General features: G+C 68.4%; 44 protein-coding genes, 2 tRNA genes and 2 pseudogenes (2 of these 48 cut by a window edge). 19 read left to right on the top strand and 29 right to left on the bottom strand.

Going from position 1 to position 57,671, the window contains the following annotated elements; all coding sequences use genetic code 11:
* On the top strand, positions 1-1,209 hold the 3' portion of the coding sequence (locus AB0L60_RS05885; RefSeq protein WP_364607864.1) for a GGDEF domain-containing protein. The gene continues 312 nt to the left of window position 1, outside the view; the window shows 1,209 of its 1,521 coding nt (coding positions 313-1,521); its start codon lies off the left edge, out of view; its stop codon occupies positions 1,207-1,209.
* A 77-nt stretch (positions 1,210-1,286) separates the two neighbouring features.
* On the opposite strand, the gene AB0L60_RS05880 is transcribed toward AB0L60_RS05885, so the two are convergent.
* Both AB0L60_RS05880 and AB0L60_RS05875 read right to left on the bottom strand, forming a co-directional pair.
* Positions 1,287-2,039 (bottom strand): DUF6319 family protein, encoded by a 753-nt coding sequence (locus AB0L60_RS05880; RefSeq protein WP_354840504.1) that lies wholly within the window; start codon positions 2,037-2,039, stop codon positions 1,287-1,289.
* 240 nt (positions 2,040-2,279) lie between these two features.
* Complete coding sequence (locus AB0L60_RS05875) at positions 2,280-2,690, bottom strand: hypothetical protein (RefSeq protein WP_364607860.1); 411 nt, start codon at positions 2,688-2,690, stop codon at positions 2,280-2,282.
* A gap of 182 nt (positions 2,691-2,872) precedes the next feature.
* Here AB0L60_RS05875 and AB0L60_RS05870 point away from each other — a divergent pair, with 182 nt between their 5' ends.
* On the top strand, positions 2,873-4,837 hold the full coding sequence (locus AB0L60_RS05870; protein WP_364607857.1) for a molybdopterin oxidoreductase family protein: 1,965 nt from the start codon (positions 2,873-2,875) through the stop codon (positions 4,835-4,837).
* A 9-nt stretch (positions 4,838-4,846) separates the two neighbouring features.
* On the opposite strand, the gene AB0L60_RS05865 is transcribed toward AB0L60_RS05870, so the two are convergent.
* The 5 genes from AB0L60_RS05865 to AB0L60_RS05845 form a co-directional block, all read right to left on the bottom strand.
* Entirely contained in the window at positions 4,847-5,746 is a 900-nt protein-coding gene (locus AB0L60_RS05865; protein WP_364607854.1) for an SGNH/GDSL hydrolase family protein, read from the bottom strand.
* A gap of 124 nt (positions 5,747-5,870) precedes the next feature.
* Positions 5,871-8,264, bottom strand: coding sequence for an MFS transporter (locus AB0L60_RS05860; protein ID WP_364608561.1), 2,394 nt, complete (start codon positions 8,262-8,264; stop codon positions 5,871-5,873).
* Between the two features lie 256 nt (positions 8,265-8,520).
* Complete coding sequence (locus tag AB0L60_RS05855; RefSeq protein WP_364607851.1) at positions 8,521-9,180, bottom strand: PhoU domain-containing protein; 660 nt, start codon at positions 9,178-9,180, stop codon at positions 8,521-8,523.
* 129 nt (positions 9,181-9,309) lie between these two features.
* Positions 9,310-10,581: a diguanylate cyclase gene (locus tag AB0L60_RS05850; protein WP_364607848.1), complete on the bottom strand. Its 1,272-nt coding sequence runs from the start codon at positions 10,579-10,581 to the stop codon at positions 9,310-9,312.
* A gap of 115 nt (positions 10,582-10,696) precedes the next feature.
* Positions 10,697-11,575, bottom strand: coding sequence for a DMT family transporter (locus AB0L60_RS05845; protein ID WP_364607845.1), 879 nt, complete (start codon positions 11,573-11,575; stop codon positions 10,697-10,699).
* A gap of 208 nt (positions 11,576-11,783) precedes the next feature.
* Between AB0L60_RS05845 and AB0L60_RS05840 the strand changes: the two genes are divergently transcribed.
* The 3 genes from AB0L60_RS05840 to AB0L60_RS05830 all read left to right on the top strand — a co-directional run bounded on the left by AB0L60_RS05840 (position 11,784) and on the right by AB0L60_RS05830 (position 15,576).
* Positions 11,784-12,404 carry a TetR family transcriptional regulator gene (locus tag AB0L60_RS05840; protein ID WP_364607842.1) on the top strand — a complete coding sequence of 207 codons (621 nt, stop codon included), beginning with the start codon at positions 11,784-11,786 and terminating at the stop codon, positions 12,402-12,404.
* Between the two features lie 57 nt (positions 12,405-12,461).
* Positions 12,462-14,024 carry an FAD-dependent monooxygenase gene (locus tag AB0L60_RS05835; protein ID WP_364607839.1) on the top strand — a complete coding sequence of 521 codons (1,563 nt, stop codon included), beginning with the start codon at positions 12,462-12,464 and terminating at the stop codon, positions 14,022-14,024.
* A 166-nt stretch (positions 14,025-14,190) separates the two neighbouring features.
* Positions 14,191-15,576: a DUF2252 domain-containing protein gene (locus tag AB0L60_RS05830; protein WP_364607836.1), complete on the top strand. Its 1,386-nt coding sequence runs from the start codon at positions 14,191-14,193 to the stop codon at positions 15,574-15,576.
* A gap of 12 nt (positions 15,577-15,588) precedes the next feature.
* Here AB0L60_RS05830 and AB0L60_RS05825 read toward each other — a convergent pair whose 3' ends face one another.
* The gene (locus AB0L60_RS05825; RefSeq protein ID WP_364607833.1) at positions 15,589-16,569 is read right to left on the bottom strand and encodes a zinc-binding dehydrogenase; all 981 of its coding nucleotides are present in this window, start codon (positions 16,567-16,569) and stop codon (positions 15,589-15,591) included.
* Positions 16,570-16,722: 153 nt separating this feature from the next.
* Positions 16,723-19,170 carry an ATP-dependent helicase HrpB gene (gene hrpB, locus AB0L60_RS05820; protein WP_364607830.1) on the bottom strand — a complete coding sequence of 816 codons (2,448 nt, stop codon included), beginning with the start codon at positions 19,168-19,170 and terminating at the stop codon, positions 16,723-16,725.
* 161 nt (positions 19,171-19,331) lie between these two features.
* Here hrpB and AB0L60_RS05815 point away from each other — a divergent pair, with 161 nt between their 5' ends.
* Both AB0L60_RS05815 and AB0L60_RS05810 read left to right on the top strand, forming a co-directional pair.
* Positions 19,332-20,870, top strand: a complete 1,539-nt coding sequence (locus tag AB0L60_RS05815) for a DUF4185 domain-containing protein (RefSeq protein ID WP_364607827.1) — start codon at positions 19,332-19,334, stop codon at positions 20,868-20,870.
* A 155-nt stretch (positions 20,871-21,025) separates the two neighbouring features.
* Positions 21,026-22,231: an Ig-like domain-containing protein gene (locus tag AB0L60_RS05810; protein ID WP_364607824.1), complete on the top strand. Its 1,206-nt coding sequence runs from the start codon at positions 21,026-21,028 to the stop codon at positions 22,229-22,231.
* Between the two features lie 134 nt (positions 22,232-22,365).
* Here the strand turns inward: AB0L60_RS05810 and AB0L60_RS05805 are convergent, their stop codons facing one another.
* The 5 genes from AB0L60_RS05805 to AB0L60_RS05785 form a co-directional block, all read right to left on the bottom strand.
* Positions 22,366-22,923 carry an alpha/beta fold hydrolase gene (locus AB0L60_RS05805; RefSeq protein WP_364607821.1) on the bottom strand — a complete coding sequence of 186 codons (558 nt, stop codon included), beginning with the start codon at positions 22,921-22,923 and terminating at the stop codon, positions 22,366-22,368.
* A 209-nt stretch (positions 22,924-23,132) separates the two neighbouring features.
* Positions 23,133-23,783, bottom strand: coding sequence for a TetR/AcrR family transcriptional regulator (locus AB0L60_RS05800; RefSeq protein ID WP_364607818.1), 651 nt, complete (start codon positions 23,781-23,783; stop codon positions 23,133-23,135).
* 114 nt (positions 23,784-23,897) lie between these two features.
* A complete protein-coding gene (locus AB0L60_RS05795; protein ID WP_364607815.1) occupies positions 23,898-25,268 on the bottom strand; it encodes a cutinase family protein in 1,371 nt (456 codons plus the stop codon).
* Positions 25,269-25,766: 498 nt separating this feature from the next.
* Entirely contained in the window at positions 25,767-26,735 is a 969-nt protein-coding gene (locus AB0L60_RS05790) for an alpha/beta hydrolase (RefSeq protein ID WP_364607812.1), read from the bottom strand.
* Positions 26,736-26,766: 31 nt separating this feature from the next.
* Positions 26,767-27,084: an antibiotic biosynthesis monooxygenase gene (locus tag AB0L60_RS05785; RefSeq protein WP_364607809.1), complete on the bottom strand. Its 318-nt coding sequence runs from the start codon at positions 27,082-27,084 to the stop codon at positions 26,767-26,769.
* Positions 27,085-27,260: 176 nt separating this feature from the next.
* On the opposite strand from AB0L60_RS05785, the gene AB0L60_RS05780 reads away from it, so the two are divergent.
* A complete protein-coding gene (locus tag AB0L60_RS05780; RefSeq protein WP_364607806.1) occupies positions 27,261-28,151 on the top strand; it encodes an AraC family transcriptional regulator in 891 nt (296 codons plus the stop codon).
* Here the strand turns inward: AB0L60_RS05780 and AB0L60_RS05775 are convergent.
* The 3 genes from AB0L60_RS05775 to AB0L60_RS05765 form a co-directional block, all read right to left on the bottom strand.
* Positions 28,127-28,792, bottom strand: a complete 666-nt coding sequence (locus tag AB0L60_RS05775) for a methyltransferase domain-containing protein (protein ID WP_364607803.1) — start codon at positions 28,790-28,792, stop codon at positions 28,127-28,129. The two genes, AB0L60_RS05780 and AB0L60_RS05775, sit on opposite strands and share 25 nt — an antisense overlap.
* A gap of 111 nt (positions 28,793-28,903) precedes the next feature.
* Entirely contained in the window at positions 28,904-31,690 is a 2,787-nt protein-coding gene (locus AB0L60_RS05770; RefSeq protein ID WP_364607800.1) for an AAA family ATPase, read from the bottom strand.
* Complete coding sequence (locus AB0L60_RS05765) at positions 31,687-32,916, bottom strand: low temperature requirement protein A (protein ID WP_364607797.1); 1,230 nt, start codon at positions 32,914-32,916, stop codon at positions 31,687-31,689. The genes AB0L60_RS05770 and AB0L60_RS05765 overlap by 4 nt, the downstream gene beginning before the upstream one ends.
* A 404-nt stretch (positions 32,917-33,320) precedes the next feature.
* On the opposite strand from AB0L60_RS05765, the gene AB0L60_RS05760 reads away from it, so the two are divergent.
* The 4 genes and pseudogenes from AB0L60_RS05760 to AB0L60_RS05745 all read left to right on the top strand — a co-directional run.
* Entirely contained in the window at positions 33,321-34,316 is a 996-nt protein-coding gene (locus tag AB0L60_RS05760) for an AraC family transcriptional regulator (RefSeq protein ID WP_364607794.1), read from the top strand.
* 278 nt (positions 34,317-34,594) lie between these two features.
* Complete coding sequence (locus tag AB0L60_RS05755) at positions 34,595-35,356, top strand: SDR family NAD(P)-dependent oxidoreductase (RefSeq protein ID WP_364607791.1); 762 nt, start codon at positions 34,595-34,597, stop codon at positions 35,354-35,356.
* 13 nt (positions 35,357-35,369) lie between these two features.
* Positions 35,370-35,774, top strand: coding sequence for an ester cyclase (locus AB0L60_RS05750; RefSeq protein ID WP_364607788.1), 405 nt, complete (start codon positions 35,370-35,372; stop codon positions 35,772-35,774).
* A gap of 308 nt (positions 35,775-36,082) precedes the next feature.
* Positions 36,083-36,456, top strand: a pseudogene (locus AB0L60_RS05745) (IS30 family transposase); the annotation flags it as partial.
* Between the two features lie 322 nt (positions 36,457-36,778).
* Here the strand turns inward: AB0L60_RS05745 and AB0L60_RS05740 are convergent.
* The 3 genes from AB0L60_RS05740 to AB0L60_RS05730 form a co-directional block, all read right to left on the bottom strand.
* Positions 36,779-36,852, bottom strand: a tRNA-Met gene (locus AB0L60_RS05740).
* A 64-nt stretch (positions 36,853-36,916) separates the two neighbouring features.
* A complete protein-coding gene (locus tag AB0L60_RS05735; RefSeq protein ID WP_364607785.1) occupies positions 36,917-38,914 on the bottom strand; it encodes a YhgE/Pip domain-containing protein in 1,998 nt (665 codons plus the stop codon).
* A 93-nt stretch (positions 38,915-39,007) separates the two neighbouring features.
* Positions 39,008-39,766, bottom strand: a complete 759-nt coding sequence (locus AB0L60_RS05730) for a protein phosphatase 2C domain-containing protein (RefSeq protein ID WP_364607782.1) — start codon at positions 39,764-39,766, stop codon at positions 39,008-39,010.
* 356 nt (positions 39,767-40,122) lie between these two features.
* On the opposite strand from AB0L60_RS05730, the gene AB0L60_RS05725 reads away from it, so the two are divergent.
* Positions 40,123-41,781, top strand: a complete 1,659-nt coding sequence (locus tag AB0L60_RS05725; RefSeq protein WP_364607779.1) for an MFS transporter — start codon at positions 40,123-40,125, stop codon at positions 41,779-41,781.
* Entirely contained in the window at positions 41,778-42,233 is a 456-nt protein-coding gene (locus AB0L60_RS05720; protein WP_364607776.1) for a DUF2871 domain-containing protein, read from the top strand. The genes AB0L60_RS05725 and AB0L60_RS05720 overlap by 4 nt, the downstream gene beginning before the upstream one ends.
* Positions 42,234-42,566: 333 nt before the next feature.
* On the opposite strand, the gene AB0L60_RS05715 is transcribed toward AB0L60_RS05720, so the two are convergent.
* Positions 42,567-42,640, bottom strand: a tRNA-Met gene (locus tag AB0L60_RS05715).
* Between the two features lie 533 nt (positions 42,641-43,173).
* Here AB0L60_RS05715 and AB0L60_RS05710 point away from each other — a divergent pair.
* Positions 43,174-43,713 (top strand): transglycosylase family protein, encoded by a 540-nt coding sequence (locus AB0L60_RS05710; protein ID WP_364607773.1) that lies wholly within the window; start codon positions 43,174-43,176, stop codon positions 43,711-43,713.
* Positions 43,714-43,802: 89 nt separating this feature from the next.
* Here the strand turns inward: AB0L60_RS05710 and AB0L60_RS05705 are convergent, their stop codons facing one another.
* Positions 43,803-44,663, bottom strand: a complete 861-nt coding sequence (locus AB0L60_RS05705) for an NAD(P)H-binding protein (protein WP_364607770.1) — start codon at positions 44,661-44,663, stop codon at positions 43,803-43,805.
* 248 nt (positions 44,664-44,911) lie between these two features.
* Positions 44,912-47,896: a UPF0182 family protein gene (locus AB0L60_RS05700; protein WP_364607767.1), complete on the bottom strand. Its 2,985-nt coding sequence runs from the start codon at positions 47,894-47,896 to the stop codon at positions 44,912-44,914.
* 179 nt (positions 47,897-48,075) lie between these two features.
* On the opposite strand from AB0L60_RS05700, the gene AB0L60_RS05695 reads away from it, so the two are divergent.
* The gene (locus AB0L60_RS05695) at positions 48,076-48,684 is read left to right on the top strand and encodes a PPA1309 family protein (RefSeq protein ID WP_364607764.1); all 609 of its coding nucleotides are present in this window, start codon (positions 48,076-48,078) and stop codon (positions 48,682-48,684) included.
* 6 nt (positions 48,685-48,690) lie between these two features.
* Here the strand turns inward: AB0L60_RS05695 and AB0L60_RS05690 are convergent, their stop codons facing one another.
* Positions 48,691-49,716 (bottom strand): PDZ domain-containing protein, encoded by a 1,026-nt coding sequence (locus AB0L60_RS05690; RefSeq protein ID WP_364607761.1) that lies wholly within the window; start codon positions 49,714-49,716, stop codon positions 48,691-48,693.
* 85 nt (positions 49,717-49,801) lie between these two features.
* Here AB0L60_RS05690 and AB0L60_RS05685 point away from each other — a divergent pair, with 85 nt between their 5' ends.
* The 3 genes from AB0L60_RS05685 (at position 49,802) to AB0L60_RS05675 (ending at position 53,619) form a co-directional block, all read left to right on the top strand.
* The gene (locus AB0L60_RS05685; RefSeq protein ID WP_364607758.1) at positions 49,802-51,214 is read left to right on the top strand and encodes a zinc-dependent metalloprotease; all 1,413 of its coding nucleotides are present in this window, start codon (positions 49,802-49,804) and stop codon (positions 51,212-51,214) included.
* A 111-nt stretch (positions 51,215-51,325) separates the two neighbouring features.
* Positions 51,326-52,186 carry a TOMM precursor leader peptide-binding protein gene (locus AB0L60_RS05680; protein ID WP_364607755.1) on the top strand — a complete coding sequence of 287 codons (861 nt, stop codon included), beginning with the start codon at positions 51,326-51,328 and terminating at the stop codon, positions 52,184-52,186.
* Between the two features lie 44 nt (positions 52,187-52,230).
* On the top strand, positions 52,231-53,619 hold the full coding sequence (locus AB0L60_RS05675; protein WP_364608558.1) for an AarF/UbiB family protein: 1,389 nt from the start codon (positions 52,231-52,233) through the stop codon (positions 53,617-53,619).
* 81 nt (positions 53,620-53,700) lie between these two features.
* On the opposite strand, the gene AB0L60_RS05670 is transcribed toward AB0L60_RS05675, so the two are convergent.
* The 5 genes and pseudogenes from AB0L60_RS05670 to AB0L60_RS05650 all read right to left on the bottom strand — a co-directional run.
* Positions 53,701-53,973, bottom strand: coding sequence for a WhiB family transcriptional regulator (locus AB0L60_RS05670; protein ID WP_354840815.1), 273 nt, complete (start codon positions 53,971-53,973; stop codon positions 53,701-53,703).
* A 181-nt stretch (positions 53,974-54,154) separates the two neighbouring features.
* Positions 54,155-54,517, bottom strand: a complete 363-nt coding sequence (locus AB0L60_RS05665) for a hypothetical protein (RefSeq protein ID WP_364607752.1) — start codon at positions 54,515-54,517, stop codon at positions 54,155-54,157.
* Between the two features lie 153 nt (positions 54,518-54,670).
* Entirely contained in the window at positions 54,671-56,830 is a 2,160-nt protein-coding gene (locus AB0L60_RS05660; protein ID WP_364607749.1) for an ATP-dependent DNA helicase UvrD2, read from the bottom strand.
* A gap of 159 nt (positions 56,831-56,989) precedes the next feature.
* Positions 56,990-57,451, bottom strand: a complete 462-nt coding sequence (locus AB0L60_RS05655) for a MarR family transcriptional regulator (RefSeq protein WP_364607746.1) — start codon at positions 57,449-57,451, stop codon at positions 56,990-56,992.
* Positions 57,451-57,671, bottom strand: a pseudogene (locus AB0L60_RS05650) (EVE domain-containing protein); it runs 262 nt beyond the window's last position. The gene AB0L60_RS05655 and the pseudogene AB0L60_RS05650 overlap by 1 nt, the downstream one beginning before the upstream one ends.

The following is a 57,671-nucleotide window of genomic DNA, read 5'->3' as shown; positions in this document are numbered from 1 at the left end:
ACCCTCAGCGGGTACTGCTGCGTAGGCGTGGCCGCGGTGCTGTGGCTGCGTCCCCGGCAGAACAGCACCGACCACGATCTGCTGCTGGACTCCGGGCTGATCGGCCTGGGCGCGCTGCTGCTGTCGTGGACCTTCCTCATCTCACCGGTGCTGCACATGACGCACCACACCTACTTCACCACCATCACCTCGGTCGCGGATCCCATCGTGGATGCCCTGCTGCTCACCGTGATCGTGCACTCGGTGATCACCTCGGCGCGCTCGGAAACCTCGCTGCGGCTGGTGCACCTGGCCATGCTGGTGATCCTGGCCGGCGACCTGGCCTACAACCTGGAGACCGCGGGCTCGGCGGTATTCGGCCGCCAGATCCAGCTGCTGCCACTGCAACTGGGCTTCACGCTGATCGGCGCGGCCGCCCTGCACCCGAGCATGGTGGTCCTCGGCGAACCGCGCGACATCCATCCGCACCGGTCCCGGCAGCGGGCCAGCATCATCGCCATCGTCATGATCGTGGCCTCGCTGGTGCCGGTGGTGGGCTCCAGCCTCGACACCCTCGACCGCGTGGTGGTGTCCTCGCTCTTCGCCCTCCTACTAGCGGGCGTACTACTACGCAGTGAACGCGCCATCGAACGCAGCGCCCGCAGCGAACGGCGTGCGCAGTATCAGGCAGACCATGACATGCTCACCGGGCTCCTGAACCGCGCCGCCCTGCTGCGGGCGCTGCATCGTAATCGGGAGCGTTGGGCCGGACAGTCTTTGGCCCTGCTGTTCATCGACCTCGACGGCTTCAAGCGGGTCAACGACAACTACGGCCATGCGGTGGGTGACGAGCTCATCGCCAATGCCGCCGCCCGCATCCGCCGTGTGATCCGCCGTGATGACGCGGCCGCCCGCTATGGCGGTGATGAATTCGTGGTGCTCGCCCCGCTGGCGCAGCAGCAGGCCCGCCAGCTGGCGGAGCGGCTACTCGCCACCCTGGGTGAACCGTTCGAGTTGAGCGCCGCCGAGGTGCGAATAGCGGCCAGTATCGGAATCGCCTGCACCAAGCCACGAGAGACCGAGACCACCGTCTACGAGCTACTGCGCGAGGCGGATTCGGCCATGTACCACGCCAAGGAATACTCCCTCGGCTACATCTTCCACGACGACCTGCGTCGCGGCCGTCCCGAATCCGGTCCTCGCACCTGGCAGCGCGAATCCGCGGTATGACCCGGAAGCGGCCCAGCCCCACACGAAAAGGGTTGGGCCACCGGTCTTCGCGCCGGAGTTACCCGCGTGGAATCTCGTCAGGCCAGGTCTTCGAGTAGCCGACGGGCCGATTCGAGTTCGGCCTGCAGCTGCGCGACCTTGGCCTGCTGGGCGGCGCGGACCGACTCGTGGATGGAGTCGACGACCTCGGCGAATTCGGGGTGGAGAATCTTGGCGGCCTGGGCCACAGCGGAACTCGTGACCGGCAGGCCCTTGATAGTGCGCTTCTTGCCGTTCACGACATCCAGGGTCCACTCACCCTCGGCGGTGCCGCTGAGGGTGACCGTCACCTCGGGAGCCTTCGGCTTCTTCGCGGCGGCGCTGTTGGCGGCATTGCGGGCCGGACGCGACGCGGCGGGCTTGGCCTTGGCCTCGGGCGCGGATTCCGCAGCCGGCTGCGGGGTCTCGACCTTGGCTTCCGGAGCGGGCGAAGCGCTCGGCGCGCTGGCCGGCATCGTCACGGGAGACGACATCGTCACGGTGGGTTCCTTCCTGGTTGCCGTTTTCGGTTGAGCTCCGGCCGGTTTGGCCGGGTTCTGCCGGGCCGGTTTGGTCAGGGTCACCTCGGTGGGACCGAAGGACAGCACATCCTTCGAGCCCGTCGGCTTCACCTGCAGGAAATCCCCCTCGGACGGATCCCCGAGGGACATCACCTTTCCGGAACGGCCTTCCGGGACGCCGACCGCCACCGCGGTGAACCACACCATCGGTGGCCGGCCCGCGTCGATTTCCGCGGCGATCTGCCGAATTTCGGTATCCGACAAGGGCTGTGGCTTGGTACGGGTCGACATGGGGCACTCCGGGCGGACGGGGCGGACATCTGCGTGCCAAGAGCATGCACCATGGCACCGACAAATCCACATCCGGAGAACGCACATGGTCACCGCCCGAGAGCCAGTGAACCGTCAGCTATTCCTACTGGTGCGGCCCACAGAGCATGGCCGGCGTTGGTGATCCTAAGCGTCCGCCCCTGTCCCCGCGCAACTTTCGAGGCAGCGCGACCGCCCGGCCGCCCGATTCGCGAGCATCGGTCAGAGTTGCTCGACGCCGCGCAGCACACACCGGACGGTCTGCGGCCGCGACACCGGATTCAGCCGCGTCTCCGTGGTGAAGTCCTGCGTCGAGCCCGGCGCCACCAGCACCTCGGTGCGTGTCCGTTCCAGATCGGTGGATTCCGGCGACATGAAACTGATCACCACCAGATACCGGTGCTCCACCACATCCCGATTGCTCACCACCGCCGTCGCCTGCCAGCCCGCCGAGGTCCCCGCGCAGGCGGTGACGAAGGCGCTGCGCTGCATCTCGCCCGAGTCGCTGGCGGCCATCTCGCTGTTCGCCTGGTGTACATGCGCGGCATCGGTGTGGCCGGCGTGCGCGCATCCGGTCAGCAGCGCCGCACATCCCGAGACGACACCGACGAGACCTCGGCCGGGGGTGATCATGAATCTCCCATTCCACCGCGCACTTCCGCCCCCGCACTCCTGTTGCGGCTGATTAGCCGCGCGCCGAGAGTACCCCAGCTCGACCGCGTGTCGTCACATGACGGCACAGGCGTGTCGCGCCCGGAAACCTGCCGTACGCTCGCTTTTCGCGCGCCCGCGCAGACCTGCCTACGATCGACCGGGTGAAGGTTCTCGGAGCATGCCCACTCGACTGCCCGGACGCCTGCTCCTGGGTGGTGGACGTGCAGGACGGCCGGGCGACCGGCCTGCGCGGCAACCGCGAGCACCCGGTCACCCGGGGCGCGCTGTGCGTGAAGGTGAACCGCTACCTGGACCAGGTCCACTCCCCCGAGCGCCTCACCCGGCCACTGCGCCGGGTCGGCCGCAAGGGCGAGGGCCGCTTCGAACCGATCACCTGGGACGAGGCGCTCGACGAGATCGCCACCCGGCTCACCGGCATCATCGCCGAGTACGGCGGCGAGGCGGTCTGGCCCTTCCACGGCACCGGCTCCCTCGGCTACATCCAAGGACTGGAAGGCTTCTCCGGCCGGCGGTTGTTCAATGCGCTCGGTGCCTCCCTGCACGACCCGACCATCTGCTCCGTCGCGGGCAGCACGGGGCTGAAATACACCCTGGGCACCGCGGGCGGCATGGACCCGGAGCAGCTGGCGCAGTCGCGGCTGATTCTGCTGTGGGGCACCAATCCGCTCAGCTCCGGCCATCATGTCTGGAAGTTCATCCAGGACAGCGGCGCGTACACGGTGGCCATCGATCCGGTGCGCACCCGCACCGCCGAACGCTGTGACGAACACCTCGCCCCGCTGCCCGGCACCGACGCGGCGCTGGCGCTGGGGCTCATGCACGTCATCGTCGGGCTGGGAGCCGAGGACACCGAGTTCCTGGAAACCCGCACCGAGGGCTGGCCCGAATTCCGCGAGCGCATCGCGGAGTACCCGCCGGAGCGGGTCGCCGAGATCACCGGGCTGCCGGTGGAACGCATCGTGGCTCTGGGCGAACGCATCGCCCGCACCCGGCCCACGGCCATTCGCGCCTCGCAGGGAATGCAGCGGCACGCGGGCGGCGGGATGGCGCTGCGCACCCTGGCCTGCCTGCCCGGTGTCACCGGCGACTGGGCGATTCCCGGTGGCGGACTGCACTATTCGACCAGCGGGCATTTCCGGCTCGACACCCCCGCACTGATGCGATTCGATCTGCTGCCGCGTCCGGTGCGGACGCTGTCCATGACCCGCATGGGCGAGGTGCTGCTGGACACCGACGGACCGCCGGTCAAGGCGCTGTTCGTGATCGCGGCGAATCCGGTGGGCTCCAATCCCGATCAGCGCCGGGTGATCGAGGGCCTGTCCCGCGAGGATCTGTTCACCGTTGTCCTGGAACACTTTCCGACCGACACGGTCGACTACGCCGATATCGTCCTCCCGGCCACCATGCAGCCCGAGCACCTCGATGTGCTGGCCGCGTACGGCAATCTCTATCTGGTCTGGAACGAACCGGCAGTGACCCCGCCCGGTGAATGCCTGCCCACCACCGAGACCTTCCGCCGGTTGGCCCGGCGCCTGGGGCTTGCCGAACCGGCGCTGTACGAGTCGGATGAGGACCTGGCGAACCAGCTGTTGAAACAGTACGACGTCGACCGGCTGCGCGCCGACGGCTTCCTGAAGATCGATCCGCGCCCGGTGCCGGTGGACAAACTCCGGTTCGTGTCGGACCGCGCGGCGCGGGCGGGACACGATCCGCTGGCCGGGTACACCCCGCCCGCCGATCCGGGCGACGGACTGGTGCTGATTTCCGCGGCGTCGCACTACTTCCTGAACACCAGCTTCGGCGTCGATCCCGAATTACGCAGGCGCGCAGGCGAACCGACCGTCACGATCCATCCCGGGGACGCGGCGGCGCGCGGCATCGCGGACGGCGATCCGGTCACCGTCCACAACGATCGCGGCTCCTTCGAGGCCGTCGCCGAGGTGTCCAACCGGGTCCGGCCCGGTGTCGCCGCGACCACGAAGGGCCGCTGGGCCAAGCACTCCGGCGGTGCGACGGTGAATGCGACGGTCGCGGAACGTGATTCGGACTTCGGCGGCGGCGCGGTGTTCCACGACAACCGGGTATCGATCACCCCGCGCCGCTGACTGCGCCGGTCAGGAGGTGGCGTCGAGAGTCTCCAGGACCCGCCGCGCCTGGTAGTCCGCGCCGAGCTGGTTGGGGTGGAACGGCACCGCGAGCCCGACCGGGCTGCCCGAGAACGGCAGCAGCCCCTCCACCCAGCGGGTGCCCACGGGCTGACAGGCGTCGTGCCCGGAGCTGCCGTCGTAGGTGTCGACGAACTCGACCCCGGTCTCGGCGGCCACCCGCCCGAGCATGTCGTGCAGTTCGATCAGCTTCTGCCCCAGCCAGATCGCATCGGCGTCGGAGATGGGGATCTCCGGCCAGCAGCCGCCGTCGAGGCCGATGCCCTCGAAGTAGTCGAGCAGCAGGATGCGAGCGTGCGGGGCGCGCTCGCGAATACCGGCGATGGTGGCGGCCACCCGAGGTTCGGTGCGGGCGATGTTCTGCGACATCCGATCGACGCCTCCCACCACCATCTCGTTCAGGCAGGGGCTGACGGCCGGGTCGAGGGTGATGCAATCGGTGACGGTGGCCGCGAGACCCGCGTCATTGCCGCCGATTTCGAGGGTGACCAGGTCGGTGTTCTCGGCCAGCCGGTCGAACTGCGGCGCGTTGTCGCCGAGCGCGGTGTGCTGCGGCCGGGTCATGTCGGCGGTGACCGCGCCGCCGCAGGTGGCGTCACGGAACACCGGCACGGCCAGGGCCGCGGCGACCTGCTTGGCGTAATTGTGGACGCTCTGCACGCACGGCGCCGGGGTGAAGGCGGTGGTGAGCTGGCTCAGGGTGGCGTCGGCGGCCCAGGAATCGCCCAGGGCCACATACTCGTTGACGGCTGCGCCGGTGCCGGGGGTGGCGGGTTCGGCCTGGGCGGCGGCGGTGGGTACGAGGGCGGCGAGGGCGGCCACGGTCAGCAGTGCACGCGAGGTCTTCATGTCGGTTCTCCCCTGGACCAGCCCAATACCGAACATTGAACTGTATTCAGCTCGGAAACCTAACAGCTGCAGGACCGCGGCGCGCGGCGAATTGAAACAATCCTCGGCCGCAACCGCTCCCGGCTCAGACCCGATCCACCGACTCCCAGCGCTCGCGTCCCGGTGATTCCACCCGTTCGTAGCCCAGCAGGACATCGTGGGCGACCTCGCCGTCGGCGACCGTGACCCTGCTGAACACCGCCGGGTATCCCCGGGCCATCACGGTGTAACGCCCCTCCGCCAGATCCGGCACGGCGTAGCGGCCGGTGTCGTCGGTGCGGGTCACGGCGATCAGATCACCGGCCTCGTCCAGCACCGTGATCTGGGCATCGGGCACGCCGTGCCCGCGGTCGTTGCAGGCCGATCCGGCCAGCACCGCGCGCGGCGCCAATTCGATGTCGTGGCGCAGCATTCCGCTGTCCGGCACGGTCAGGGTGACCGCGGAGGGACGCATGTGATCGGCCACCGCGACCAGCGTGTAGGTGCCGGCCAGCACGCCACGGCAGATGAAATCGCCCTCCGGGGTGGTGACCGTCGAGCCGACCACGTCACCGAACGCGTCGGTGAGGGTGATGGTCGCATCGCCGAGCGGCGCACCGCGTCCCACTGACCGCACCACGCCCGACACCTCACCGGATCCGAGCAGCGCCACATCCAGGCGGTGCGAGCGGCTACCGACCGAAACGGTCACCGCGGCGGGCTGATAACCGAACGCCGACACGATCAGCACGTAGCCGCCCGAACGCGGGACACCGATGACATAGCCGCCGTCGGATTCGCCGACGGCTCGCGAAACCTGGCGTCCGCGTTGGTCGATGAGGGTGAGCACGGCGTCGGGCACCGACTGTCCGTCCTCGCGGTGCACGCACCCCGACACCGACAACCCCGATGGCTCGAGGACATGGAACTCCGGCTCGGGTTCCGGATCGAGTTCGGGTTCCGGCTCGAGTTCGGGTTCCGGCTCGGCGATCTCCTCCACGACCGGCGTCGGAACATCCTGCAGCGGAATCTCTTTCATGAACATGAGCACGAACGCCGCCAACACCGCCACCGCGGCCGCCACGACGAACACCCCGCCCATGGCGTGGGTGAATCCGGTCAGGATGGGTACGCGGAGCTGGTCCGGCAATGCCGCGATGCCGCTGGTGTTGCTCTGGATCCGGCCCAGCTGCCCGGCGTCGAATCCCGGTGGCAGCTGTCCTCCGAAGGCCGCCAGGATCTTGCGCGGCAGCAGGTTGAACAGGATGGTCAGGAAGACCGCGACGCCGAGCGTGCCGCCCATCTGCCGGAAGAAGGTGGCCGACGCGGTGGACACACCCATATCCGAGCGCGGCCCGGCGTTCTGCGCGGCGATGATGAGCGTCTGCATGCACCCGCCGAGGCCGAAACCGATGATGCCGCAGTACAGCAGCGGCTGCCACAGCGGGCTGTCGTAGTGCACCAGCGCGAACAGCACCGACCCGGCGCCGATCACCAGCGAGCCGAGGATCGGCAGCACCTTGTAGCGCCCGGTGAATTTGGTGATGAGCCCGGACAATTGCGCGCCCAGCATGATGCCCACCACCAGCGGCAGCATGAAGAGCCCGGAGCGCGTGGGCGAATATCCGCGCACCACCTGGAAGTACAGCGGCACCAGCACGATCGCGCCGAACATGGCGACACCGACGATGAACCCGCCGAGGATGGCGATGCTGAAGGTGCGATTCGCGAACAGCCGCAGCGGAATCAGCGCGCTGTCCTTCATGAGGAATTCGACGATCAGGAACAGCACCAGTCCGGCGCCCGCGATGCCGTAGCAGAGCAGCGCGCGAGGGGAGCCCCAGCCCCAGTCGCGGCCCTGCTGGGCGACGATGAGCAGTGGAACCGTGCCCGCCGCAAGGGTTATCGCCCCCGGCCAGTCGGTGCGGTGGCGGTGCCGCGCGAAGGGCACGTCCAGCACCTTGCCGACCACCAGTAGCGCCAGCACCCCGATCGGCACGTTCACCAGGAACACCCAGCGCCAGCCCGCGAGCCCGAGAATGCGGTCGGCATTGGAGAAGAAGCCGCCCAGTACCGGTCCCAGCACCGTGGCGATGCCGAAGACCATCATGAAATAGCCCTGATACCTGACCCTTTCGCGGGGCGGCACGATATCGCCGATGATGGTGAAGGCGAGCGACATGAGCCCGCCCGCACCGACGCCCTGCAGCGCACGGAATCCCGCGAGCTGGTACATGGAGGTGGCGAAGGTGCAACACACCGAGCCGATCACGAAGATGCCGATGGCGATGAGGTAGCAGGGTTTTCGGCCGTAGATGTCGGCGAGCTTGCCGTAGAGCGGCGTCGAGATGGTGGCGGTGATGAGGTAGGCCGTGGTGGCCCAGGCCTGTTTGTCGAAGCCGTGCAGGCTGTTGGCGATGCGGACGATCGCCACGCTCACGATGTTCTGGTCCAGCGCCGCCAGGAAAACGCCCAGCAGCAGGCCGGACAGGATGGTCATGATCTGACGGTGCGACAGCGTTCTCTCGATCGGCGCTACCCGGTCGCTCGGTGCCGGGGCGGCCGGCGCGACCCGGACCGGCGCCGCCACCCGTGCCGGGGTGGACACCGATGTCTGGGTGGAGATGTTGGTCATGTTTGGGGCCCTTGTCGGATTTCGGCTGTCCGTGCGTGCGGTGCTACTCGAAAAGACCTCGCCATGAAGCAATTCGGGCAGCTTACTCCCGCCGATCGGGGCCCCTCACACGAGGTGGTGGTTACGCCTCCGTTTGCGCGTAAAGCGGAATACCGGTGTGGAAGAAGCGAATGAGCCGCCCGATGCGCACGCAGTGGTCGGCCCCGCGCTCGAAGTGGTGGGCCAGCAGCGCGATATCGATGGCCATGGCCGATCCGTGCGGCCAGCCGTCATCGGCCGCCAGCTCCATCAGCCGGCCACGCAGCCGCTCCAGGTTCTCGTCGCGCGGCACCAGGGCGCGATCGCGCGGCGGGTTCTGTGCCGCAATCACTTTGCCCGCCAGATCGGTGAGATCCGTGACCGCGGCGGATATTTCCGCGAGCAGGTCGAGGACGTGCTGCGGGGCCACCGCATTCGGGTAGCGGCGCACCACCACATCGGCCACCCGGCTCAGGGCGCGGCTGACCGCCAGCAGGTCGTCGGCGATCTGCATGGCCGTCACCACCTGGCGCAGGTCGCGTGCCACCGGCGCCTCCAGGGCGAGCAGGATGACCGACCGGTCCTCACATTTCGCGTGCTCGATCTCCACCTGCTCTTCGAGCGCGAACACCTCGTAGGCGGCGGTCAGGTCGCTGCCGAGGAGCGCCGCCGCGGCCCGTTCGGAAGCCTCATGCGTCAGCCGCGCCATATCCGCGAGCTCATCGGTCAGCGCTATCAGCTCGCTGGAGAATTTCGTGCGCACTCGCATATCTTGGCCGCCCACCCGCATGCCTGCACACTATCGCGGCAAAACCTTTATCCCCGAATGGCTCTCGGTTCTCTTCCCGAGGCTGAAACCGACCGCCCGGTCGGGCGTGCGGCGGCTCCACGGCTACTGCCTGGCCGCAGGGCCGTTCTCGGTGCGGTGCAGCACCCAGGTGCCACGGCCGGCGGCCTTGGCGCGGTACAGGCCGACATCGGCGTCGTCCAACAGCTTTTCGGCATTCGCGCCGGCAACCGGCGTGACAACGGCGCCGATGCTGGCCGACAGCGACAGCAGATCGCCAGGACCGACCGGAACCGGGTCTCGCAGCGTCGCGAGCATGGTCTCGGCGGCCGCGTGGGCCGTGTCGTCGTCGCAGGGCGGTGCGAGCAGCGCGACGAACTCGTCTCCGCCGATGCGGGCCGGCGTGACCGTCGGCGAGGTCAGGGTCGCGTCGAGCCTGCGGCCGACCTCGGCCAGCACGCTGTCTCCCGCGTGGTGGCCGTAGCGATCGTTGATCATCTTGAACTCGTCGAGGTCGAGGAAGCACAAACCGATGTGATCGCCGGGACTGGCCGCCGCCACAATGGCCTCCATCTGCTCGAGCAGACAATGACGATTCGGCAGACCCGTCAACGGGTCATGACGGGCCTCCCACCACAGTTTCTGCTGCATGGCCCGCCGTTCGGTGATGTCCTCCCCGACGGCGAGCACGCGCACCTCACGTCCGTCCGCGTCGCGCACCAGCGTCATCGTCCATGCACCCCAGCTGACGCTGCCGTCGGGGCGACAGAAGCGGCCCTCCAGGTACGCGGTGCCGCTTCTGCGCTTGAGCAAACCGACGACCGCGTGCCGGAGCTTGTCGCGGTCGTCGGGGTGCATCAGGTCCAGCGCGGACACCCCCGGCAGATCCTCCTGGTTCATCCCGACCATCCGTGCCGTCGTGGAATTGGCCTCGAGCGTGATGCCGTAGTCGTCGTAGAGCGCGATGGCCACCGCGGCGTTGTCGAACACCACGCGGAAGCGTTGCTCGGCAGCCTGCTGGGTGCGGGCGTGGACATCCAGCAGCTCGGTGGTGTAGCCGCGAGCAAGCTCTCCCAGGAGCGCGCCGAACCGCTGTGCTCGATCCGGGCGCCGTGACCGCTCCAGCAATCCGGCCAGCACCGCCGCGGTCGAGGTCATCATGGCGGGGACCGTCAGGTTCGACCGGACCATCTCGACCCCGACTCGGCATGCGGGCGACGGATCGAACGACTCGGCCGACAGGGCGGCTTCCAGCGTGACGATCCATCCCGTCGTCAACTGGCGGATGTCGGGCGGCACAGATGTCGGAACGCCATCGCAATCGACCAGGGCCGCCGACCATTCCCGCGCCATCTCGGCAACCTCACGACCGTCCATCCATGAGGACCTTCCTGCATCGCCGGACCATCGAGGTCCAGCACTTCCCTCCCCACTCGCTAACAATGAGCATACGAAAGAACCGCTGTGCCCGTGCCGGCACCGGCCGACCGAGCTAGGCCGGCGCGGGCTCAGCCGCGGGCCGCACCCGGGCCCGGGCGGTGCCGAGGATCGAGCCCAGGATCACCAGCGGGAAGCCGATCGCCATGCCCGCGGTGAGGGGCTCGTCCAGCATCGAGACGCCGATCAGCAGTGCCACCGCGGGATTGATGTAGGTGATGACGGTGGCGCGCGACGGGCCGACCTCGCCGATCAGGGCGAAGAAGACCACGAAGGCCAGCGCGGTGCAGATCAGGCCCAGGCCCACCACCGACCAGCTCGCTCCGGCCGGGAAGCGAGAAGGCATCCGCCACAACGCGAACGGCAGATAGATGGCGGCGGCGAAGATCAGCGACCCGGTCACCACGCCGATCGGTGGCAGCTCGGTCAGTTTGCGGTCGATGATGATCGGGCCCAGCGCATAGCCGATGACACTCACGCCGATGGCCGCCAGCGCACCCAGATTCGAGACGTCGATATCCAGACCGACCAGGGCGGTCACGCCCGCGAAGCCGATCACCAGGCCGAGAATGCGCCGCGGATCGAGGCGTTCGTGCCCGAGGCGGGTGGTGAGCACGATGGCGATCAGGGGCACCGCCGCGATCAGCAGACCCACCGTCGAGCTGGTCAGCCTGGTCTCGGCGCGCCCGATGAGCAGCCACGGACCGGTGATCTCGACGATCGTGTACATCAGCACCCAGCGCCAGTGCCGCAGCGCCGGCCGCAGCACCCGGGTGGACAGCGCGATGGGCAACAGCACCAGCGCACCCAGGAGGGTCCGCCCGAAGGCCACGAACACCGGATCGAAATCCCGCACCGCGACCCGGATCATGGCGTACGGCACACCCCAGATCACACCCATGCCCAGGAACAGCAGCCAGCCGCGCTTGCTCACCGCCCCACCCCACAACCTCGTCGCACGACACGCTCCTTCCGAATCCCCGGGAGCGTAAGCCACGCCGCCGACACGCTGAATCGGTCGTCCGAACGCCCTGGGCGTCCGAACTATTTCGGTCAGGCATGCGACACCCGCGAACAGAGCGGTGAAAACTTTCCCAGCGAGAAATATTGCCCACTGGGCACGTTTTGCGCATACTGGAGTCATGCCGGACGAACAGACCCTCGGTCTCCGCGAACGCAAGAAGCTCGACACCCGGAAAGCCTTGAGCGACGCGGCACTTCAGCTCATGTTCGAGCGAGGCCTGGAGAACGTGGTGCGCGAGGACATCGCCGCCCGCGCGGGCGTGTCCGTGCGCACCTTCAACAACTACTTCTCCGGCAAGTACGACGCGCTCGCCTACCGGCATCTGGCCCGAATCAGCAGCGCCGTCGAGATTCTGCGCTCCCGTCCGGCGAACGAGCCGCTGTGGGAGTCGCTCACGGCGGCACTGCTCGAGCCACTCGAGTCGGAACTCGCCGAGTCGCCCGGGTATCTGCCCTCGCCCACGGAGCTCGCCGAGGTCCGGAAACTGGTGGCCGCCCCCGAGACTCGGGCCCTGCTGACCAAGGGCGTCGAAGACAACCTGATCATCGCCATCGCCGAACGCACCGGCACCGACCCGGAACTCGATCTGTACCCGCGGCTGGTGGCCGGGGCGGCCGGCGCCGCGCTGCAGGCCGCCTTCGAGGTCTATGTGCGCACGGCGCCGACCGTCCCCGTCACCCATCTGCTCCGCCAGGCCCTGTCCGCGCTCGCGGCGGGCCTGCCGCAACCACCGGCATAGCAGCGCCGCTCTCGCCGGTTTCTCCAAATACCCTCAACGACAAGAGGTTTATTTGCCATGCCCGAAAACACCGTCGACATCGTCATCGCCGGAGCCGGACCCAACGGCCTGATGCTCGCCTGCGAACTCGCACTCGCCGGCCTCCGCCCGATCGTGCTGGATCGGTTACCCGCACCCAGCCCCGAACCGAAGGCCAACGGCCTGGCCGGGCAGGTGGTCCGGGTCCTCGATATGCGGGGACTGTACGGCGCGTTCAGCGGCAGTCCGGCCGCACCGGCCCCGACCCCGCGCTACATCTTCGGCGGCTTGCCGCTGGATCTCACCGCCGTACAGCCGAATCCGGTGCACCTCGTCTTCAAGCCGCAACCGGAGATGGTGGAGATCCTCACCAAGCGCGCCATCGACCTCGGCGTGGACCTGCGCTGGGGACACGAGCTGACCGGCATCGACTCCGCCGGCGACCAGGTCACGGTCACAGTGTCCGGACCCGACGGGCCCTACCCGCTGACCGCTCGCTTCCTGGTCGGGGCCGATGGCGGAAAGAGCCTGGTGCGCAAGCGGATCGGGATCGAATTCCCGGGCATCACCTCCGACGGGCATGTCAGCCGGGTCGGGCATGCCACCCTGCCCGACGAGTTCCGTTCCGGCGAGGGCGGCATCGAGATTCCCGGGGTGGGCCGGTTCGGACTCGGCCATCACCGGCTCGAACGCGGCATCTTCATCTACGCCGAACTCGATCCGGGCCGGCCGATCATCGGAACCATGGAATTCCAAGGCGGCGAGCAGTTTTCCGACGACGAACCCCTGACGTTCGAGGAACTGCGCGAGAGCGTCGAACGCGTCCTCGGCGCCCCGCTGCCCATCACGCCGCCGCCCGGCCCGGGTCCGCACACGCTGCGCCGCACGATCGGCCAGAACACCCGGGTGGCGCAGCACTACCGGCAGGGCGCCGTCTTCCTGCTCGGCGATGCCGCGCACGTGCATTCGGCGATGGGCGGGCCCGGGCTGAACCTCGGCCTGCAGGACACCGTCAACCTCGGCTGGAAGCTCGCGGCCGAAATCCGGGGCTGGGCGCCCGAGGGCCTGCTCGACACCTACGAGTCCGAGCGTCACCCGGTGGCCGAACGCGTGGTGATGTACTCGCTCTCCCAGGCGGCTCTGGTCTCCCCCGGTCCGGAAATCACCGCTCTCCGAGAGCTTTTCGGTGAGCTGCTGCGGCTCCCGGCGGCGGCCGCCCATATCGCCGGGCTGCTGGCGGGCTCGGACATCCGCTACGACGTCGGCGACGATCATCGGCTGTCCGGCTACTTCTTCCCCGACTGCGCCCTCGAAACAGCCGGCGGCCCAACCCGGATCGCCGAACTCCTGCGTGACGCCCGGCCCCTCCTGCTGACCTTCGACGCCGCCCTCGATCCGGTCGCCGCCGCGGCGGGCTGGACCGACCGCGTCACGCCCCTCGCCGCCACCGCCACCGACGCACCCGCCGCGGCGCTGCTGATCCGTCCGGACGGCTATGTGGCCTGGGCGATCGACGACGTCACCCCGGCCGCTCGGGAGAGCCTCCGGAACGCGCTGCACCGATGGTTCGGCGCACCCGCTCCCGACGCCGCGGCCGGATAGGAGGATCGCGGGCTCGGTCAGGAGTCGCCGGGCAGCCGACCTGATCGAGCCCGTCGGCAGTTGTCGCCGCCGGTGTCCGGATCCGTGGCCCTGCGACCAGCGTGATCGCGCCGGCCCAGGGCCACGGGTCCTGGGAATCCGTGAGCGGTCGAACTAGAGTCCTCCCATGGCGACATCGGCGGCGGAGTCGACGGCGGGCGGTAACGGGGCGGCGGAGGCCGGGCGGGCCGCACGGAAGCAGGTGCCACGTCGATCGCTCGGTGAGTGGAAGCCGACGGCGGATCGGGAGGATCCGATAGCGGTGCTGGAGCGTCAGGCCGCGACCCGGGTGCCCGATCTGGTGGAGATCCGGTACGCGCGCATGGCGGCCGGGCAGTTCCCGTTCTATCGGGGTGCGCCGGCGATCATGGCGGCCGATCTGGCGAGCGGGCCGAACACCGGGCTCACCGTGCAGTTGTGCGGGGACGCGCACCTGTCGAACTTCGGCTTGTTCGCCTCGCCGGAGCGGTCACTCGTGTTCGACGTCAACGACTTCGACGAGACCCTGCCCGGGCCGTTCGAATGGGATGTGAAGCGGCTGGCGGCCAGCGTGGCGGTGGCGGCGCGGGCCAATGGGTGCGACGACGCCGAGGCGAGCGGGGCGGCGGCCGCGGCGGCGCAGGCCTATCGCGAGGCCATGGTGCGGCTGGCGGATCTGGGTGAGACCGACGTCTGGTACGAGATGGTGGACGCCGAACGGGTCGCCGAGCTGCTGCGCCCGCACGACCGCAAGCAGACCGAGAAGGTGATCAGCCGGGCGCGGGCGCGCACCAGCCTGCAGGCGCTGGACAAGCTCACCGAACCCGGACCCGATGGCGTGCCGCGCATCAAGGCCGAGCCGCCGCTGCTCAGACCGATACCGAAAGAGCTGCACTCCGAGCTGCTCTCGGTGCTCTCGAACTACCGGGACACGCTGCCGGAGGAGCGCCGGGTGCTGCTGGATCGGTACGAATTGCGGGATATCGCCTTGAAGGTCGTGGGCGTGGGCAGTGTGGGCACGCGCTGCTTCATCGTGCTGTTGACCGGCCGCAATACCGGCGATCCGCTGTTCCTCCAGGTGAAGCAGGCCGAGAATTCGGTACTGGCCGCGCACCTGCGGAGCAGCAAGTTCCAGCATCAGGGGCACCGGGTGGTGCACGGGCAGCGGCTCACCCAGTCGGCCGGTGACATCTTCCTGGGCTGGGCGACCGGCTCCGATGGGCTGTTCTACTACTGGCGGCAGCTGCGAGACATGAAGGGCTCCTTGGTCATCGACGAGATGTCGGCGGCGCAGCTGCGGCAGTACGCCGGCCTGTGCGGGCACACGCTGGCGCGTGGCCACGCGCGATCGGGAGATCGGGTGGCCATCGCAGCGTATCTCGGCGGCAACGACGTCTTCGACCAGGCCATGGGGGCCTTCGCGCTGGCCTACGCCGATCAGACGGCGGCCGATCGCGAATCCCTGCTCGCCGCCATCGAATCCGGTCGCGTCACGGCCGCCGAGAACCTCGCGCCGGTGAAGAACGGGCAGTAGGCGTGCCGGGCGCTACTCCGGATTGACGGCGATCACCAGCTTGCCGGTCGAGGAGCGACCTGCCATCAGCCGGTGCGCTTCCGCGGCCTCCGCGAGCGGGAACTCGGCGGTGATGGGCAGCCGTACCTTGCCGGAGGTGGCCAATTCGAAGGCGTGCGAGGCGATCTCGTGGAGAACGTCCGGGGCCTCGACGCTCAGGCCGAGAATGGAGAACCCGGCCACCGAGCGGCCCTGCGGGTAGAGGTCCGGCGCGCCGACCTGCCACGGGCCCGCTCCGCCCGCATTGCCGAAGGAGACCAGGCGGCCGAAGCGGGCCAGGGAATCCAGTGTGCGGCGCAGAGTTTCACCGCCGATGGACTCCAGTGCGAGGTCCACGCCGCGACCGCCGGTAGCGGCGGCGACCTCCGCGTCGAAGGACTCGTTCAGAAACGCTGCGTCATAACCGTATTCGCGGGCGTACTCGGCCTTGGCCGGGCTGGACACCACGCCGTACACCGCGCCCGCGCCCGCGAGCTTGGCGATCTGCGCGACCACCGTGCCGACGCCGCCCGCCGCGGCCTGCACCAGCATGGTCTCCCCGGGCTGCAGGCGGCCGACGGTGTGCACCAGGGCGTAGGCGGTCGGCAGCACCGTGGGAAGCGTTGCGGCGGTGCGCAGATCGACGCCCTCCGGCACCGGGAACACCGTCGCGGCCGAGACGACCGCGACATCGGCGTACGCGCCGCCGTCGGTGATGGCGGCCACCGCCTGGCCGACCCGCAAACCCTCGACACCCGCGCCCACGGCCCGCACCCGCCCGGACAATTCCAGCCCCGGCACGAACGGCAGCCCCGGCACCCGATAGCCCACGGCCCGCGCCTGCAGATCCGCGAAATTCACTCCGACATAGGCCACGTCGATGGATACCCGCCCGGCCCCCGGCTCCGGCACCGCGAGCTCCACCGACCGCAGCACCTCCGGTCCGCCGAATTCGTCGAATCGAATCGCACGCATGCCGCCACACTCCCTCTCCGCCTGCTCACCGGCGGGGTCGAACCACATCATCCGAACGCCGGACGCACCGCCTTGCAGCACCCGGGCGTCACCGGCTATTCCGCATGCTGCCCTTGAAGTCTCACTCCCGCCACCCGGTCCGGCGGGACACCGCTACCCGGAGCGATCGGCGTTGCGAGCGGTGCCGCGGTGGGCGGTGACCGTGGTGGGGTCCTCGGGCCAGGAGTGTTTCGGGTAGCGGCCGCGCAGGTCGGCGCGGACCTGGGGCCAGCCGGTGCGCCAGAAGGACGGCAGGTCGGCGGTGACGGCCACCGGGCGCTGGGCCGGGGACAGCAGGTGCAGCAGGATCGAGGCGCGTCCGCCGGCCAGGCGGGGCGGCTCGGTCCAGCCGAAGATCTCCTGCACCTTGACCGCGAGCACCGGCGGGTCCGCGGAGTAGTCGAGGCGGACGCGGCTGCCGGAGGGGACCTCCAGTCGTTCGGGGGCAAGCTCGTCCAGGCGTGCGGCATCGGGCCACGGGAGCAGGCGGCGCAGGGCCTGACCCGCGTCGGCGCGCTCCAGGTCGGTGCGGCGGCGGGCGGTGGAAAGCTCCGGGGCGAGCCAGGTTTCGGCGTCTGCCAGCAGGGTGTCGTCATCGACGGCGGGCCAGGGCGCACCGAGGGTGCGGTGCAGGAAGTCCAGGCGCTGCCGCAGGCTGCGAGCATCCTCGTCCCAGCGCAGCAGGTCCAGGCCGGTGGCGCGCAGTCCGCGCAGCAGGGCGGCCGACACCAGGCTCGGATCCGGATCCCTGAGCGGCTGCTCCGACAGCACGATCGCGCCGAGGCGCCGCACGCGGCGGGCCACCAGATCACCGTCGGCCCAATCGACCTCGTCGGCGGTCTCCAGGAGGTTCGCGGCGGCCTGCCGGGCGAGCTGCTCATCGGCCTTGGCGGCCAATCGGATTCGTCCCTCGGCCTGACCCGGGTCGCGCCCGGCCACCGCGATGGCGAGCCATTCGGCGTCGCCCAGCCCGCTGCCCGGTGGCAGGGTCACCGCGGTGCCGCCCGCCATCAGGTAACTGGCCGAACCGGGGGCCCGGCGGCGGGCCAGCCGTTCCGGATAGGCCAGTGCCGCAACGAGAGCCGGGTCGTCCACGCCGTCGCCCTCGACGAGTTTCGCCAGCCGCTGCGCCTCCCGCTGCCAGCGGGCGGGCCGGTCGCCGCGCAGGCTCCGCAGTGCCGCGGCCAGATCGATACCGGGAGCGAGGGAATCGTCATCGAGCAGCGCGACCACCTCGGCGGCCGCCCGTGCCCCCACCTCGCGCGCGCCGTCGAGCAGTGCGCGCGCCAGGCGCGGATGCAATCCGACGGCCGCCATCCGCCGTCCCCGATCCGTCACCGCCCCATGGTCATCCACCGCGTCGAGCGCCCGCAGCACCGCCCGCCCGGCCGCCAGGCCACCCGCCGGAGGGGCATCCCACCAGGCCAGCGCCTGCCCGTCGACGGTGCCCCAGCACGCCAGTTCCAAGGCCAGCCGGGTCAGATCGGAGGTGCGGATCTCCGGTTCCGGATACGCGGGCAGGGTCGCGTGCTCGTATTCCGGCCAGCACCGCCACGCCCACCCCGGGCCTTCGCGGCCCGCGCGTCCGGCCCGCTGCTCGGCCACGGCGGCCGAAACCCGCACGGTCGCAAGCCCGGACAGCCCGCGCCGATGATCGATGCGTGGCACCCGCGCCAGCCCCGAGTCCACCACCGCCCGGACCCCCGGCACGGTCAGACTGGATTCGGCCACCGCCGTGGACAGCACCACCCGCCGCCGCGCGCCCGGCCGCAGCGCCGCGTCCTGAGCCGCGGCGGACAGCCTGCCGTGCAAGGGCAGCACGTCCACGTCGGGCAGTCCCGACAACAGGTCGGCGGTCCGGCGGATCTCCCCCGCCCCGGGCAGGAAGACCAATACATCGCCCGCGCTGCCCACCAATGCCTGGCGGGTCACCCGCGCCACCTGCTGCTCGATCCGCTCCCGGGCGCCCGGCGGCACGTACTCCAGCTCGATCGGATAGGCCCGGCCCCGCACCTCCAGCACCGGCGCCGCGGGCGCCCCCTCCCCGCCCAGCAGCGCCGAAAGCCGGTCCGCCGCAACGGTCGCCGAGGTCGCCAGCACCCGCAGGTCCGGCCGCAGCCCGGCCCGGGCATCCAGGAGCAGGGCCAGCAGCAGATCCGCGTCCAGGTGACGTTCGTGGCACTCGTCCATGACGACCACGTCCACCCCGGCCAGCTCCGGATCGTTCTGCAGCCGCCGCACCAGCAGCCCGGAGGTCACCACCTCGATCCGAGTCCCGGCGCCCACCTTCCGGTCTCCGCGCACCGCATACCCGACGGTCTCTCCCACCCGCTCGCCCAGCAGCGCCGCCATTCGCGCGGCCGCCGCCCGCGCCGCCAGCCGGCGCGGCTCCGCCACCACCACCCGTCCGCCGGTGGTCGCGGCCAGGGCCAGCGGGACCAGCGTCGTCTTGCCGGTTCCGGGCGGCGCGACCAGTACAGCGGTGCCGCATTCGCCCAGGGTGGCCACGATGCGGTCCAGCGCCGGGCGTACGGGGAGGTCGGGAAGATCAGGCAGCTTCATTACCCGCTCAGTCTGCCGCCCCGGCGACGCGCCGTCGCCACCGGCGTCGGCGGCGACGGCCCGGAACGACAGATACCCTGACCGGTTCGTGCCGTTACGCGCAGCGGGCGGAACCGGACTAGGGTGAGTCAGCCGATCTTGGACGAGGAGCCGCACACCACATGGGAATTCGATCCCGCCGCTGGTCGAGTCATTCCGGATTCCCTGCGGCGCCCGCACTCTCGGGCGTTTTCGCGCTGGGCGCGATGCTGCTGCCCGCGCCGCCCGCCGGGGCCGCACCGCATCCCTGGGCGCCCGCACCGGTGAACAGCTGCGGCGAGACCGGATTCGACCCGCTGGATCGCCGAGCGGACCCGAATGGCGCCCAGCCGCAGGGCAATCAGACCATCAAGGTCCCGGTGCCCGTGCCCCAGATCGTCACCGTCCAGGTGCCCGGCCCGAAGCCCGACAACACCCGTGTCGATCCGGTCGCGCTGCCCGCCGACCCTTGCGCCAATCCGTGCCCGGATGTCCGCGACACCGTCCCGGCCCCGGCGAATCAGCCCGGCGGCGGCAGCGCGTCGCTGCCCCAGGTCGAGATCACCACCGAGCCCGAACCCATCCCGATCGTGGTGCCGGGCGGCGAGCCACCCGAACCCCAGGCCACGCCCACCGCGGCCGTCCAGTCCGCCGCGCCCGCGCCCGTGGCCGCGGCGGTCGGCGCGCCGCAGGTGGATTCGGTCCAGCTGGTCAACCAGGTCACCGGGCAGGGCTCGGTCAATCGCACCGATATGCGCTGGTCGGTCGACGGCACCGACCTCGGGCTCATGTGGGAGACCAAGCCCGGCCAGGTCGCCGTGATGTTCGGCGACACCTTCGGCAAAGGCTGGAAACCCACCGGCGCCGGCACCGACCAGCAGGACTGGCGCAGCAATGTGCTGGCCTACAGCAGCACTCGCGATCTGTCGCAGGGTCTGATCCTCGACGACTTCGTGCAGAACAGCCGCTGCCACGCCGCCGAACTGCTCGACAGCCGCAAGATCAAGAACTTCGAGACCACCACCATCCCCACCTCGGGATTCGCCGTCGGCGACCGCCAGTACCTGACCTACATGTCGGTCAACCACTGGTCCAAGATCCCCGGCATGTGGTCGACCAACCTCGGCGGCATCGCCTGGTCCGACGACAACGGCCGCACCTGGACCAAATCGCAGTGGGCCCGCTGGGACAACCTGTTCGGGCTCGGCCGCTTCCAGGTCGCCACCATGGTTCCGCACGGCGACTACGTCTACATGTTCGGCACGCCCAACGGACGCCTCGGTGTCATCGGCCTCGCCCGCGTCCACGCCGACCAGGTCCTGAACAAGTCGGCCTACCAGTACTGGATCGACGGCACCTGGACCCCCGCCGACGGCCCCAACGAATTGCTCGCCACACCACTGGTTTCCGGCACCGCCAGCGAACTGTCCGTCCAGTACGACCCCGAGTCGAACCAGTGGCGGATGGTCTACCTCGACGTCACCCGCAACCAGATCGTCCTCCGCACCGCCGGCGAACCCCAGGGCGCCTGGTCGGATCCGACCCCGCTGCTCAGCACCGACGACTACCCCACCGCCTACGGCGGCTTCATCCACCCCTGGTCCACCGCCAAGGATCTCTACTTCACCATCTCCACCTGGAACAGCTACAACGTCTACCTCATGCACGCGACGCTGAAGTGAGAGCGACCCGCTGAGCGCTCCCGCTCGATTGCCGCCAGGTGTCGGTTACGCGACGGATCGGTGGAGATCCCGTCCGGCGTCGTGATCTTGTTGGCCGGCAGCGCGATGCTGACACGACCGAGCCGGGTCCGGGATCAGGTCGAAGGGAGCGCGCGTTGGGGTTGCGACGTCGTCAGGTATTGACCGGGATCATGGGGCTGGGCGGACTGTTCGTCGCCGGCAGCGTGCCGTACCGGGGCAACGGGCTGCTCCCGCGCGCCTCGCGGCCCGCGGCCATCGTGTTTCCGCCGGTGGCCGCCGGGCGTGAGTTGAGTCCGCGCCAACTCGGCCGGGTCGGTGTGCTCAACGGGACCTTGACCTCGGTCTCCTGGGTCGACGAAACCGGTCGACCGCTACCGGGCGCGCTCTCCGCGGATCGCCTGGCCTGGATCAGTTCCGAACCACTCGGCTACGGCCACACCTATACGGCGTCGGTGGTGGCGAACGGCGAGACCGGAGACGTCGACACCACCGCCGTCTTCACCACTGTCCGGCCCGACACGCTGACCAGCGTCTCCTTCCGCTCGAACAATCTCCTCGACATCCAGGACGGTGAAACCTACGGCATCGGCCTGGTGCTGGTCGCGCACTTCGACGAGGCCGTCGACCGCGCCGCCGCGGAACGCACCCTCCGGGTCACCACCGAGCCCCACGTGCCGGGCGCGTGGTACTGGCTCGACGACCGCAATGCGCACTGGCGTCCGGAGACCTATCACACGCCCGGCACCCGGATCACGGTGGCGGCGAACCTGTTCGGCACCCGCCTCGGCGACGGCGTGTACGGCCGGGACGACCAGGGGGTCTCCCTGGTGATCGGCCCCTCCCACATCGCCATCGCGGACGACAACACCAAACACATCGAAGTCTTCGAGAACGGCAACCTGGTTCGCACCATGCCCACGTCCATGGGCCGGGGCGGTACCGCCGTGGTGGGCGGGCGGGTGTTGTCGTTCTGGACCCATCCCGGGGTCTACACCGTGCTCGACAAGAACAGCGTCGTCAGCATGGACTCCTCCAGCTACGGCCTGCCCGTCAACTCCGGCCTCGGCTACCGCGAAAACATCAGAAATGCCGTCCGTATCAGCCACGACGGCATCTACCTGCACGAACTCGCCGCGACGGTCTGGGCTCAGGGCAATACCAACGTCTCACACGGCTGCCTCAACCTCAGTCCCGCGGACGCCGCCTGGTTCTTCGACTTCGCCAACCCCGGCGATGTGGTCGAAGTCCGCAATACCGGCGGCGATCCGCTCGACATCGGGCAGGGCGGTGACTGGACCATCCTCTGGCCGGACTGGCAGCGGGGCAGCGCCCTGGCCTGAGCGCCGTCGGCGGTCTGCGGGCAGGAAGTCGTCGAGCGCCGCCGCGACCAGGGCGGGCTGCTCCAGGGCCTGCATGTGCGGGGCGCCGGGCAGTTCGCGGTACTCGGCCACGGGGATGCGCTCGGCGACCCCCTTCATGATCGCGGGCGTGGTCGAGGCGTCACGCTCGCCGGCGAGGACGAGCACTGGAGAAGTGAAGTCCGACAACCGGTTCTGTACCTCGAGACCGCTGAAGGCGCGCCAGGCGGCGGCCCAGTCGACCGGGTTGCCACGCAGGACCTGCTCGCGCGCATAGCGGACCGGCCGGGGTTCTCGGCCGCGAATTCGGGCGTGAACCAGCGGGTGAGCGAGGGCGCGACCTGGGCGGGCATGCCGTCCGTCTCACCAGATCGGGCGCGGTTCTCGAACGCGTCGAAGGGGAAGTCGGTGGTGGCCGCCAGGGTCAGCGAGGCGAAGCGCTCCGGTGCCGCGACCGCGGCGGTCTGCGCGATGCCGCCGCCGTAGGACAGGCCCACCACCTGTGCCGTCTCCAGACCGAGCGCGTCCATGACACCGAGCAGATCCGCACCGGCCTGGGTCATGGTGTGCGGACTGGGCGCGCCCGCGGCCCAGCCGTGCCCGGCGGCAGCGGGGTCAGCGGGTGCCGGGCCATGAGTCCCGCGATCTTCTCCCGCGCCGCCCCCGCTGGGCATCGAGCCTCCATTCCGCGTCCGTTCCAAGGTATGTGCGGACCCACCCCTCGTTGGGCCCGGACCGGGCAAATCTATCGGTGTTCCGACGGCGGTATGGGGATGGAACGCGCCTGCTAGGGGACATTTCGTGCCAAAGTGAATGATTCGATCCGCATGACTCGACCACGAATGGCGTTCAGATCACATTCACGGTAAGTCGGCGGTTTCGGTCACGCTGCGGGCCAATCGTTCTCGGTCCCGGCGACCTTGTTGGTTGCGACACCTCGCAGGATGACGTCGAGTACGTCGCGCAGTTCGCCGGCTATCCGCTCCTGGTCGGTCGTGCGGCGGGCCCAGCGGTACACGACCCCGAGGTAGGCGTCGCGGAGGAGGTTCCCCAGCAGGACCGGATCCGCGCGTGCGTCGATGTCGCCGCGCCGGACGCCGATCTCGATGATCCGCGCGAAAACCTCGGCGGTGTACGGCTCTTCGGTGAGCGGGCGGCCCGTCTTCACCCACGCCGTCAGCATGATCTCGGTGACTCCGCGCTGCGCCTCACTGAGCTGGGCGAGACCGGCCATGCACCGGTGCAACAGCGCGCCGGTGTCGCTCGCCCCGGTCCCGAGTGGCTGCTCGATCCGGTCCATCAGAGTGCGGCGCCGGTCCTCGGCCCACTCGGTGATGAGGTCTTCCTTGCGCGGGAAGTGATTGAAGAAGGTACCGCGCGACACGTCCGCGCGCTCCGCTATCTCGTCGATCGTCGTTGCGTCGTAGCCTTTTTCGGCAAACAACTCCAGCGCGGACGTGTAGATCCGGGCACGGACCCGCTGCCTGTTGCGCTCCCTGCGGCCGATCACGGGTATATCGGTGGTAGTCACCATGTTTCGCTCCCCCTCAGGTCCGGCTCCCCACCGGTCCATGAATCACAGATCCTAACCCGCCCCAACGCGGGCAGCCCCGGAACCAGTGGTTCCGGGGCGGGGAGCGGCGGCCTGTCAAGCAGCCAGGGAGCCCAGGAAGCCCAGGAGTATCTGTGCGTCGTCGCCGTAGTCGACGTGCGCCTTCGAAGCGTAGAAGGTGGCCATGTCGACGCCCTGGCGGCTCAGTTCCAGCAGATCGTTGATACTGTCGATACCGCCGATGCTGAGCAGGGTTTGCGCGGCGACGCGGAGATCACCCCGTACGGCGTTGGTGAGGGGGCCGAGAACGGAGCCGGCCAGATCGAGTCCGGCCGGGGCGAGGGTCGCCACTTCGGCAGCGGCGCCGGACGCGTCGTTGCGGGTGAGGGATTCGACTGCGCGCCACAGGGTTTCCTGCATGTGGCCGACATTTCCCGCGATGCGCAGGATGTCGATCTGGGTCAGGGCATCGGCGATCACGCTGGCAGCGGCGGTCCAGCCCGACGGGTCGATGGCCGCGGCCGCCCGGATGACCGAGCCGATGAGGGGCAGGTCCACGCCCGCGGCCGCCTGGACCATCGGAGCCAGAGCCATATTGAGATTGCTCGCGATCTCGTGCGCGCCACTGATATCGCCCGCTTGGATCAGATCGGGGAGATTGGTGAGGCTTTGGAGAATGGCGGGCAGGTTCGCCGCGGTCGCCGTCCAGCCGGCGCCGACCTTCACGGCCTGCGCGAGCAGTGTGCTGGGATCCGTGCCCGCGGGAATCAGGGATGCGATCATCGCGGAGTCACCGCTGAGCACCCGGCCGAGCGCAAAGAGGAACGGCGACGTGGCGGCATTGAGCGAGCAGTACAGGTCGCCTTCGACGCACAGGGTGCGCACCCGATCGGTCAGCGCACCGAAGTCCTGACTCCGCGTCCCGGCGATGCCGTGACCGGGTTGCGGGTCGCCCAGCGAGAGAGTGGTTCTCGGATCGCGATGCGGATCGGCCAGCAGCCCCACGCCGACCACCCGATCGGCGCTGATCGGCCCCTCGCCATTGCCGATCTCGGTCGCGAAATCGCCGATCCCGTCCGCGCCCTGGCTGTACCCGGCGAGGAACACTCGCGTCGAACCGCACAGACTGCTCGCCATCTGATGCAGCCGGGATTCGAGGGTGCTCAGGGATTGCGCATAGCTCAGCCCCTGATCGAAAGCGCTCGCCGCATACGGGGCGTAGAGCACGGTGATGTCACTGCCGTACTGCCGTTGCAGCCCATCGCCGATCGGCCTGAGCATGCCGACCGGCACCATCGGATCCGCATCGAAACGCGTCTCCCAGGTCCCCGGCGCGAGAATCGCCGTATACGGGGTACAGGGCAGTGCGCCGTGCGTCTCCGCCCGCGCATCGCCGGCCACCGTGGTCCCGACCGTGACGCCCGCGGCGACCAAGATCGCCGCGCACGCCGTCGCCAGCCTGCTCATTGTCCAATTCCTCTGGTGCCGAAGGGGTTTCGGGCCGGTGCGGCGGCAGGTCCTCGTTCGGCTGCGCAGCATAGACAATTCTCGCCACTCGCGGTCGGTTTCGCAGGCTTTTCAGACACATAATCGTTTCAGACCACGTCAGGGGGCTGCGCGCCACCACGCCGAGCAGGCGGAGAGCGAAAAGGCCCCGGAGAGAATCTCTCCGGGCCCTTCCTTTGTAGCGGGGACAGGATTTGAACCTGCGACCTCTGGGTTATGAGCCAACGAGGACCCGTCCCGGGCGGTCCCACCTGTGCGACGGAACCCGTTCCGTGCTGGTCAACGGGGTTTCGATTGTCCGCCCTGTCCGCTGCGTGACACCCGGCCCGCTGGATTTCGCCGTGTCCGGTTGCCGAATCCGTTGCCAATCCCGGCCGCTGGAGACGGTGCAGGCGCGTTGTCCGGCATCGGCAGCGTCCCGCCGAGTGTGGTGGCAGAACAGCAGCCCATCGCGTCTCGTCAGTCGTGTGTCCGGACCGAGTTCAAGGTCCGGGTGAGCCAATCGGTGCGAGCCCGGCGGGCGGCGATGGCGAGTTCGGCGTGCGGGAACAGCGAGTCGAAGCCGTGGCAGCCGCCTGCCCATACATGGAGTTCGGCCTGACCTCCGGATGCCCAGATCCGCGTCGCGTAGTCGACGTCCTCGTCTCGGAAAACCTCCGCGGACCCGACGTCGATATAGGCGGCGGGCAGGCCGGAGAGGTCGCCGGCGCGGCTGGGCGAGATGTAGGCCGGGATCAGGTCGTCGGGGATTTCGGCCAACACGGCGTTCCAGGCGTAGGCATTGGTTTCGCGGGTCCACACGGCTGGCTCGCCCGAGTACTGGAGGCTGGAGATGGTGGTGTTGCCATGGTCGAGCATCGGACAGCTCAGGATCTGGGCGAGGATGGGCGGCCCGCCCAGGTCGCGGGCCATGAGCGCGACGCCTGCCGCGAGGCCGCCGCCGGCGCTGGTGCCCGCGATGACGATCTTGGCCGGATCGATGCCGAGGTCGTCGCAGTGTTCGGCGATCCAGAGCAGGCCGTGGTAGCAATCCTCGACGGGGGTGGTGCCGCCGTGCTCGGGGGCCAGCCGGTAGTCGACGGTGACCACGACCGCTCCGGCCGCGTCGAGCCATTCCAGGGGGATGTCGAGCTGAGAGTACCTGTCCCCCATGATCATTCCACCGCCGTGCATCCAATAGACGCACGCGGCGTTCCCGGTCGCGGCGGCGGGAGTGAAAACGGTGAGCGGGATGTCGGCTCCGTCGGCGGCGGGTGCGATGACCTCCCGCCGGTCCACGGTGCGGCTGCCGAGCAGGACTTCGAGCGGAGTGGAGGGCACCTGCCGGAACTGGGTGAGGAGCTCGTCGGTGATCGCCGGGACCAGCGGCATCGAGGTGAGCAACACGGCGAGTTCGGGATCGAGAGCGGGGCGGGCCAGAGGAGACATGATCTATCTTTCGGGTGGGGTGCTTCGATGATCAGAACAGCGCTTTGCCGCCGACCGGGACGTAGTCGGTGTACGGCCCCTCGCCGGTGACCAGAGCCCCGACCTTCGCGACGATCGCCTGGGCCGCGGCGCCCGCGAAGCGCCGGTGGTGGTCTTCTTCGCTGGTCCAGCCCTCCGTGATGTGAATCGTGTCCGGAGCCGAAGCCGATCGGCAGACCAGGTAGACGCGGCAGTGCTCGCTGGCGGCCGGGTTGCCCTCCTCCAGTCCGCTCAGCAGCAGGGTGACGAGTTCGTCGGCCATACCGGGGCGGGCGGTCAGGGTGGTGTTGAATCCGTAGCCGACGGTCATGTCAGATACTCCTTCGAGTGGTTGAGTGAAGTCTTCCGGCCGATGTGTCGTCCGGTTTGGGGTATGCATCTATTGCACGGTTTTTCGGGCAACTCCGGTAGCAGAAAGCTCGCTCGTACTTGCCTGATCCTCCAGATCAATGAGTGCGCGAAGTTTGATTGTGCTGCAATCGGGACATGAGTCTCGAGGAGCTGGACGCCCTACTGGCCAAGCACGTCCGAGCCGATGAGACGACCGCGATCGACGGATTGCACATCGCCAAGGTCGAGCACACGGCTCCGCCGACGATGGAGATGTCCGGCACGGTGCTCGCGGTTCTGACCCGCGGCGTCAAACGTCTCGCGGTCGGCGATCAGGTGCAGGAATACCGTCCCGGCGGTTACCTTGTCGCTTCGATCGACCTGCCGGTGACCGGCCAGTTCGTCGACGCGCGACCCGGCCGCCCCGCACTGGGTTTCGCGCTGGTCCTGGACTCGTCGGTGATCGCCGAGTTGCTGCTCGACGCCGCTCCCGCCGATCTCGTTCGCAGCCGGTCGGCGACGGTGCCGGGCATCGCGGTCGGGTCGCTGACACCCGAACTGCTCGACGCCTCGGTGCGCCTGCTCCGGCTCCTCGATCATCCGCGCGACCGAGCGGCACTGGCTCCCCTGATCAAACGAGAGATCTTGTGGCGCTTGATCACCGGCGAGCAGGGCGCCACGATCCGGCAGCTCGGGCTCGCCGACAGCGGCCTGCACCATATCGCTCGAGCCGTGCGGTGGATTCGCGACAACTACGACGAGCCGTTCCGTGTCGCGGACCTGGCGCGACTGGCCGGCATGAGCCCTTCGGCGTTCTACCGGAACTTCCAGACGGTGACGACTCAGAGCCCCGTCCAGTTCCAGAAACGGATCCGCCTGGAGCATGCCCGCCTGCTGCTCGCGTCGCGGCCGAACGACGTGACAGCCATCGCCCACCGCGTCGGTTACGACAGCCCATCGCAGTTCAGCCGCGAATATCGGCGCTTGTTCGGCAGGCCGCCGAGCCAGGAAATGCCTGGCGCTCACCGTGCGCCGACCGTCGCGTGAGCCTGTGCGGCAGTCGATTTCACCCGCGTAACGACGTCGCCGCGCGGGCGCGAACGCGGCCTGCGGCAGTAGTAGACGAAGGCCGGCGGCATGTTGGCCCACACGGTGCGGCAGGCGAGCACCTCCTCGAAATGGTCTGTGAGCCGGCGCCGAAGTCGGCGGGCCGGCGGCATCCAACGTGTGGAGCTGTACGCGAAAGTGGAGAAGACGCCATCGGATGCCAAGCCACCCGCGATGGCGGCAAGCAGATCATCCTGACGTTCGGGGGCGAACGCGGCCCAGGGCAGACCGCTGACAATGACATCGGCGTACCCGAAACCGTTGCCGGTCAGGACTTCCCGGAGATTGCTCGCGTCACCCACGGTGACGTGGACGGCCGCGAACCGGGTGGCCGTCGCAGCCGCGAAGCGCTCATTGATCTCGATGGCGAGGTGGTGTCCGCGCCCGGGCAGCCGCCGCTGGATCGCCGCGGTGAATGCTCCTGTGCCGGGTCCGAGTTCGAGCACCACGGGCGCGCCGTCGAGCGGTACGGGAACCGTGACGGCTGCGGCCAGCGCCGCGCTGCTGGGCGTGACGGCCGCGACTACGCCTGGGGCACGCAGGAATTCGGCGAGGAAGCCGAAACGGTGGACGGTGGTCATGGTGAATGCTCCCAACGGCTGTGATCGTGACAGGTTCAACTGTTGCCGCAGCGGTGAGGGAGCACATCTGTCGTTCGTCTCTCGATCTCGGCGCGTATCGCGTTCCGCGACTTAGTCACCGGAACCGTGAGGGCCGGGTGGATCGGCCCGATCGGGCTGCCGTGACAGCGCGTCCGCGAGCCCGGCCCGCGAGCTCACCCCGAGTTTCGGGAAGATCCGATAGAGGTGGGCCCCGACGGTACGGTGCGACAGATACAGCCGCTCACCGATCTGCCTGTTGGTCAGCCCCCGCGCCGCCAGCCGGGCGATGAGCGCTTCCTGGTCTGTCAGGGCCGTGAGCACCGTACGCGCTGATATCGAGTCGCCCTGCCGATAACCTGTGGCGCGCAGCTCGTTTCGTGCCCGCTCGAGCCACGGCACGGCGCTCATCGCCGCGAAACCGTCCCGCGCCGCGATCAGATGCGGTCGTGCTCTCCTCACCTCGGATGCCCGGCGCAGTCGCTCGCCCAGGACGAGCCGGACCCGGGAGGCGTCGAACTGCCACCGATCGATGTCCGGCGAGGTCAGCACTTCCTCCAGTCCGGACAGGGCATCTTGGCCGTCAGCGGTGAGAGCCTCGGCTCCGGCGACGAGCAGCGCCATCCGGGGTGATAGCGCGGCCACGTCGGCGGCGCGCATGGCCTCGACGTGGGCACGCGCCTCACCGATGCGGCCGGTGCGCACGGCGGCTTCCACAAGGTCGAACATGACCCAGGTGCAATGCGGGATGTGAGAGGCGAGGACTCCGGGAGGGCTCATGGCGGCGGCGTGCTGGAACGCCGCTTCGAAGTCGCCGCCACCCAGGGCGGCCAGCACGCGCGGATGCCGGGCGAAGACCGTCGCCGCCGATACTCCGCGCGGCAGAGCCCAGTGGGCGATCTCGTCGGCCAGCTCATGGGCCTGCGCGAAGCGGCCGCGACCGGCCGCCATGAGCGCACGATGGTATCGGAAATACCAGGCGAAGAAGGGGAAACCCGCACTGTCGCAAACCGTTTGGCCTTCGTCGGCGAGTTGCTCGGCCTCGTCCCATCGGCCGGTCAGATAGTCGTCCAGGCACAGGTGCATGAGCGCGCCGAGGTGCCGGCGGGGCGAGCCGCCGTTACGCCCCTGATGAACGATGCGCCAGGATGGCTCGCGCGAATCCGCCAATCGGTCCAGGTACACCGACGCCGTGCCGATCCTCATGATCCGGGTGGGGTCGGTCTCCTCGGGCAGAGTGGCCAGGATGGCGTCGGCCGACTCCGATGCGGTGGCGGCGGTCCGCGCGGGGTCGGGGAAGGTCCGGCTGATGAGCGCGAGGATCGGCGGCGGCGCCGGGCGCAGGCGGTCCAGCGCGCGAAAGTACGGCTCCCAGTAGCGGGGCGCACCGCCGTACCAGCACAGCAGCAGCAAGGTGTGCATGGCTTCGATCAGCGCCGGGTCATCAGCCTGATAACCGTGGTCGGCGGTCTCGATCGCTCCCACCAGCAGCCGGTGCGCGGTGTCCACGTCGCCGTCGCCGTTGAGCATGAGGAATGCGGCCGCGTTGGCCGCGTGCAGGGAGCCGGTGGGGTCCGGGGGCGCCAGCTGCGCGTCGGTCAGCAGCCGCCGCGCGGCGTCGCCGGTGCCGCCGGCTTCGGCCCCGATGTAGGCGGCTTCGGCGAGTCTCCGGCCGCGGTCGGCGTTCGCGGGACTCAGCTCGGCGGCTCGGATCAACGCGGTGATGGCCCCGAACGCGTCCCCGCGCAACATCGTTCGGTGTGCGGCCGCTTCGAGAAGTTCGGCGACGGCTTCGTCCGGGCCGTCCGCGGCATGGGCGAAATGCCAGGCTCTGCGTTCCCGATCCGCGGGAAGCGCGGCCGCGAGCCGGACGTGCGCGCTGCGACGTTCCTCATGGGTCGACATCGCGACGATGGAAGACCGAATCAGAGGATGCCGGAAGACGATTCGCGCGGCGTCATCGTCCACCCGCACGAGTTGTTCACGTTCCGCCGCGGCCAGGCAGGAGAGACCGTCACCTGTGTCGAGAATCGTCCGGAGCACCCGGAGGCTGCCGGTGCCTTCGAAGGTGGCCAGCAGCAGCAGTTGGCGCGTCAGGTCGGGCAGCGCGGCGATGCGGGCAGCGAAAAGCTGCTGTAATCGTTCGCTGAGCGGCACCAGCGCTGGCGCGTCTCGATCCGTGCGAGTATGCGCGGAGTCGGTGAGCGTCGATGGAAGCTCGAGCAATGCGAGCGGATTGCCCTGCGCGAGATCGAGCAATGACCGCCGGAGCGATGGCCGCAACCGCGGAAAGGAGGCATCGACCAGCTCCTGCGCGGCCTCGGGCGCCAGTGGTTCAATCACCATCGTGGCCATGTCCGCACGCCGCGCGAAACTCTCCGTTCCGGCGCGCGCCGACACGAGCAGTCCGGCACGGGTTCCCGCCAGCCGGCGGGTGAGAAAGCTCAGCACGACGGCCGAGGCTCTATCGATCCATTGGATATCGTCCACGAACAGCGCCATCGGCTGTTCGGCCGCGACCGCGCCGATCAGGGCGAGCGCCGCGTTGCAGACCAGCAGGACGTCCGGCGGTGATCCAGCGCCGAAACCCAGTGCGACGGTCAATGCTTCCCGCTGGTCGGCCGTCAGCTGCGGCAGCCGGGCATGCAACGGCAACAGCAGCTGATTCAGTGCGGCGTAGCTGATATCGGCTTCGAACTCCGATCCCGAGGCCCGCAAGACCTGCATTCCGCAGGTCTCGGCGCGGCGTGCGGTCGCGGTGAGCAGTGCTGATTTGCCGACGCCCGGTTCGCCCTCGAGCAGTACCGCCTCACCACCATCGAGAAACGCGGCGAGCCGGGCGAGTTCGGTGTCTCGCCCGAATAGGGTGGACTCGCTCATCGGCCGACCGCCACGCCGCGTTGCCGAGTTTCGATCTCGGGTCGTCGGCGGTCGAGGAGCAAGACGACCGGCAGCAGCGCGGCCATGACGCCGAGAGCGCCCAGCGGGGGCAATTGGCCGACCACGACCGACATCGAGAGCAGAATCGTCGCGGCGAGCAGACGCGGGCGGATGTCCACACCGGCGACGCGCCGGGCGAAGATCGCGGTGCCCGCCAGACAGACCGCCGCGCCGCCGGTCAGCGCGACCGCGCCGAACCACCCGAGTGGCCGCGTACTCGAAATGTGCGCCATCGCGACTTCGATCCCCAAGGCGGACAAGATGATTCCGGCGACGATTGGGAAATGCAGCAGACTGTATCCATGGTGGGCGGCGCGCGCTCGGTCCCGCGCGTCGAGTCCGGACAACGCCTGCTCCGCGGTCTCGGCCAGTCCGCTGAAATACCCTCGCCACAGTCCGATGGCGATCGCGACCGCCAGCAGCACGCCCACCAGCAGCGGGAGATCGATCGGCCCCGCCGCGGCGCCGATCGCCACGGTCGACTCGCCGAGCGCGAGAATGACCACCAGCCGATGTCGTTCGATGAAATGCGCAGCCGAGCCGATGCGGCTGCGCACGCCCCACGTGGTCAGGTTGGCGATGATCGGCTCGATGGTGACCGCGGCCAGCGCACACCACACCTGCCATGGCGATCCGAGCACCGCGCCGCCCACCAGCAGTGCGCCCGAGGGGACGAGCGAGCAGCACACCGTCTGCACCACTTCTCGCCGGGCTTCGCGACCTCCCACAGAAGTGACCAGGTAGACGGCGAAGTGGGTCAACCGAGCGCCGAGGTAGGCGGCAACGAAGACCAGCGGGCCCGACAGTCCGCTCGACCGGTCACCGTAGGCTTCGGGCACCACGACGGCCACGACGAATACCGCCGTCATGCCCGCGAACATGGCGACGCGCACGAAGCCCTCGTCGGCGTGAAGCTGATTGGCCAGCCAGCTGTAGGCCGTCCACGACCACCACAGCAGGGCGAGCACGATGAGACCCTGCAGGACGCCCATCGGCGTATGCGCTTCCGCCATCAATCGGCTGACCTGTGTGAACCCGAATACGTAGGCGAGGTCGAAGAAGAGCTCCACGGGGGTGACCCGATCGCCCTCCACACTCGCGACGGCTTTCGGCGGCGGTGCCGACCGATGCTCTCGCACCGCGTGCACCGTCGATCGACGTCTCACGGAACTGCGCTCCTCGCTGTACATCCCTGATTGTCTTCGCCATTCACCCGTGGCCGTTCCGGGAAGTCAACGAGATCGGCAGGATCGTGCAAGTGCCCGCGACTTCTGTGTCAAGACCACCGATCTGGGCGCTGGTTGCATGGAAATCGGCCTGGACACCCCATCCCACCGCGAACGGGAACCTGTCATGGCCGACGGCATCCGAAGCGAGATGACACTTTTCGCAACGGCAAGGCAGGCGACGGCGGCCAGCCGAACGGCTGACCGCCAAACCCGCTGCGCCGCTACGATGCACTCATCGCGCTGAGCCATGACCCCGCGTATCGACTGCACCGGCTCGCCGCAACCGCTGGGTCTGGAACGGCTGACCGGGCCGGTTGGCCTCGATCTGGGAGGGATCACCGTTGCCGAAACAGCCCTGTCCATCCGCGGAGAGCTCGTCGCAGCGCCCGCACAATCGCCGATGCGCCGCGAATTGCTGTGGTGCGGCGCGGAATCGGGCGGCGAGCCTCGACGAGCTGTGCGATCTGATGGACCGCCACGCCCGCCCCGACCTGACGACCGCCATCGACGCGGTCAGGATATTCAAGGCCGTCGCGCCCCAGCCGCCCAAACCCGTGACCTATGGCCGGGTCTTCGCGCTGGTCGGACAGGGCACCAAACGATTCGCGCTCGGTGAGCGCATGTACGAGCATCGAGCGGGGCAGTATCTCGTTGCCTCGCTGGACCTTCCGGTGGTCAGCCACTTCATCGAGGCAGCACCGGGCCGCCCGGGGCTCGGGGTCGGTCTCGACATCGATCCCGCCGAGATCATCGAGATGCTCATTCGCACACCGGCCAGTCTGCCGGAGGTCGCCACGCTCACACCGCCTGGTCTGGCGGTCAGCGACGCGGACGACGACCTGATCGACGCCGTCTTGCGCCTGCTGCGGCTACTCGACCGGCCGGGCGATATCGCCGTCCTCGCGCCGCTGATCAAACGCGAAATCCTGTGGCGGTTGATCACCGGTGAACAAGCCGCGATGATTCGCCAGTTCGGCACGCCCGAGAGCAATCTCAACCGCATCGCGACCGCTATCCATTGGATCAGAGAGCACTACCACCAGCCGTTTCGCGTCGAGGATCTCGCCGCCCGGGCAGCCATGAGCGTCTCGGCTTTCCACCGTAGTTTCAACGCTGTCACAACCATGAGCCCGGTCCAGTTCCAGAAGCGAATTCGGTTACACGAGGCCCGCCTGCTGCTCATCTCCAACCCCAGCGACGTGACCGGCATAGGCCGCAAGGTCGGTTACACCAGTCCCTCCCAGTTCAGCCGGGAATACCGGCGCCAATACGGTGCTCCGCCAACCCATGACGCCCGGGAATTCCTGCCCACCTCGGCCTCCCGGGCCAAAATCTGAGGATCGCGGGATGTCGAGAGCACGGCTGCGCTCTGGTTCACGATCAGCCGAAACAGGGCGGGTGCGGTGATAGTCGCCGTGGCCGACGATGTACAACCTCGCCCTCGTGTTCAACAAGGCCCGACACCTCGACGAGGCCCTTATCTGGGGCCTGGGTTAAGTCATAGGCCCTCGGATGGCCTTCGACTGAGCAGCCATCCGACAGATGTGGCGGGCGCCGGCCGCCACGCACAGTGAGTTCCGCACTCTTCCGAACGAGCGACAGGAGCCCTTCCACCATGAGCACAGTTCTGATCACCGGCACTTCATCCGGCTACGGGCGGGAAACCGCACGGCATTTCCTCGGGCGCGGGTGGAACGTCATCGCCACCATGCGAACGCCCCGCGCGGATGTCCTGCCCGAGTCCGACCGACTCCGCATCCTCCAACTCGACGTCACCGACCCCGACTCCATCGCTGCGGCGTTCGCCGCGGCGGGGCCCATCGACGCCCTGGTCAACAATTCCGGCATCGGGCTGATCGGCGCGTACGAAGGCACTCCGATGAGCCGGGTGCGGGAGATCTTCGAGACCAACACCTTCGGCGTCATGGCCACCACCCAGGAAGTGCTGGCCCAGTTCCGTGAGCGCGGCGCCGGAGTCGTGGTCAACGTGACCTCCAGCGTCGTGCTCGGGCACATGCCGCTCTCGGCCGTGTACAAGGCCAGCAAAGCGGCCATCGAGGGATTCACTGCGTCGCTCGCCCTCGAGCTCGCCGAGTTCGGCGTACGCGCCAAGACCGTCGAGCCCGGCACCTGCCTGACGACCAACTTCGCCGGCAAGGCGACCGACAACATCGACTTCACCGGCCCGCTGGACAAGCTGGTTCCACCGGCTTACGAACCGTTCGCGAAGCGGACCCTCGACCTGTTTCTGGAACAGGATCTGTTCACGCAGGAGAGCGACGTCGCCGAAACGGTATGGCGTGCGGTGCACGACACGACCGGGCAGCTGCGATTCCCCGCCGGCCCCGACGCGGTCCGGCTCGACCAGGCGAAGTGAGAGGAACACCGCCATGTCCGAGGAGAACAAGCAGATCGTCCGCAACTACTTCGAGGAGCTCGACCGCGGTCGGACCACCCCGATACACCTGTGCACCGAGGACTTCCGGTTCCACCCGGCGGGGCTGCCGACATTGGACATCGACGGCGTCAAGGCGTTCGGCGACGCCTTCTTCGCCGGCATGACCGATCTGCGACACCCGCTCGACGAACTCATCGCCGACAGCGACCTCGTGGCGCTGCGCTGCCGGTACGAGGGCACCCACGACGGGGATCTCATGGGCGTGCCGGCGACCGGGCGACAGGTGTCGGCGGTCGGTATCGGCGTCATGCGCGTCGCGGATGGCAAGATCGCCGAGTTCTGGGTGTCGCCGGACCGGATGACCATCATGCAGCAGATCGGCGCCATTCCCTCCTAGGCGGTCGTGTCGATCACGCTGGCGCGAGCCGGAGTCCGAGCACTGATCCGGCAAGCAGGCGGTTCGCCCGGATACCCCTGTCGTATCCGGACGAACCGCCAACGCCGCCAGTCGACGTCGAGGCCCACCGCAATCCGGCGCCGGGCGGTTGCGGGGGCGGTGGTGGCGCCGCCTTGGCGGGCGGGACTCGCGGTGTCGGTGCTGCTCGGCGCCCAACCTCCCAGATCGGATCTGTCCAGGTCGAAATGAGGGTATCGCCTGTGAAAGGCAGTCGATGGTTCCGCGATGCTGGCGGGACGCCACCGTATTCTTGCAGGCTCGACTATCGCGCCTCGGTGGCCCAGTGGAAGGCCGAACTGTTCGTCAAGCGCCCGAAAGCAGCGAAACTATTTGATAACCAGCAGCTTCGGGAATACGTTCAGCATCCGCTATCAGGACGGATCGCAGACGCGAACGGCAGGATCGTCGCCCGTCCGGCGATCGGGACTGGACCGGTCAGAACAAGCCGCATCGCACGGACCGGCAATGGGTGCAGGCGTGGAGCCAAGAGCAGGTCTCTCGGCGACTGCGGATCGACTTCCCCGACGACAAGTCCATGCGCAGCAGCCACGAAGCAATTCACCAGGCACTGTATGTCGAAGGCCAGGGAGCCCCGGACAGAGAACTGATCTTGAATCTGCGACCGGCCGGTCCGTGCGGATGCGCGGTCCCGTGACGAATTTGCGAGACACCCGGGAAGCCGCCCAGCCCCCGAAAGATCATGGACATCAACGGAACTCAACCTGGGCAATTGCCTACGATCGATGGGCTGGCACCCCAGCGAACGCAGCCGTCCCGTGCGTTCCACTACATCCATTGGACAACACCTGGCAGCAGTGGATTTCGCAGAGGTTCGTCGCGCCACTCGACACAGACAACCGGACGGTTGCCAAATCCGTTGCCACGAACCTCGACAAAAGTTGAGGGCGGTCCTGAAACCTACTGGTCAGGACCGCCCTCGTTTGTAGCGGGGACAGGATTTGAACCTGCGACCTCTGGGTTATGAGCCCAGCGAGCTACCGAGCTGCTCCACCCCGCGTCGGTGAATACAACATTACACACAAGTGGGGAAGGGAACCTAATCGACTGGTCAGAGCCGTTTTTCAGGGTCGGGAGGGAATCGAGTGCGGGGGTTCGGGGGTGCGATCGGCGGGGGCCGGATCGGGTACGGAGGCGGCGAGGTAGCGGGCGGCGATCATGATCGCCAGGGCGGCGGCGAGGATGAGGAGCAGGACCGCGATGGAGATCCAGAACATCCGGTCGTACAGGGCGATGTCGGTGCGGATGATGGCTCGGCGGGCGAACGTCATGGGGGCGATGTCTTTGAAGGGTCGGAACAGGAGTGGGGTGGTGCCGGCGGGGAAAACGCCGCCGAAGGCGAAGATTTGGAACATATAGAAGGAGAAGGCCGCGATGGAACCGGCGACGCGGCCGAAGAGGACGACGAACAGTTGCGCCGTCACGGCTGCCACCAGGCCGACCAGCGCGATGACGGCGACCATGGCGGGCCACTGTTGCGGAGACCAGCCGAGCCAGCCGCCGTAACCGGCGGCGAGGGCGGACAGGGCGATGACGCACGCCGCGCCGACCGCGGTGCCGCGCAGGACGGGGCCCGCGGCGCGCCGCCAGGGTGAACGGCCGCGGGCGGCTCCGCGTAAGGGGCGCAACAGCATCCACAGGACGATGGCCGCGAGGAAGGAGCCCATCACGACGAGCACGGGGCCTGCGCCCCGGGCGATCTCCTTGTGGCTGCGGTCGCCGTCGCGGACGAGCTGGCTGGGTTCCTGGTTGCGGATGTCGATGGTGACGGGCTGGGCCATGACGTCGGCCGAGGCGTTGGGGTCGGCGATGTGGGGTGCGGCGGCCGCACCGTCGCGCAGGCCGTTGTCGAGCTGGGTTGCGCCGTCGCCCAATTGGGTGACGCCCGCCCGGAGGTCGCGGCCGCCGGCGACCAGCTGGTCCAGGCCCGTGGACAGGTCGTTCGCGCCGCTGCCGAGTTGTGCTGTGCCGTCCCGTAATTGGGTGCTGCCGTCGGCGAGGGCCAGCACTCCGGAGCGGTAGTCGGCCTTGGGATCGGTGAGCTGCCGGGCCAATTCCTTTGTACCGTCGCGCAACTGGGTCAGCTGGCCGACGAGGGAATCGGGGTCGTCCGGCCGGACCTGGCCGATGAGGCTCTTCAGCTGGGTGACCGCGTCGGCCACCGCGGGGTCCGGGTTTCTGCTCAACTGGTCGAGCAGCGGATCGAGCTGCGCCGCGAGCCGTCCGGCGGGCTGGAGGGCGTCCAGCAGCGGCGTGACGACCTGGTCCACGCCATCGCGGATCTGCCGTGCTCCGGAGCCGAGTTGATCGGTGCCGGTGACCAATTGGTTCGCGCCGTCGGCGAGCTGGACCGCACCGGTATGGAGCTGACCCGTGCCGGTCGCGAGTTGCGCCGCGCCGGTGGCGGCCTGATCGAGTCCGGCGGTCAGCTGGTCGGAGCCGTCGGCGAGCTGCGTGGTGCCCTGGGCCAACTGGGTCGCACCCTTGGCGGCGTCGCCGAGGCCGGAGCCGAGACTGTTCACGCCGACCAGGATCTGACCGGCGTAACCGCGCCCGATGGTGGCCGCGATCTGGTTCTGCGCCTCGGTGACAACGCTATTGGCCACGGCCGGTCCCAGCGTGCCGTTGAAGTCGTTGTACCAGACCATGATCCGAGCATGCTGTGGCGCGGGATCGGTCACGCTCAGCACGTTCCGGGTGAAGTCGGCGGGAATGACGACCGAGAAGGCGTACCGGCTCTCCCGCAGCCCGCGCACCGCTTCCGCGCTGCTGACCCGGTGGAACTGGAGTTCACCGCTGGACACCAGATTGTCGAGAATCTCGGTACCCATGTTCTGGGCCTTGCCGTCGGAAATGCCGCCGGCATCGTCGCTGGCGACGGCGACCGGAATCTGCTTCAGGTACAGCTCCGGATCCCACATGATCCACATGTAGACCGCCGAGACCAGTGTCGGCACCACCAGGAGCAGCACGATCGAGGCGCGCGCGAATGCGAATCCCCACGGCTTGCGCCGGAGCAGACCGCCAAAGTGACTGCGGATGGATGTCGATCTGTCTGCCACGGCGAACCCCGATGCTGCGCACTGCCAAAGTCGGGCCCAAGCTACCTGGTCACCCGTCCAGAATGTGCGAATTCGGGGAAATATCCGCCCGGCTCAGCGGCTCGCGTCCACCACCAGTGCGGTGGTGTTGTCGGTGCCGCCGCGACCGAGGGCCGTCCCCACCAGCGCTTCCGCCGCCTGACCCGCCGAAGTCCCGTGGGACAGAATCGACTTGATGATCGGCATGTTGAGCTTCTTACCCACCCCATCGGTGCACAGCAGCAGCCTGCCCGCGCTCGATCCGGTGGCCGCGCGCCCGATATCGCCCGGCTGCACGGTCCGCACCGAGGTCGTGACCAGATGCCGCATACCCGGCAGCGGGTCGCGCCCGCGCGCCCGGAAGTACTCGGCGACAGTGTGATCGGTGGTCGTGCGGTGCAGCACGCGGCCGTTCCAGCGGTAGGCCCGGCAGTCACCCACCCAGGCGATGTCGCAGGGACCGTCCAGCTGACCACTGCTCGGCAGCACCGCGACCACCAGCACGCTGTCGGCGCTCGACTCGGGTAGCTCACGCAGCAATTCCCGCTGCGCCGCCAGGATTCCGGCCTGCGCGCCGTCCCCGACCGCCGCCCGCGCCGCGGTCTGCGCCACCAGCCGCGCCGCCCGGGCCGCCGCCAGATGATCCCCCACCCCGTCGGCCACCACGAAAGCGCTGCGCCCCAGCCGCGGATCGGTGAACGTGGCGAACGCGTCCGCATTGATCGTGCGCCGCCCCAGCCGGCTCACCCCCGCCCCGGCCACCAGGTCGAGCCGCGCCTGCGCATCGGCGTCGACAGCGGCGACATCTCCCACCTCGATGGCTTCGGTGTGCACGACCGGACCTCCTGGGACTCCGTCTCACGGGGTGCTGTCCTGCAGCACTACCCCATTCAACGGCCGAAACCCAAGCTCCGCTCCCGAAATGTCTGTGTGCTTGCTGAGTAATTCGAGAGGTTCACGAATGAGCTGCTACGCCGTTGTTACCCACCCCACCTTTCGAAGGCCCTGTGCCACGACCACCGGCGGTCACATCGACGCTGGAGCGAGCCACGCCGGCCGGACCCGGTGCACGGAGCCGTCGTCCTCTTCGCCGGGTTGCCGATCGGAGGATCGCGACTCCTTCGAAGGTTGGTCCGGCATGGACCGATCGAATCTACCGGCGGCCGGTCCGAGCTCGCAGAATCACAACAATGCAGATCGATCCAAGTACCGCGGCCGAGACGATGCCGCGGGCCGACCGAAGCGCGTGGATCGGGCTCGGCGTCCTCGCCGCAGGGCTCTCGTTGATCGTTGTGGACGGCACCATCGTCGGCGTCGCCCTACCGGTGATCGTGACCGATCTCGGACTCGATCTGACCGATGCCCAGTGGGTCAACAGCGCCTATTCGGTCGTCTTCGCAGCACTGCTGCTGACTGCGGGCCGTCTCGGCGACCGGCTCGGCCGACGCCGGATGTTCGTGCTCGGCGTACTCGTGTTCCTGGCGGGCAGCCTGATGGCTGCCGTCGCGTCGAGCGTTGCGGCGCTGATCCTTTCGCGTGTGGTACAGGGTGTCGGCGGAGCGTTCGTTTTGCCCGCCACCCTGTCGAGCGTGAACGCCACTTTCCGCGGCAAGGACCGCGTCATCGCGTTCGCGGTGTGGGGCGCGGTCATCTCCGGCATGGCCGCCGTGGGCCCGCTCCTCGGCGGCAGCCTGACCACCTACTTCAGCTGGCGATGGATTTTCATCGTCAATATCCCGATCGGGGCGGCGGTACTGATCGGCACATTGCTCGCGGTGCGCGAAACCAAGGCCGCGATCAGCGAACCCGGGCTCGATGTCGACGGACTACTGCTCAGCGCGATCGGGTTCGGCGGGGTCGTCTTCGCACTCATCGAAGGTCAGAGCCTGGGCTGGTGGCGGCCGAACTCCGCGTTCAGTGTCCTCGGAATAGATTGGCCGCGAAGCGCTCCGGTCTCGGTGGTTCCGGTCATCGGGCTGATCGGCGTGGTCGCGTTGGTGCTGTTCGTAGTCTGGGAACGACACCGCGCGCGGGCGGGCAGGTCCGCGATCCTGGACGTGAGCCTGTTCTCCGTCCCGACCTTCAGCTGGGGCAATCTGACCGCAATGACCGTGGCGATCGGAGAATTCGGCCTGCTGCTCGTGCTGCCGCTGTTCCTGGTGAACGGGCTCGGCCTGTCGACGCTGGGCGCCGGCCTGGTACTGGCCGCAATGGCCTTGGGCGCGTTCGGATCCGGTGCCGCCGCCCGGCACATCGCCGCCGTGCTCGGTGCCTCGAGAACGGTGATCGTGGGCCTGGCCCTCGAGGCGGTGGGCGTCGCCGCGGTCGCGCTGCTCCTCTCCTCGACGGCCTCGCCCTGGCTGCTCGCCGTGCTGCTGGCCGGGTATGGCGCCGGACTCGGTCTCGCCTCGGCACAGCTGACCGGCACCGTGCTGGCCGACATCCCGCCGGAGCGGTCGGGCCAGGGTTCGGCGACGCAGAGTACCGTCCGGCAACTCGGTGCGGCACTCGGCTCCGCCATCCTCGGCGCAGTGCTGTCGATCGGGTTGGCGCACAACCTGACCGACCGATTGGAATGGGTCCCCCGGCTGCCGCCGCCAACAGCACAGCACCTGGTCACCGCAACCAGAGATTCGGCCGGAGGAGTGATCTCCGCACTGCGCGCACAAGGCGACACCGGACAACTCGGACCCGCAGGACCACAGGTCACCACCGCACTGTCCGAAGGATTCGGTGACGCCACCAGGGCCGCATTGGGCGTGGCCGCAGCCTTTCTCGCCCTCGGCTTGGTGAGCGCGACCATCCTGAATTCCCGCACCCGCCGAGCATCCGCCAGGGAGAGCCGATGAAGAAGTCGTTCTACGCCGCCGCCTGCTACACAGTCCTGGGACTCGTCCTAGGGTTCTTCTACCGCGAATTCACCAAGGCCCACGACTTTTCCGGAAGCTCACAACTCACCGCCACCCACACCCACGTCCTCGCACTCGGAACGCTGTTCTTCCTCATCGTCATCGTGTTGGACAAGCAATTCGCGCTGACCTCCGGCCGATGGTTCAACGCCTTCTTCTGGACCTACAACGCCGGGCTGGTCGTGACCGTGGCCATGATGGTCGCCCACGGCATCCTCACGGTCCTGAACCACGATGTCAGTCCCGCCATCTCGGGTATCGCCGGACTCGGCCACATCCTGTTGTCCGTCGGTTTCGCCATGTTCTTCCTGTGCCTGCGCGGCCCGATAACGACCGCGGCCCGCGAGCCCGGCGATGCGCGGCAGAACGCGGAACACGTGGTCGAGCGCTGAGGGTTGTCGAGCCGCGCAGCACCTGATCGACCAGACCCGTGACCACCGAGCGATTCCGATGATCGGCGAACAGCCGACGTCGACAGGTACCCGGCCCGCCTCGTGCATGGCAGTCTCGGCGAGCAGGCCTCGCCGAGACTGGCTTGCTGGTGGCTGTGACCCCGAGGTCGTCGGGACGATGAATCGCTTCTTCTGCGCAGTCATCGACGAAGTCGAACGACATGATGGATGCTGGTCGGCGCCGAAGTTCGGGACGATGCCAGCGCCGCTGCCAAGAACCTCGACAAAGACTGAGGGCGGTCCTGACCTACTGGTCAGGACCGCCCTCTTTTGTAGCGGGGACAGGATTTGAACCTGCGACCTCTGGGTTATGAGCCCAGCGAGCTACCGAGCTGCTCCACCCCGCGTCGGTGAACACAACATTACACACGGGCCGGGAGATGCACCAAATCGACTGGTCAAGCCGGGTTCTGAGGCGGAAAGCAACCGTGCGAGCGAGGGTGGCGGGGCGAATCAGACCGGACGGTTGCCCTTAAAGCGGAGTGATCAGGGTGAAAATCTTCCATTTGAGAGTCTCGCGCGCACGTTCGGTCGTTCATTTGAGCATGAAACGTGACCGGAGTCACAAATTCTTGGTGAGTTGAATCACATCACGGCCAGATAACAGACCGCTCGGGATTGGCATTTGCAGCATAGCCAACCTGCATCAACGCCGTTTTTCGGGTCATTCGCTTCATGCAATTCCGGAGTTATCAAGACGTGATCTGCCGAGATTTACTCGTTATCGTCAGTTGCGGCCCGGATCAAACCTGAGATGGGCTCCGACCCGAACCGCTGCACTCCGGAAACCCTGTCCCGCGGTCGGGCACCCCGACTCCTGGGGACAGGGACACGGCGGAGCATTTGCGCCGGGCTGGTCGGCACAGGGAGGGAAATCACCATGAAACAGAACCGGAAGATCAACACTCGCGTCCTCGGCTTCGCCGCCGTCACCGGCGCACTTGTTGCCGTCCCGTTCGGCTTCACCGCAACCGCCTCCGCCGCCCCGACCCACGACTGGGACGGCGTCGCCCAGTGCGAGAGCGGCGGCAACTGGGGTATCAACACCGGCAACGGCTACTACGGCGGTCTGCAGTTCTCGCAGAGCACCTGGGCCGCCAACGGCGGCGCCGGCCTCGCCTCCAACGCCAGCAAGGCCGAGCAGATCCGGGTGGCCGAGAACGTGCTGTCCACCCAGGGTGCCGGCGCCTGGCCGGTGTGCGGCCAGTACCTGCGCGCGGGCACCAGCGAGCCCGAGCCCCAGGCCGCCCCGGAGCCCGCAGCCCCGGCTCCCACCCCCGCCCTCCCGACCGATCGCCAGGCCGTCATCGACCAGGCCAAGAGCGTTGCCGGCGGCCTCGCCCAGCAGTTCGGCGTGCAGGACCAGTACAACCAGGTCCTCCAGTCCAACGCCGCCCTCATCGAATCCTGGGGCAAATAACCCGAATCTCCTTCCCATACCGGAAGAAAATGGAAAGGTGCTGTGTCAATGGCGACACAGCACCTTTCGCTATTCGGAGGCAACAATTCTTATTGTGCGGCAGTAAATTCCGCGCGATTATCGAGAGCCCATTCCTGAAAGGTTCGCGGTGACCGGCCCGTGACCTCCGCGACCGTCGGATACACCACCGAGGTGAAGGACTCCAGCGCCGTGGCGCGCAGGGCCATGATGGCCATGGCCAGCACCGGCTCCACCCCGAAACGCAGCAGATCCGCTCGCGCGCGGTCGGCCGAGATCTCCTCGAATCGCAGTGGGCGGCCGAGGATTTCGGCGAGGGTCTCGGTCTGCTCGGCCGGGGAGAGCGCCTGCGGACCGGTGACCGTGTAGACCTGACCGGCATGGCGCGCCGGGTCGGCGAGCGCCACCACAGCGACGGCGGCGATATCGCGCGGATCCACCACCGCGATGCGGCCCTGGCCGAAAGGCGCACGGACAGTGGCGGATTCGCGGATCGAGGGCGCCCAGTGCAGCACGTTGGACATGAATCCCATGGGGCGCACCATGGTCCACGCGACCCCGCTCGCGCGCACCGCGTCCTCGCCGGCGCGATGCCAGGCGGGAATCGGGTCGGTCGCGGCCGCGTCGCCAGCTCGCCCGGACGACAGCTTCACGATGTGCTCGACTCCCGCGGCCACGGCGGCCCGGGCGAGATTCGTGTCGTGCGTGGGGATCTCGGGGCCCGCGGTCGACAGGAAGACGCCGCGGACACCGGTCAGCGCGGCGGACAGGCTGTCCGCGTCGCCGAGATCGGCGCGCAGGACCTCCACCCCGGCGGGCAGGCCGGCCGCCTCGGGGCGGCGGGTGACGGCCCGCACCGGCAGACCCTCGGCCAGCAGCCGATCGACCACCGCGCGGCCGACGGTGCCGGTGGCTCCGGTCACGAGAAACATGGGTACTCCGTTCGTCGGTGGGGGCGGGTATGTCCCGCTCCTTCATCCTGCGAACGGAGTGGCGCCGCGGCCAGACTGTGGCCCTCGATTGCAGATATCTTCCGCGCCAACCTCATCCGCGGTGATTTTCTGCCACGCTGGACGCTGGATCGCGGCATTGTCCACGCCCTGCGCATCGATGGGCATCCTGATACGCGAAAGGCGCTGTCACCCAGTGGTGGCAGCGCCTTTCGTGGCTAACGGGTCAGTTACCCACCCGTCTTCTCGTAGTTGTTCACGGCGGTCTGCAACTGCTCCAGCGCCTTGCCCAGTTGGCCCAGGTCGCCGGACTTCTGTGCGTCCTGAACCGCCCTCAAGGCGTCGTCGAGTTGCTTGACCGCCGCATCCTTGCCGGCGGACCCGTTGGCCGGGGGTGCCGCCGGTGTGGTCGGCGGCGTCGCGCCCTGGGCAGGCGGAGTGGCCGCCTGTCCCGGCTGATCGGTTGCGGCGCTACCGGTTCCGGGCAGCACCTGGTCGAGCGCTTCCTTGACCGTCGATCCGTAGCCGACCTTGTCGCGGTAGCTGGCCAGCACCTTCACCAGCTGCGGGAAGGAGGGCGCGTTGGGCCCGCCGGTATTGCGTTCCAGGTACCAGGGTTCGACGTACAGGATGCCGCCGTCACCGACCGGCAGGGTCAGCAGATTGCCGTATTTGATCTTGTTGACATTGCCACCGGTCAGCAGGTTCCGGTCTCGGGACACTTGATCGGCCGTCGTCATCGACGTCTGCGTCTGGCCCGGGCCCGGCGTCTGTGAATCCGCGGGCAGCTTCAAAACGGTGATCTTGCCGTAGTTGTCGGGATCCGAATGCGCCTGGATGTAGGCGGACAGGAAGTTCCGCTTGTAACCCACCATCACACTGGTCAGGTTGAACTGCGACTTTCCGGTCTTCGTATCACCGAGCAGGACGTAGTACGGCGGTTGATGCGCCCCGCTGGCCGCGCCCTCCTGGGTCGGATCATTGGGCACCGACCAGAAGGCGTTGTTGGTGAAGAACTCTCGCGGATCGTCCACGTGGTACTTCGCCAGCATCTCGCGCTGCACCTTGAACAGGTCCTCCGGGTAGCGGAAGTGCGCGCGCAGCTCGTCGGAGATGGCGCTCTCCGGCTTCACCGCGTTCGGGAACACGCCCATCCACGCCTTCAGCACCGGATCGGTCTTGTCCACCTCGTACAGGCTGACGGTGCCGTCGTATGCATCTACGGTGGCCTTCACCGAGTTCCGGATGTAGGAGACCTCCTTGCGGGGTAGTAGACGCCCCGTGGTCTGGTCGATGGAGTCCTCGACGACGCCGTCCAGCGAGGTCTTCTGCGCGTACGGGTAGTTGTCGAGGGTGGTGTAGGCGTCCACGATCCAGACGATGCGGCCCTTCACCACGGCCGGGTACACATCGCCGTCGGCGGTCAGCCACGGCGCCACCTGGGTGACGCGGTCGCGCGGATTGCGATTGAAGATGATCTTCGAATCCGGTCCGATGGCGCCCGAGAACAGGATGTTGCGCTCGGCGTACTTGGCCGCGAAGGCCAGCCGGTTGAACCAGTTGCCGAGCGGCACGCCGCCCGCGCCGTCGTAGGTGAACTGGTCGGTGGGGGTGTCGTATTCGCGCTTGGGCTGGTTGTTGCTGCCCACGATCGCGTAGTCGGCATCTGACTTGGAGATCAGCTCGCCGTAGTAGATGCGCGGCTGATCGACCGGGATGGCCTGCTCTTCCTTGGGCGTGAACAGGTCGCTGACGGTCTTCTTGTCGCCGACATTGAACACCGGATAGCCGTACCCGCCACCGGAATCACTGCCCGCGGACTGACCGGCCTGCTGGGATTCCTTGGGCGGAGCCGCGTTCACCTTGTTGGCGGGCGAAGCCACGAAGCCGTTGCCGTGCGTGTACACGGTGTGCTTGTTGATCCAGTCGGTCTGGTTACCGGACAGGTTCTGCGGCTGCAGCTCGCGCGCGGCCACGATGTAATCGCCCATCTCACCGTTGATGGTGTAACGGTCGATGTCGAGCGGATCCGGGAAGCCGTAGAAGTTCTGCAGCTGCAGATTGCGCTGAATGAACGTCTGGGTCAGCAGGTTCGGGTCCAGCAGCCGGATGTTCTTGATGGTCTGCTGGTCGGCGGGCACGGTGACCGGGTCCTTGGTCGCCTCGCCCTTGTAGTCGACGTACTGGACCTTGTCCTGGGTGAGCCCGTAAGCCTCGCGGGTGGCCTCGATATTGCGCTCGATATAGGCCTGTTCCTTGGTGGCCGCGTTCGGGCGCACCGAGAACTGCTCCACCAGCAGCGGCCACACCGCGCCCACCAGCACCGAGGACAGCACCAGCAGCGCCGCCGCCATGGCCGGAATTCGCAGGTCGCGCAGCACGACTCCGGCGAAGAAGGCGATGGCGCAGATGACCGCGATGGACAGCAGGATCAGCTTGGCCGGCAGCACCGCATTGATATCGGTGTAGGAGCCACCGGTGAAGGTCGGCTCCTTGCGGGTGCTCGACAGCAGCGCGTAGCGGTCCAGCCAATACGCGACCGCCTTGAGCAGCACGAAGAGTCCGGCCAGGATGGCCAGCTGCACGCGCGCCGACGTGCTCAGCGTGCCCTCGCGACCGGACAGCCGCAGCCCGCCGAAGACGTAGTGCGCCACCAGGTTCGCGAAGAAGGCGATCACCACGGAGACGAACAGCCAGTTCAGCACCATCCGATAGAACGGCAGATCGAAGGCGTAGAAGCCGACGTCCAGATGGAACTGCGGATCCTTGACCCCGAAGGAGCTGCCGTGCAGGAACAGCTGCACCGTCACCCAGCTCGACTGCGCCACCAGACCCGACAGCACGCCGATGAGCACCGGGATGCCGATACCGAACAGACGCAGCCGGCTCATCACCGTCGTCCGGTAGCGGGCGATCGGATCGCCGGGTCCGTTCATCGGCACGAACACCGGACGCGACCGGTACGCCAGCAGCAGCGCCAGCCAGATGATGACGGCCACGACCACCGCGACCACCAGGAACAACAGGATCCGGGTGAACAGCACGGTGGTGTAGACGTTGCGGAAGCCCACCTCCCCGAACCACAACCAGTTGGTATAGGCGTCGGTGAGCCGGGGCCCGACCAGTAACAGTGCGGCCAGCACCAGCGCCGTGACGAGCAGAATGCGGCTGCGTCGCGACAGCGAAGGTAAGCCGGTCGGGGGGCGCATGCCCACGATGCCACTCTCCCAGGTCCGGCGACGCCCCGGCCGGGATACCGGCACGCAGCGTCGCAGTCCGATGATGCGAGTTGGTCCCAGGGGACCGTTCGCGCCCCACTCTACGTAAAACGCCCGCCGCGCGGCCGAACACCTGCCGCGTGGGCCGGACATGAACGGGATGCGAGGATTGCCGGGTGAATCCTGAGCAGTGGGCGGCCTCGGCCCTGTACCGGTGTATCCGGGAAGTCGCGGAATATGTCGACGGCGAAGGCTGGGACCGCCCGCCGCAGATGTTCGCCCTGGTACCGACCGCGGACCTGGTCGCCGCCGAACCCGCCCTGCTGGATCAGCTGGACGAGCAGGACGCCCTGACGCCCATTGCGCAGGAGCCCTTCCCGGAGGACATCGCGGGCGAGGCCGACGCCGTGGCGCTCGACGAGTTCCTCGCCACCACCAGCTGGCCGCCGTCGGTCGAGGGCTGTGTACTGGTACAGCAGATCGTGGTGCTGCCGCCGGCCGCCGAGCAGACCCTCGACGATGCCATCGCTCCCCTGCTCGCCGACCGCGACGCCGCCGACCAGGCCGCCCGCCGCGCGGCCATGACCCACGCCGAGCGCCGCGACGCCCGCCTGTTCGTCGGTGTCCTGCGCGATGGCACCTCGCTGTCGCTGCTGCAGGTCCGCCCCAGCGAGGAGGACGAGGATCCCTTCGGCGACCTCGATCTGCGCACCGCCCCCAACCTCGCCCCGAATCTCGTCGAAGCCCTGCGCCACACGCTGGAGAACGATCCCGACGACTTCTGAGCGAGGTCAGCCGCAGCTGGTGACTTCCTTGCCCGCGTTGATGTCCTCGAGCGATTGGACCGCGCCGGACAGGTTTTCGACCTTGACCAGGCGCAGGCCCGCGGGCGTGCGCTGAGCGGCCTCGTTGCAGTTGGCGGCGGGGACCATGAAGGTCTCGGCGCCGGCTTCGCGGGCGGCGATCATCTTGTACTGGATGCCGCCGATCGGGCCGACCTTGCCGTCGGGGTCGATGGTGCCGGTGCCCGCGACGAACTTGCCGCCCGACAGGTCACCGGTGGTGAGCTTGTCAACGAGGGCCAGGGTGAACATGAGGCCCGCCGACGGACCACCGATCTCGCCGAGGTTGAAGTCGACCTTGATCGGGCCCTTGTTGACCTCGTCGGGAGTGATGCCGAGGTAGCCCTTGCCGGAGTCGTCGGGGCGCGCGCCCAGGGTGATCTCGGCGGTCTGCTCGACGCCGTCGCGGCGGACCACCACCGGGATGGTGGTGCCGGGCTTGGCGGAGGAGACCGCGGTCACAACGTCTTTGGTGGTGGCGATCGGCTTACCGTCGATGCTGACGATCTCGTCGCCCTTCTTCAGCATGTCCTTGGCCGGGCCGTCGTCGGCGACATTCGCCAGCTGTACCGCGGTCGGCAGCTTCAGATAGTTGAGTGCCGCCAATTCCGCGGAGTCCTCGGAATCCTTGAACTGCTGCTGATTGGATTTGTCGACATCATCACGCGACTGCCCCGGCGGATAGACCTCCGCGCGCGGCACCAAACCGTGCTGGCCGTCGATCCACAAGCCGATCGCCTCGAAAATATTCAGCCGATCGCGAACGGAGACGGTCGTCATATTGAGATTGCCGGACACCGGTTTCACCGGCGCGCCCTGCACGTCGACCACTTGTTTTCCGTCGACTTCGCCCAGCGTATTGAAGGTCGGCCCTGGTCCGAGCGCCACGAACGGAACAGTGACGACACTGCCAAGTATGCCCAGCGCCAGAATCGGGACGAGAGCGGCGAGCAGGGTGAATATCCGACGGTTCACGCGGCCAAGGGTACTGGTCATCGAGGCCATTGCCGCGCTCCGCTCGGCGGTTCGCGTGGTCCGCGGCTCCAGTACCGTAGTGGGTATGAGTGATTTTCCGTTCGGATTCTCGAATCGCGACGACGATCCGGAGCGCAAGCCCGGGGACCAGTCCAGCGGTTCTGGTGCGAACAACCCGTTCGGATTCGCCATGGGCGGTCCGGGCGGCGGCGGATTCGATCCCTCGCAACTCGGTCAGATGCTGACGCAGCTGGGTGCCATGTTCTCGAGCATGGGACAGCCGGGCGCACAGACCGGTCCGGTCAATTACGACATCGCCAAGCGGCTGGCTCGCCAGCAGCTCGGGTCCAGTGTCTCGCCCGTCTCGTCCGGCGCGCAGAGCGCGGTCGCCGACGCGGCGCACCTGGCGGAGCTGTGGCTCGACGCCGCCACCACTTTCCCCGCGGGCGCGACCAAGACCGTCGCGTGGACCGCCAACGACTGGATCGAGGAGACGCTGCCCACCTGGAAGCGGCTGTGTGATCCGGTGGCCGAACAGGTTTCGGGCATGTGGACCGCCACACTCCCGGCCGAGGCCAGGGAATTCGCGGCGCCGATGTTCGGAATGCTCAGTCAGATGGGCGGACTCGCATTCGGTTCGCAGCTGGGCCAGGCCCTGGGCCAGCTCGCCAAGGAGGTGCTGACCTCCACCGACATCGGCCTGCCGCTGGGTCCCGACGGCACCGCGGCGCTGCTGCCCGCGGCCATCTCGGAATTCAGCGCCGGGCTCGAGCAGCCGGAGAGCGAGATCCTGGTCTACCTGGCCGCCCGCGAGACCGCGCATCAGCGGCTGTTCGCGCACGTGCCGTGGCTGCGCCAGCAGGTGCTGGGCGCGGTCGAGGACTACGCGCGCGGCATCAAGATGGACTTCTCGGCCATCGAGCAGGCCGCCCAGAACCTGGATCCCATGGCGCTGGCGCAGGATCCGTCGAAGCTGGAAGAGCTGCTGTCGCAGGGCACGTTCGAACCGCAGACCACCCCCGAGCAGAAGGCCGCGCTGGAGCGACTGGAGACGCTGCTGGCCTTGATCGAGGGCTGGGTGGAGACCGTGGTCACCGACGCCGTGGGCGATCGGCTGCCCGGTGCGGGCGCGCTGGCCGAGACGCTGCGCCGTCGTCGCGCCACCGGCGGGCCGGCCGAGCAGACCTTCGCCACCCTCGTCGGCCTGGAGCTGCGGCCGCGCAAGGTGCGCGAGGCCGCCGCGCTGTGGCGGCGACTGACCACCGACGCCGGGCTGGAGAAGCGCGACGGCGTGTGGGCGCACCCGGACCTGCTGCCCGACTCCTCCGACCTCGACGCCCCGGCGGGCTTCATCGATTCGGTGCTGGGCGGCGGCGCGGCGGTGTTCGACGATCCGCTGGCGCAGCTGGCCGAGACGGAGGCGCGGGAGCGCGCCGAAAAGGAAGGCAAGGGCGGGGATGCCACCGGCGACAAGCCCGAGGGCGACGCCACCGCCTGACCTGTGGATGGGCGCAAGGCCCTGACCCGAGTTGTGGATAACCCGTGAAAGCGCTGATGAACAAGCGTTTTCGCGGGTTTCGGCGTTTCCGGGGGCATGCACGCTGATGACATGACGACTGTGCTGCCGACCCGTGGACCGATGCTCCATCCCCGAATCACCGTGCTGGTGCGCCCGAATGGCGCGGTCCAGCTCGGCTGGGATCCCGAGCACGCGGTCATCCTGCAACCACCGGGGCCAATCGAGGCGGTGCCGGCGCTGCTGCGGCTACTGGACGGGTCCCGCACCGAGGCCGAGATTCTCTGGCAGGCCCGGGAATTGGGATTCGGCACCGACATCGCGCAGTCGCTGCTCGAGCAGATGGCGGCCGCGGAGCTGCTGGCCGCGGATGAGCCGCGGGCACGATTGCGGAAGGTGCGGGTCCACGGCCGCGGGCCGCTGGCGGACGCACTGCTGGACGGCCTGCGCCGAATCGGCCTGCGGGCCAAGCACTCCCACGCGCGCTACGGAGAGCCGGGCATCGAGAGTCTCGAGGCGGATCGGCCGGATCTGCTCGTGCTGTCCGACACCCTGGTCCCGGATCCCGCCCTGGTGGCCGCGCTCATGCGCCGCCGCATTCCCCATCTGCAGGTTCGCATCCGCGATGGGCGCGGGATCGTCGGCCCGCTGGTGCTGCCGGGCGAAACCGGTTGTCTGCGTTGCGCGGACATGTATCGCGCCGAGTCCGAACCGGCGTGGCCGCAACTGGCGGCGCAGTTGCTGGGGCGGGTCGGGTACGCGTCCCCGGCGGGGGTGGCCATGACCGCGGCCCTGGCGCTGAAGGAGATCGAGACCGTGTCCTTCGGCCGGGCGGAGCACCCACCGGCCACGCTGCATGCCACGCTCGAATGGGATCCGGAGATTCCGCACCTGGATCGGCGTCCGTGGCCCATCCATCCGAGCTGCGGTTGCCATGAAAGCGCGGTGGTGTGATGGAAACCACTATCGCCGCTAACCCGGAAGAACACCCCAATCCCATGGCGGACCGTCTGGGACATCGGCATGATGGGAACGTGTCAGAGATTGTGAGCAAGCGCTCTTCCCGCAATGCCAAGCTGGCCAAGATTCCGCTGGGCATCGCAGGGCGGGCGGCCGTGGGTTTCGGCCGCAAACTTGCCGGGGGAGACAAGCAGGAGATCAACGCCGAGCTGAATCAGAAGGCCGCCGAACAGCTCTTCGCCGTGCTCGGTGAGCTCAAGGGCGGCGCCATGAAGTTCGGCCAGGCGCTGTCGGTGATGGAGGCCGCCGTCCCGGAGGAGTTCGGCGAGCACTACCGCGAGGCTCTCACCAAGCTGCAGGCCGCCGCGCCGCCCATGCCGGCCGCGGCCGTGCACCGGCAGCTGGACCAGCAGCTGGGAACCGGCTGGCGGCAACGATTCCGGGAATTCGACGACGCGCCCACCGCCTCGGCCAGCATCGGCCAGGTGCACAAGGCGATCTGGTCCGACGGCCGGGTGGTCGCGGTGAAGGTGCAGTACCCGGGTGCCGACGAGGCGCTGCGCGCCGATCTCAAGACGCTCAACCGGATGGCGGGCATGATGAGCGCGCTCATTCCGGGCGCCGACATCAAGCCGATCCTCGCCGAGATCAGTGAGCGCACCGAGGAGGAGCTGGACTACCGGATCGAGGCCGGGCATCAGCGCCAGTTCGCCCGGGCCTACGAGGGGCACCCGCGCTTCCTGGTGCCGAAGGTGGTGGCCAGCGCACCGAAGGTGATCGTCACCGAGTGGCTGGACAATGCCACCCCGGTCTCGAAGATCATTCAGCGCGGCATGGCGGACCCGGCCGGCACGGTCGACCTGCGCAATAGGACGGCCTCGCTGATGGGCGAGTTCCATTTCAGCTCACCGTCGATCGCGGGCCTGCTGCACGCCGATCCGCATCCGGGCAATTTCATGGTGCTCGAGGACGGCCGCCTCGCGGTCATCGACTACGGCGCCTGCGCTCCCCTGCCCAATGGCTTCCCCAAGATCCTGGGCCAGATGGTGGCGCTCGAGGTCCAGCAGCGTTACGACGAACTGACGGCGCTGCTGCACGACAACGGCTGGGTCATCCCCGGCAAGACCGTGAGCATCCAGGAGATCCAGGACTACCTGCGTCCCTTCACCGACCCCATCAAAACCGAAACCTTCCACTTCACCCGCCGGTGGATGCAGCGCGTGGCGGGCAAGGCCACCGACATCTCCAACGCCGAGATGATGAAAACCGCTCGCTCCCTGCAACTCCCGGCGGAACACGTGATGATCTTCCGAGTCCTCGGCGGCTCGGTAGGGATCTGCGCCCAGCTCGACGCCGAAATCCCCTTCATGAAGCTCATGAACGACTGGGTCCCCGGCTACGTCGAGACCCTCCGCGCCGCGAGCTGAATTCCCCTGCGACGCAAAACGACCCGCCTACCGTCTGGTAAGCGGGTCGTATGCGTTCTACTCCCCCGGAAGCCGGGGCGATCATGCCACCGCGACCTTGCGCGGGCGGCCACGCGGGCGCTTGCGGGCGATCACGACACCCTGGTCGAAGATCTCACCGCCCCAGACACCCCAGGGCTCACCGCGATCCAGCGCGGCCGACAGGCAGCCCTGGCGGATCGGGCAGGACGCGCACAGCGCCTTCGCCTCTTCCAGCTGGGCGGGGGCCTCGGCGAACCAGAGGTCCGGGTTGCCGACTCGGCAGGGCAGGGTGATGGTGACTCCCCGGCGGGTGCGGGTAGTCGTGTTGGCCACGGTGTTGCGGCATGTCACTCGTTCACGGATGACCGTGGTGGACACGTCGGGCTCCTTCAGCTCGTGCATCGGTCGTTCGGTGTTTCGCGAAACCGGTGCCGGTGGCTGCAGGGCCGATAAAACTGTGGCCACGGTTTCGCGGGGTTCGCGATCCGTGGCCAGGAGGTCTGGGAGTGATTCCCTACCTGAGTCGACTTCGGTGTCGACTCCTGATCACGGTCGCTGGGTCGGTAGTGCGGGGACGGGCTGCCAGCAGATGCACCGGACGCTCGGTTCCGGTTGCGACTGCGAGGGTTTCGACGGCCGCGTACACGGCAGCCGGGTGCCAGTCACCCTTGGGCTTGTCCTGCTTGATCACGATCTGCTGATCCGCTTGGGCTTTGCTTGCAAAGACCTGAAGACCAAGATCGCCATTAGCACCGGACATACGAATCCCCTTGGGCGCGAGGATCCCCCGGGAGACGGACGCGACGGACATGACGCATGCCGTCGCCGGACGGCCGGCGATGCTGCCGGTCGAAACGAAGCTTGAAATGTTGTTCATCGGTCTGCCTCCCTCCTTCACTCGTAGCGATCAGTGCTTGGAACACGCGGGTTCCTCCCCGGTGCGTGAGAACCACACTAGGTATCCATACGGATGCGCACAACCTATTTTTGACCTGCGGTTTTAGGGGCTTGCACACATTCCGCGCACGGACTAGGAAGAGTCCCGTAGCCGCGATCGGACGATCGCGAGGACATCCGCGCCGTATGTCTGCAGTTTCTTGGCCCCGATGCCGGGGATCGCTACCAGGGCTCGGTCGTCGGCCGGGCGCTGTTCGGCGATGGCGGTCAGGGTCGTATCGCTGAATACCACAAAATGTGGCAGTGACAGCTCCTCAGCCTTCTCGCGTCGCCATTCCTTCAGCGCCTCGAGCAATTCCGGGTCGATGTCGGCGGGGCAGCGCGAGCAGCGGCCGAGCATGGTGGCCTGCGTATTCAGCAGCGGCCGACCGCAAATGCGGCAGGTCGGGTGGACGCGCTTGGGACCGTTACGGCGTTCGGTGGTGTGGGCGGCGATGCGCGAGGCCGGGGAGTCGTCGGGGACCAGGCCGATGAGGAAGCGGGAACGGCGGCGCACCTTGCGGCCGCCCGCGGAACGGGCCAGGGCCCAGGACAATTGGAGGTGCTCCCGCGCGCGGGTGACGCCGACGTAGAGCAGGCGGCGTTCCTCCTCGAGGGCGACCTCGTCGGAAACCGTTGCGTCCGGGCCGAGTACGTGCTGAATGGGCAGGGTGCCATCGGCCAAGCCGACCAGGAAGACGGCGTCCCACTCCAGACCCTTGGCAGCGTGCAGCGAAGCCAGTGTGATGCCCTGCACGGTCGGTGGGTGCCGGGCCTCGGCGCGGGCGGCCAGCTCGCGCAGCACGCCGGTCAGTTCCAGGTCCGGATCCTGTTCGGCCAGTTCCTCGGTGAGCTGGACCAGTGCCATCAGCGAGGACCAGCGTTCGCGGGCCTGGGCGCCGACCGGCTCCTCCTTGGTGAGCCCGACCTGGGCCAGCGCCGCGCGCACCAGGGTGACCAGCCGCTCGCCGCGGGCATCGGGCAGGTCGTCGCGATTGGCGGCCGTGCGCAACGCCGACACCGCCTGCCGCACCTCGGGCCGGTGGAAGAAGCCCTCGCCGCCGCGCACCTGATACGGGATGCCCGCCTCGGTGAGCGCCTGCTCGTAGACCTCCGATTGCGCGTTGATGCGATAGAGGATCGCGATTTCCGCTGCGGGAACACCGTTTCCGAGCAGTTTCGCCACCGCCCTGGCGACGGCGGCGGCCTCGGCGGGCTCGTCGTCGAATTCGGCGAAGGTCGGTTCCGGGCCGTCGGCGCGCTGGCCGATGAGCTGCAGCCGGGTGCCCGCGATGCGGCCGCGGGCCGCACCGATCACCCGGTTGGCCAGCGACACCACCTGCGGGGTGGAGCGATAGTCGCGTTCCAGGCGGACCACGGTGGCGTCGGGGAAGCGGCGGGAGAAGTCGAGCAGATAGGCCGGGCTGGCTCCGGTGAAGGAGTAGATGGTCTGGTTGGCGTCGCCGACCACGGTCAGGTCGTCGCGATCGCCGAGCCAGGCGTCGAGCACCCGTTGCTGCAGCGGGGTGACGTCCTGGTACTCGTCCACCACGAAACACCGGTAGCGGCCGCGGAACTCCTCGGCCACCGACGAATAGTCCTCGAGCGCGGCCGCGGTGTGCAACAGCAGATCGTCGAAATCGAGCAACAGCCCGTCGGGGGTGTTCTTCAGGGCCTCGTAGTAGGTGTAGACCGCCGAGACCTTCTTCGCCTCGTAGGGCACATCGCGGTGGCGGCGGGCCGCCTCACCCGCATAGTCCTCGGGCGCGACGAGCGAGCCCTTGGCCCATTCGATCTCACTGATCAGATCACGCAGGCTGTCGGTGTCGGTGGGCAGCCCGGCCCGGCCGGCGGCCTGGGCCACGATGGGGAACTTGCCGTCGATCAGCCGCCACGGCACCTCGCCGACCACCTGCGGCCAGAAGTATTTGAGCTGCCGCAGGGCCGCGGCATGGAAGGTCCGGGCCTGCACCTGCCCGGCCTCACCGCTCAAACCCAGTGCCCGCAGCCGATTCCGCAGCTCCCCCGCCGCACGGGCGGTGAAGGTCACCGACAGCACCTGGTCGGCGCGCACATGCCCGGCCGAGACCAGGTGCGCGATGCGATGGGTGATGGTGCGCGTCTTGCCGGTGCCGGCGCCCGCCAGCACGCAGACCGGTCCCCGGGGTGCGCGCACGGCCGCGGCCTGCTCGGCATCGAGTTCGTCGAGCCGGAGCTGGGCCTGGGCGGTCGCGGCAGTCACGCGCTCCATCATGACAGTGCCCTCCGACAGGTGTGGTGGCCCTCGGCACGGCTGCACGAAAACTGGACGGTTGAAAAAAAATTCCGTAGCGCGTGGACCTGCGAACCGGCCCGGCCGTTGGTCTGCGCGGTGGCGGCGATGGTGCTGTGCCGCTGCTATGGGAGACCTGGACTAACCGCGGTCGCGGAGTTGGCGTAATGCCGCGGTGAAGCGGGGGGTGCGGTCGCCGAGGGGGGCGAAGAAGTCGCGGTCGCAGGTTTCGACGGCGCCGATGGCCCGATTGACAAGGGCCGCACCGGCTTCGGTGGGAACGAGGGATTTCGCGCGGCGGTCGGTGGGGTGATCGCGCCGTTCCAGCAGGCCCTTCTGTTCCAGGGTGCGCAGCACCTGGGAGGTCATCATGGGGTCGGTGGCGGCGTGGCCGGCGAGGTCGCGCTGGGTGACGGGATCGCCGCCCGACCGGCTGGTCAGCCAGGTCAGGGCGGCGAGCAGGACGAACTGGACGTGGGTCAGGTCGAAGGGGGCCAGTGCCGCGCGTTGCGCGGCCTGCCAGCGGTTGGTCACCTGCCAGAGCAAGAGACCGGGGCTTTCGTCGGCGTGCTCGAATTCGGTGCGCAGTCCGTCATTCGCCATCACTGCCCGACCATAGCGCGGGAGATGAGGTCGAAATCGTGGGCGGTGAGCTCGACCAGGCCGCGGCGCAGCACGATCCCCCAGTTGGGGACACTGGTCAGGTCGAGCTCGGTGCGCAGGTCGTCGATGGGGACCTGGCGGGCCGGGGGGGGGGGGGGGGGGGGGGGCCGCCCGCGGGGGGACGACCCCCCCCACGACGAGACCACCCCGCCCGCGCGCG

Origin of the sequence: Nocardia sp. NPDC051981 (assembly GCF_040680715.1) — a bacterium.
Taxonomy (GTDB): domain Bacteria; phylum Actinomycetota; class Actinomycetes; order Mycobacteriales; family Mycobacteriaceae; genus Nocardia.
The sequence above is the reverse complement of the archived record's forward strand: the minus strand, read 5'-3'. Positions and strand labels throughout refer to the sequence as shown.

Coding starts and splice junctions, on each gene's coding strand:
- AB0L60_RS05665 (WP_364607752.1), bottom strand. CDS start 54,517: ATGAACAACATTTCAAGCTTCGTTTCGACCGGCAGCATCGCCGGCCGT.
- AB0L60_RS05860 (WP_364608561.1), bottom strand. CDS start 8,264: ATGACCATCCTGTCCGGCCTGCTGCTGGGCGTTTTCCTGGCGGCGCTG.
- AB0L60_RS05875 (WP_364607860.1), bottom strand. CDS start 2,690: ATGATCACCCCCGGCCGAGGTCTCGTCGGTGTCGTCTCGGGATGTGCG.
- AB0L60_RS05705 (WP_364607770.1), bottom strand. CDS start 44,663: ATGTTTCTCGTGACCGGAGCCACCGGCACCGTCGGCCGCGCGGTGGTC.
- AB0L60_RS05710 (WP_364607773.1), top strand. CDS start 43,174: ATGAAACAGAACCGGAAGATCAACACTCGCGTCCTCGGCTTCGCCGCC.
- AB0L60_RS05815 (WP_364607827.1), top strand. CDS start 19,332: ATGGGAATTCGATCCCGCCGCTGGTCGAGTCATTCCGGATTCCCTGCG.
- AB0L60_RS05795 (WP_364607815.1), bottom strand. CDS start 25,268: ATGAGCAGGCTGGCGACGGCGTGCGCGGCGATCTTGGTCGCCGCGGGC.
- AB0L60_RS05800 (WP_364607818.1), bottom strand. CDS start 23,783: ATGGTGACTACCACCGATATACCCGTGATCGGCCGCAGGGAGCGCAAC.
- AB0L60_RS05865 (WP_364607854.1), bottom strand. CDS start 5,746: ATGAAGACCTCGCGTGCACTGCTGACCGTGGCCGCCCTCGCCGCCCTC.
- AB0L60_RS05835 (WP_364607839.1), top strand. CDS start 12,462: ATGCCCGAAAACACCGTCGACATCGTCATCGCCGGAGCCGGACCCAAC.
- AB0L60_RS05805 (WP_364607821.1), bottom strand. CDS start 22,923: ATGCCCAGCGGGGGCGGCGCGGGAGAAGATCGCGGGACTCATGGCCCG.
- AB0L60_RS05785 (WP_364607809.1), bottom strand. CDS start 27,084: ATGACCGTCGGCTACGGATTCAACACCACCCTGACCGCCCGCCCCGGT.
- AB0L60_RS05660 (WP_364607749.1), bottom strand. CDS start 56,830: ATGATGGAGCGCGTGACTGCCGCGACCGCCCAGGCCCAGCTCCGGCTC.
- AB0L60_RS05780 (WP_364607806.1), top strand. CDS start 27,261: ATGAGTCTCGAGGAGCTGGACGCCCTACTGGCCAAGCACGTCCGAGCC.
- AB0L60_RS05775 (WP_364607803.1), bottom strand. CDS start 28,792: ATGACCACCGTCCACCGTTTCGGCTTCCTCGCCGAATTCCTGCGTGCC.
- AB0L60_RS05770 (WP_364607800.1), bottom strand. CDS start 31,690: ATGAGCGAGTCCACCCTATTCGGGCGAGACACCGAACTCGCCCGGCTC.
- AB0L60_RS05680 (WP_364607755.1), top strand. CDS start 51,326: ATGACGACTGTGCTGCCGACCCGTGGACCGATGCTCCATCCCCGAATC.
- AB0L60_RS05655 (WP_364607746.1), bottom strand. CDS start 57,451: ATGGCGAATGACGGACTGCGCACCGAATTCGAGCACGCCGACGAAAGC.
- AB0L60_RS05850 (WP_364607848.1), bottom strand. CDS start 10,581: ATGGACGGTCGTGAGGTTGCCGAGATGGCGCGGGAATGGTCGGCGGCC.
- AB0L60_RS05675 (WP_364608558.1), top strand. CDS start 52,231: ATGGCGGACCGTCTGGGACATCGGCATGATGGGAACGTGTCAGAGATT.
- AB0L60_RS05825 (WP_364607833.1), bottom strand. CDS start 16,569: ATGCGTGCGATTCGATTCGACGAATTCGGCGGACCGGAGGTGCTGCGG.
- AB0L60_RS05720 (WP_364607776.1), top strand. CDS start 41,778: ATGAAGAAGTCGTTCTACGCCGCCGCCTGCTACACAGTCCTGGGACTC.
- AB0L60_RS05880 (WP_354840504.1), bottom strand. CDS start 2,039: ATGTCGACCCGTACCAAGCCACAGCCCTTGTCGGATACCGAAATTCGG.
- hrpB (WP_364607830.1), bottom strand. CDS start 19,170: ATGAAGCTGCCTGATCTTCCCGACCTCCCCGTACGCCCGGCGCTGGAC.
- AB0L60_RS05790 (WP_364607812.1), bottom strand. CDS start 26,735: ATGTCTCCTCTGGCCCGCCCCGCTCTCGATCCCGAACTCGCCGTGTTG.
- AB0L60_RS05750 (WP_364607788.1), top strand. CDS start 35,370: ATGTCCGAGGAGAACAAGCAGATCGTCCGCAACTACTTCGAGGAGCTC.
- AB0L60_RS05755 (WP_364607791.1), top strand. CDS start 34,595: ATGAGCACAGTTCTGATCACCGGCACTTCATCCGGCTACGGGCGGGAA.
- AB0L60_RS05830 (WP_364607836.1), top strand. CDS start 14,191: ATGGCGACATCGGCGGCGGAGTCGACGGCGGGCGGTAACGGGGCGGCG.
- AB0L60_RS05685 (WP_364607758.1), top strand. CDS start 49,802: ATGAGTGATTTTCCGTTCGGATTCTCGAATCGCGACGACGATCCGGAG.
- AB0L60_RS05725 (WP_364607779.1), top strand. CDS start 40,123: ATGCAGATCGATCCAAGTACCGCGGCCGAGACGATGCCGCGGGCCGAC.
- AB0L60_RS05840 (WP_364607842.1), top strand. CDS start 11,784: ATGCCGGACGAACAGACCCTCGGTCTCCGCGAACGCAAGAAGCTCGAC.